The 57,671-nt window shown below is 71.8% G+C and carries 46 protein-coding genes; 18 read left to right on the top strand and 28 right to left on the bottom strand.

The annotated features are described in order from the left end of the window. Nucleotides 1–71: 71 nt before the first annotated feature. The 4 genes from ABZ953_RS14230 to ABZ953_RS14215 form a co-directional block, all read right to left on the bottom strand. Complete coding sequence (locus ABZ953_RS14230; protein WP_361722083.1) at nt 72–1,163, bottom strand: PDZ domain-containing protein; 1,092 nt, start codon at nt 1,161–1,163, stop codon at nt 72–74. A 65-nt stretch (nt 1,164–1,228) separates the two neighbouring features. Further along, nucleotides 1,229–1,519: a hypothetical protein gene (locus ABZ953_RS14225; protein ID WP_361722080.1), complete on the bottom strand. Its 291-nt coding sequence runs from the start codon at nt 1,517–1,519 to the stop codon at nt 1,229–1,231. 165 nt (nt 1,520–1,684) lie between these two features. Further along, a complete protein-coding gene (locus ABZ953_RS14220) occupies nt 1,685–2,149 on the bottom strand; it encodes a molybdenum cofactor biosynthesis protein MoaE (protein WP_361722077.1) in 465 nt (154 codons plus the stop codon). Between the two features lie 117 nt (nt 2,150–2,266). Continuing rightward, nucleotides 2,267–3,379: an SDR family oxidoreductase gene (locus ABZ953_RS14215; protein ID WP_361722074.1), complete on the bottom strand. Its 1,113-nt coding sequence runs from the start codon at nt 3,377–3,379 to the stop codon at nt 2,267–2,269. Nucleotides 3,380–3,570: 191 nt separating this feature from the next. Here ABZ953_RS14215 and ABZ953_RS14210 point away from each other — a divergent pair, with 191 nt between their 5' ends. Both ABZ953_RS14210 and ABZ953_RS14205 read left to right on the top strand, forming a co-directional pair. Then, nucleotides 3,571–5,022: a zinc-dependent metalloprotease gene (locus ABZ953_RS14210; RefSeq protein WP_361722071.1), complete on the top strand. Its 1,452-nt coding sequence runs from the start codon at nt 3,571–3,573 to the stop codon at nt 5,020–5,022. Then, a complete protein-coding gene (locus ABZ953_RS14205; RefSeq protein ID WP_361722068.1) occupies nt 5,019–5,543 on the top strand; it encodes an NUDIX hydrolase in 525 nt (174 codons plus the stop codon). The genes ABZ953_RS14210 and ABZ953_RS14205 overlap by 4 nt, the downstream gene beginning before the upstream one ends. 131 nt (nt 5,544–5,674) lie before the next feature. Here the strand turns inward: ABZ953_RS14205 and ABZ953_RS14200 are convergent, their stop codons facing one another. From ABZ953_RS14200 to ABZ953_RS14185, 4 genes are all read right to left on the bottom strand, one after another. Next, nucleotides 5,675–6,430: an AIM24 family protein gene (locus ABZ953_RS14200; protein WP_361722065.1), complete on the bottom strand. Its 756-nt coding sequence runs from the start codon at nt 6,428–6,430 to the stop codon at nt 5,675–5,677. A 16-nt stretch (nt 6,431–6,446) separates the two neighbouring features. Beyond that, the gene (locus tag ABZ953_RS14195) at nt 6,447–7,127 is read right to left on the bottom strand and encodes an AIM24 family protein (RefSeq protein WP_361722062.1); all 681 of its coding nucleotides are present in this window, start codon (nt 7,125–7,127) and stop codon (nt 6,447–6,449) included. An 11-nt stretch (nt 7,128–7,138) separates the two neighbouring features. After that, nucleotides 7,139–8,791 (bottom strand): TerD family protein, encoded by a 1,653-nt coding sequence (locus tag ABZ953_RS14190; protein WP_361722059.1) that lies wholly within the window; start codon nt 8,789–8,791, stop codon nt 7,139–7,141. Nucleotides 8,792–8,931: 140 nt separating this feature from the next. Further along, complete coding sequence (locus ABZ953_RS14185) at nt 8,932–9,555, bottom strand: M48 family metallopeptidase (RefSeq protein WP_361722056.1); 624 nt, start codon at nt 9,553–9,555, stop codon at nt 8,932–8,934. A 211-nt stretch (nt 9,556–9,766) separates the two neighbouring features. Here ABZ953_RS14185 and ABZ953_RS14180 point away from each other — a divergent pair, with 211 nt between their 5' ends. Then, nucleotides 9,767–10,900 carry a ThiF family adenylyltransferase gene (locus ABZ953_RS14180; RefSeq protein ID WP_361722053.1) on the top strand — a complete coding sequence of 378 codons (1,134 nt, stop codon included), beginning with the start codon at nt 9,767–9,769 and terminating at the stop codon, nt 10,898–10,900. 41 nt (nt 10,901–10,941) lie between these two features. Next, the gene (locus tag ABZ953_RS14175) at nt 10,942–12,303 is read left to right on the top strand and encodes an AarF/UbiB family protein (protein ID WP_361722050.1); all 1,362 of its coding nucleotides are present in this window, start codon (nt 10,942–10,944) and stop codon (nt 12,301–12,303) included. Nucleotides 12,304–12,328: 25 nt separating this feature from the next. On the opposite strand, the gene ABZ953_RS14170 is transcribed toward ABZ953_RS14175, so the two are convergent. The 5 genes from ABZ953_RS14170 to ABZ953_RS14150 form a co-directional block, all read right to left on the bottom strand. Continuing rightward, nucleotides 12,329–12,520, bottom strand: a complete 192-nt coding sequence (locus ABZ953_RS14170; RefSeq protein WP_361722047.1) for a hypothetical protein — start codon at nt 12,518–12,520, stop codon at nt 12,329–12,331. 110 nt (nt 12,521–12,630) lie between these two features. Further along, nucleotides 12,631–12,954, bottom strand: a complete 324-nt coding sequence (locus ABZ953_RS14165) for a hypothetical protein (RefSeq protein ID WP_361722044.1) — start codon at nt 12,952–12,954, stop codon at nt 12,631–12,633. Further along, nucleotides 12,951–13,319 (bottom strand): WhiB family transcriptional regulator, encoded by a 369-nt coding sequence (locus ABZ953_RS14160; RefSeq protein ID WP_361722040.1) that lies wholly within the window; start codon nt 13,317–13,319, stop codon nt 12,951–12,953. The genes ABZ953_RS14165 and ABZ953_RS14160 overlap by 4 nt, the downstream gene beginning before the upstream one ends. A gap of 170 nt (nt 13,320–13,489) precedes the next feature. Continuing rightward, a complete protein-coding gene (locus ABZ953_RS14155) occupies nt 13,490–13,831 on the bottom strand; it encodes a hypothetical protein (RefSeq protein WP_361722037.1) in 342 nt (113 codons plus the stop codon). 163 nt (nt 13,832–13,994) lie between these two features. Then, nucleotides 13,995–16,256, bottom strand: coding sequence for an ATP-dependent DNA helicase UvrD2 (locus ABZ953_RS14150; RefSeq protein ID WP_361722738.1), 2,262 nt, complete (start codon nt 16,254–16,256; stop codon nt 13,995–13,997). A 96-nt stretch (nt 16,257–16,352) separates the two neighbouring features. Between ABZ953_RS14150 and ABZ953_RS14145 the strand changes: the two genes are divergently transcribed. Beyond that, a complete protein-coding gene (locus ABZ953_RS14145; protein ID WP_361722034.1) occupies nt 16,353–16,595 on the top strand; it encodes a mycoredoxin in 243 nt (80 codons plus the stop codon). Nucleotides 16,596–16,613: 18 nt separating this feature from the next. Here ABZ953_RS14145 and nudC read toward each other — a convergent pair whose 3' ends face one another. The 6 genes from nudC to ABZ953_RS14115 all read right to left on the bottom strand — a co-directional run bounded on the left by nudC (nt 16,614) and on the right by ABZ953_RS14115 (nt 27,883). Continuing rightward, nucleotides 16,614–17,561, bottom strand: a complete 948-nt coding sequence (gene nudC / locus ABZ953_RS14140; RefSeq protein WP_361722031.1) for an NAD(+) diphosphatase — start codon at nt 17,559–17,561, stop codon at nt 16,614–16,616. A 102-nt stretch (nt 17,562–17,663) separates the two neighbouring features. After that, nucleotides 17,664–19,067, bottom strand: coding sequence for a dipeptidase (locus ABZ953_RS14135; protein ID WP_361722028.1), 1,404 nt, complete (start codon nt 19,065–19,067; stop codon nt 17,664–17,666). Between the two features lie 10 nt (nt 19,068–19,077). Next, nucleotides 19,078–22,737, bottom strand: coding sequence for an ATP-dependent DNA helicase (locus tag ABZ953_RS14130; protein ID WP_361722025.1), 3,660 nt, complete (start codon nt 22,735–22,737; stop codon nt 19,078–19,080). A gap of 83 nt (nt 22,738–22,820) precedes the next feature. Then, nucleotides 22,821–23,519 carry a hypothetical protein gene (locus ABZ953_RS14125; RefSeq protein WP_361722022.1) on the bottom strand — a complete coding sequence of 233 codons (699 nt, stop codon included), beginning with the start codon at nt 23,517–23,519 and terminating at the stop codon, nt 22,821–22,823. Between the two features lie 96 nt (nt 23,520–23,615). Then, nucleotides 23,616–27,281, bottom strand: a complete 3,666-nt coding sequence (locus ABZ953_RS14120) for a UvrD-helicase domain-containing protein (protein WP_361722019.1) — start codon at nt 27,279–27,281, stop codon at nt 23,616–23,618. 167 nt (nt 27,282–27,448) lie between these two features. After that, a complete protein-coding gene (locus ABZ953_RS14115) occupies nt 27,449–27,883 on the bottom strand; it encodes an MGMT family protein (RefSeq protein WP_361722735.1) in 435 nt (144 codons plus the stop codon). Nucleotides 27,884–28,047: 164 nt separating this feature from the next. Between ABZ953_RS14115 and ABZ953_RS14110 the strand changes: the two genes are divergently transcribed. Then, nucleotides 28,048–30,837 carry a lysylphosphatidylglycerol synthase domain-containing protein gene (locus ABZ953_RS14110; RefSeq protein WP_361722016.1) on the top strand — a complete coding sequence of 930 codons (2,790 nt, stop codon included), beginning with the start codon at nt 28,048–28,050 and terminating at the stop codon, nt 30,835–30,837. Between the two features lie 18 nt (nt 30,838–30,855). On the opposite strand, the gene ABZ953_RS14105 is transcribed toward ABZ953_RS14110, so the two are convergent. Further along, on the bottom strand, nt 30,856–31,629 hold the full coding sequence (locus ABZ953_RS14105) for a YwiC-like family protein (protein WP_361722013.1): 774 nt from the start codon (nt 31,627–31,629) through the stop codon (nt 30,856–30,858). A 153-nt stretch (nt 31,630–31,782) separates the two neighbouring features. Here ABZ953_RS14105 and ABZ953_RS14100 point away from each other — a divergent pair, with 153 nt between their 5' ends. The 8 genes from ABZ953_RS14100 (at nt 31,783) to ABZ953_RS14065 (ending at nt 44,304) form a co-directional block, all read left to right on the top strand. Continuing rightward, nucleotides 31,783–35,457, top strand: a complete 3,675-nt coding sequence (locus ABZ953_RS14100) for a nitrate reductase subunit alpha (protein WP_361722010.1) — start codon at nt 31,783–31,785, stop codon at nt 35,455–35,457. Nucleotides 35,458–35,459: 2 nt separating this feature from the next. After that, nucleotides 35,460–36,992 carry a nitrate reductase subunit beta gene (narH, locus tag ABZ953_RS14095; RefSeq protein ID WP_361722007.1) on the top strand — a complete coding sequence of 511 codons (1,533 nt, stop codon included), beginning with the start codon at nt 35,460–35,462 and terminating at the stop codon, nt 36,990–36,992. After that, the gene (gene narJ / locus ABZ953_RS14090; protein ID WP_361722004.1) at nt 36,989–37,624 is read left to right on the top strand and encodes a nitrate reductase molybdenum cofactor assembly chaperone; all 636 of its coding nucleotides are present in this window, start codon (nt 36,989–36,991) and stop codon (nt 37,622–37,624) included. The genes narH and narJ overlap by 4 nt, the downstream gene beginning before the upstream one ends. Next, on the top strand, nt 37,624–38,346 hold the full coding sequence (gene narI, locus ABZ953_RS14085) for a respiratory nitrate reductase subunit gamma (protein WP_361722001.1): 723 nt from the start codon (nt 37,624–37,626) through the stop codon (nt 38,344–38,346). The genes narJ and narI overlap by 1 nt, the downstream gene beginning before the upstream one ends. Then, complete coding sequence (locus ABZ953_RS14080; protein WP_361721998.1) at nt 38,343–39,551, top strand: TIGR04053 family radical SAM/SPASM domain-containing protein; 1,209 nt, start codon at nt 38,343–38,345, stop codon at nt 39,549–39,551. Before narI ends, ABZ953_RS14080 begins: the two co-directional genes overlap by 4 nt. After that, complete coding sequence (gene hemG / locus ABZ953_RS14075) at nt 39,548–40,945, top strand: protoporphyrinogen oxidase (protein ID WP_361721995.1); 1,398 nt, start codon at nt 39,548–39,550, stop codon at nt 40,943–40,945. The genes ABZ953_RS14080 and hemG overlap by 4 nt, the downstream gene beginning before the upstream one ends. A gap of 100 nt (nt 40,946–41,045) precedes the next feature. After that, entirely contained in the window at nt 41,046–42,599 is a 1,554-nt protein-coding gene (locus ABZ953_RS14070) for an alpha/beta hydrolase (protein WP_361721992.1), read from the top strand. A 136-nt stretch (nt 42,600–42,735) separates the two neighbouring features. Beyond that, the gene (locus ABZ953_RS14065; protein ID WP_361721989.1) at nt 42,736–44,304 is read left to right on the top strand and encodes an alpha/beta hydrolase; all 1,569 of its coding nucleotides are present in this window, start codon (nt 42,736–42,738) and stop codon (nt 44,302–44,304) included. Nucleotides 44,305–44,355: 51 nt separating this feature from the next. On the opposite strand, the gene ABZ953_RS14060 is transcribed toward ABZ953_RS14065, so the two are convergent. The 8 genes from ABZ953_RS14060 to ABZ953_RS14025 all read right to left on the bottom strand — a co-directional run bounded on the left by ABZ953_RS14060 (nt 44,356) and on the right by ABZ953_RS14025 (nt 52,273). Beyond that, complete coding sequence (locus ABZ953_RS14060) at nt 44,356–45,387, bottom strand: transaldolase family protein (protein ID WP_361721986.1); 1,032 nt, start codon at nt 45,385–45,387, stop codon at nt 44,356–44,358. Then, nucleotides 45,384–46,415, bottom strand: coding sequence for a ketoacyl-ACP synthase III family protein (locus tag ABZ953_RS14055; protein WP_361721983.1), 1,032 nt, complete (start codon nt 46,413–46,415; stop codon nt 45,384–45,386). The genes ABZ953_RS14060 and ABZ953_RS14055 overlap by 4 nt, the downstream gene beginning before the upstream one ends. Nucleotides 46,416–46,479: 64 nt before the next feature. Next, nucleotides 46,480–47,595, bottom strand: a complete 1,116-nt coding sequence (locus tag ABZ953_RS14050) for a VOC family protein (RefSeq protein ID WP_361721980.1) — start codon at nt 47,593–47,595, stop codon at nt 46,480–46,482. A gap of 85 nt (nt 47,596–47,680) precedes the next feature. Then, nucleotides 47,681–48,466, bottom strand: a complete 786-nt coding sequence (locus tag ABZ953_RS14045; protein ID WP_361721977.1) for an SDR family oxidoreductase — start codon at nt 48,464–48,466, stop codon at nt 47,681–47,683. A 122-nt stretch (nt 48,467–48,588) separates the two neighbouring features. Beyond that, entirely contained in the window at nt 48,589–49,686 is a 1,098-nt protein-coding gene (locus ABZ953_RS14040; RefSeq protein ID WP_361721974.1) for an alcohol dehydrogenase catalytic domain-containing protein, read from the bottom strand. Nucleotides 49,687–49,699: 13 nt separating this feature from the next. After that, complete coding sequence (locus tag ABZ953_RS14035) at nt 49,700–50,071, bottom strand: hypothetical protein (protein WP_361721971.1); 372 nt, start codon at nt 50,069–50,071, stop codon at nt 49,700–49,702. Between the two features lie 116 nt (nt 50,072–50,187). Further along, nucleotides 50,188–51,012, bottom strand: coding sequence for a cupin domain-containing protein (locus tag ABZ953_RS14030; RefSeq protein WP_361721968.1), 825 nt, complete (start codon nt 51,010–51,012; stop codon nt 50,188–50,190). Next, nucleotides 51,005–52,273 carry a sedoheptulose 7-phosphate cyclase gene (locus tag ABZ953_RS14025; protein ID WP_361721965.1) on the bottom strand — a complete coding sequence of 423 codons (1,269 nt, stop codon included), beginning with the start codon at nt 52,271–52,273 and terminating at the stop codon, nt 51,005–51,007. The genes ABZ953_RS14030 and ABZ953_RS14025 overlap by 8 nt, the downstream gene beginning before the upstream one ends. Before the next feature lie 247 nt (nt 52,274–52,520). Between ABZ953_RS14025 and ABZ953_RS14020 the strand changes: the two genes are divergently transcribed. The 4 genes from ABZ953_RS14020 (at nt 52,521) to ABZ953_RS14005 (ending at nt 57,462) form a co-directional block, all read left to right on the top strand. Beyond that, nucleotides 52,521–53,432, top strand: a complete 912-nt coding sequence (locus tag ABZ953_RS14020; protein WP_361721962.1) for an NADP-dependent oxidoreductase — start codon at nt 52,521–52,523, stop codon at nt 53,430–53,432. Nucleotides 53,433–53,566: 134 nt separating this feature from the next. Further along, nucleotides 53,567–54,817: an MFS transporter gene (locus ABZ953_RS14015; RefSeq protein ID WP_361721959.1), complete on the top strand. Its 1,251-nt coding sequence runs from the start codon at nt 53,567–53,569 to the stop codon at nt 54,815–54,817. An 84-nt stretch (nt 54,818–54,901) separates the two neighbouring features. Beyond that, nucleotides 54,902–56,557, top strand: a complete 1,656-nt coding sequence (locus ABZ953_RS14010) for an FAD-binding oxidoreductase (RefSeq protein WP_361721956.1) — start codon at nt 54,902–54,904, stop codon at nt 56,555–56,557. Nucleotides 56,558–56,667: 110 nt separating this feature from the next. Next, nucleotides 56,668–57,462: an alpha/beta hydrolase gene (locus ABZ953_RS14005; protein WP_361721953.1), complete on the top strand. Its 795-nt coding sequence runs from the start codon at nt 56,668–56,670 to the stop codon at nt 57,460–57,462. The last annotated feature ends 209 nt before the right edge of the window (nt 57,463–57,671 follow it).

Below are 57,671 nucleotides of genomic sequence, written 5' to 3'. Positions count from 1 at the left end.
CTGTACGCGGGTGGCGACTCTCCACCCGCGTACAGCTGTTTTCCGCCCGGGGCCAGGGCGTCAGAAGCGTCCTAGCTCGCCGCGCACTGCGGCAGGTGGGCGGTGTCGCCCTTGCGGATCTTCTTCAAGGACTTCACCGCGTCTTCGATGGTGTTCACCTTCACGAGCTTGAGCCCGTCGGGAACGTCCTTCGCGGCGGCCGAGCAGTTGGCCTTCGGGGTGAGGAAGTACTCGGCGCCCTTGTCGCGCGCGCCGACGGTCTTCATCTCGATGCCGCCGATCGGGCCGACCTTGCCGTTGTCCTCGATGGTGCCGGTGCCCGCCACGAACTTGCCGCCGGTGAGGTCGTCCGGGGTCAGCTTGTCGACGATGCCGAGGGCGAACATCAGCCCGGCGCTGGGCCCGCCCACGTCGGCCAGCTTGATGTCGATCGTGAACGGGAACGTGTGGTCGGTGCCCGCCTGGATGCCGACGACCGCGCGGTCGGCGTCGCCTTCGGCCGGTTCCGTCGTGATCTTGATGTCTTCCGTACCGGTCGCTTCCTTGCCCGCCTTCTCGGCGGCGGCCGCCTCCTTGACCGGGACGATCGAGAACGTCACGGGCTCGCCGGGCTTGTGCTTGGTGACGAGCTTCGCGACGTCCGTCATCTCCCGGACGGGCTTGCCGTCGACCTTCCTGATGACGTCGCCCGCGTGCAGCTTGCCCTCGGCCGGGTCGCCCTTGAAGACGGTGGAGACGATGACCTGGGACTTCACCGGGATGTGCAGCTGCCGCAGCGCCGCGACCTTGGCGCTCTCCTGGGAGAGGCTGAATTCCTCGGCGTTCTCCTGGGAGGACTGCTGTTCGGTCTTGCCGTCCGGGTAGAGCGTGTCGTGCGGCACCACGATGTTGTCGTGCGCCAGCCAGCCGTAGACGGCCTCCGCGATGTTCATGTTGTAGTCGGCGCTCGTGACCCGGACCGTCGTCATGTTGAGGTTGCCGGTCGTGGGGTAGGTCTTCCGCCCGGAGATCTGCAGCACCGGCTCGCCGTCGTGGTCCCCGAGGGTGTTCACCGTGGGGCCGGGGGACATCTCCGAGTACGGCACTTTGATGAGCACTCCGGCGCAGAGCAGCGCGATCAGCATGAGGGTGGAGGCGAGCATCGTCGCGGTGCGGCGTGGCATGGAACGACAGTACGGGACCTGCCTGTGGGAGCACCCCTGGGGCCGGTCCGTACGGGGCCTCAGGACTACGTCCCGGTGGAGGACTCCTCCATGACCACGTGCCGCTTCTGGATCTCGTCGATCTCGTGGAGCCCACTCTCGTGGAGCTCGGCGCTCTCATCGGGCCGCACGCTCTCGCGGGGCCGTTCCGTCGCCCCGCGGGACTTCTCCATCGCCTCGCGGAACGCGGCGTAGCCGTTGAGCTCGGTGGCGTCACCCGTCCGACCGGACTTGCGGTTGCGGGCGGCCCAGCTGCCCCACAGACCCGCACCGACGGCAGCCAGGAGCGGAATCAGCAACCAGGCAAGTGATGCCATGTCGACCTCCCGACCCCATGATTCACCGCAAGTGACTGATCAGCAGATTAACCATCTGCATGGTCAACGCTCACGGCAGGGGTCGGGTTACGCAACCGGAGCCACACGGGCCAACCTCACCTCAGAAGACTTCCCCGTCTGCTTGCCCCGTCTGCTTCCCCCGTCTCAACAGGCGCCGACCCACTCTTCCTTGCCGTCGGAGAAGCGCTGGTGCTTCCAGATCGGCACCTCGTGCTTGAGGTCGTCGATCAGCTTGCGGCAGGCGTCGAAGGCTTCCGCGCGGTGCGGGCAGGAAACGGCCACGACCACCGCGAGATCACCGACGGCGAGGTCTCCGACGCGGTGCACGGCGGCCAGGGCGCGCACCGGGTACTCGGCGACGACCTTCTCGGCCACCCGGCGCATCTCCGCCTCCGCGGTGGGATGGGTCGAGTACCCGAGCTCGTCGACGTCCGCGCCGCCGTCGTGGTTGCGCACGGTCCCCACGAACAGTGCCGTGCCACCCGCCGCGTCGTCGCCGACGGCCCGGAAGACCTCGTCCAGGGAGAGCGGGGTGTCACGGATCGCGAGGAGGCGGATCGGGTCCTGGGCGGCCTGCTCGCCGGGGTGGTCCATCGTGGTGCGTGCCATGCGGCCATGGTGCCGCACGGCACGGGTCACACGGAATAGACCTTTCGCCCGGCACGCGCGCGTGTCGCCTTGGAGCTCCCTACAGGGCGCCGCCCGCGAGGGCCGGGCTCGTCCGCCTCAGATCCTCCGCCGCGCCTTCCGCGCCCTGCGCACCACCGCGGCGGCGCCAAGGAGCGCGACCGTCGCGCCCGCCGCACCCGCGGCCGTGGCGTCCTTGCGGCCGAGGCGCCGGCCGGCCACGGTGCGCCGTCCGGAGACCTCGTCGAGCAGCTCCGAGAGGACCTCCTCGTTGGTCCACTGCGGCCGCCACCCGGCGTCGTGCAGCCTGCTGACGCTGACCACCCAGGGGTACATCGTGTACGCGAGATCGCCGGCCGGGGACGGCGTGAGGCCGATCCGGTGCAGCCGGGCGGCGGCGCCGAGGGCGACCGTCGAGGGCAGCTCCATGCGCCGGATCCCGCTGAGCTCCTCGACCTCCTCCTGCTCCAGCCAGCCGTCGCAGCCGACGGCAAGCTCACCGTCGACCTTCTCGAGGACCGCGTACTCCAGAGCGCTGCACAGGTCTTCGACGTGGCAGAACTGCCAGGCGGGCCGTGAGCCCGCCACGACCAGGAGCCGGGGCGACTCGAAGTAGCGGGTGAGGGCCGTGTCCGTGCCGCCGACTAGGGTCGCGGGACGTACGACGGTGACGTTGAGGCCGGGGTGCGCGCGGGGCGCCCGGCGGGCGAGGCGCTCGACCTCCAGGAGGTCGCCGACGCCGGTCGCCTCGGCCGTGGCGCGCAATTCGGCGTCTTCGGAGAGGGGCAGTTCGTTGTCGGACAGCGCTCCGTAGACCATCGCCGAGGTGCACAGGACGACGCGGTGCACGCCCGCGGCGGCGGCAGCGGTCAGGACGGTCTGGGTGCCTCGCACGTTGTAGGCGGTGCGGGCCGCTCCGTCCGTCTCCAGGTCGAGGTCGAGCGCCAGGTGCACCACGACGTCTGCGCCGCGCAGCTTTTCGGCGATGGCCGGATCGCGCACGTCCAGGATGTGCCACTGCGCCTGCGAGCAGTCGCCGCGGCGCTCGTCGATGGCGATGACCTGCTTGATCTCTTCCGAGGCCGCGAGGCGCTCGGTCAGCAGCGCACCCACCCCGGAGGCCGCGCCGGTCACGGCGACGACGGGCCCTCGGACGGGCGCCGGGGTTGACGGGTTTCGCGCTGCGCGAACCTGTGGATCTGGGGAACTCACCGGGCGTCTCCAGCGGTTGTCTTCAGTACGTACGCGAATGACGCGTACGTACCAGGTGGCATCCATCCTGCCGCAGGCCATGAGTCGGCGAAGCACCGAGGCCCGATCCCGTCACGGTGTCTACGCTGGGTGGTGTTGTAGGGCAGCCGCCGCCGGCACATTACCGGCGGCCTGACGAGCCGAGGAATCCCGTGAGTGACACCCCATTCGGATTCGGCCTTCCGCCGGAGGAGCCGGAAGACGGCGACGAGGGCAAGAAGAAGGAATCCCCTGGAGAGGGCCAGAGCGGGGGACAAGGCGCAGGTGGCCCCGCGAACCCGTTCGGTTTCGGAGGGCTCCCGGGCGCGGGCGGTCCCGGCGGCGGTGACAATCCGTTCGCCGCGATGTTCGGTTCGATGAACCCGAACGACCTGGGGGCCGCGTTCCAGCAGCTGGGCCAGATGCTCTCGTACGAGGGCGGCCCGGTGAACTGGGACATGGCCAAGGACATCGCCCGCCAGACCGTGTCCCAGGGCACGGCGGACGGCACGAAGGACGCCAGCGTCGGCCCCGCCGAGCGCTCCGCCGTCGAGGAGGCCGTGCGCCTGGCCGACCTGTGGCTGGACGACGCGACGTCGTTGCCGTCCGGGTCCGGCACGGCGGTGGCGTGGAGCCGCGCCGAGTGGGTCGAGGCGACCCTGCCGGTCTGGAAGGAGCTCGTCGACCCCGTCGCCGAGCGCGTCGGTCTTGCCATGGGCGATGTGCTGCCCGAGGAGATGCAGGCCATGGCGGGCCCGCTGATCGGCATGATGCGGTCGATGGGCGGCGCCATGTTCGGCCAGCAGATCGGCCAGGCCGTGGGCGTGCTCGCGGGCGAGGTCGTCGGCTCCACCGACATCGGCCTGCCGCTCGGCCCGTCCGGCAAGGCCGCGCTGCTCCCGGTGAACATCGAGGCCTTCGGCAAGGACCTGGGCGTCGACAAGAACGAGGTGCGGCTCTATCTGGCGCTGCGAGAGGCCGCCCACCAGCGCCTCTTCTCCCACGTCCCGTGGCTGCGCTCGCACCTGTTCGGGGCCGTCGAGGGGTACGCGCGCGGGATCAAGGTCGACACGGCCAAGCTGGAGGACGTGGTCGGCCAGCTCGACCCGCAGAACCCCGAGCAGCTGCAGGAAGCACTCCAGCAGGGCATGTTCCAGCCGGAGGACACCCCGGCCCAGAAGGCCGCTCTGGCACGCCTGGAGACCGCTCTCGCGCTCGTCGAGGGCTGGGTGGACGCGGTGGTCCACGCCGCCGCCAAGCCGCGCCTGTCGTCCGCTGACGCCCTCCGGGAGACGCTGCGCCGCCGCCGCGCCACGGGCGGGCCCGCCGAGCAGACGTTCGCGACCCTGATCGGCCTGGAGCTGCGCCCGCGCCGGCTGCGGGATGCCTCGCGCTTGTGGGCCTCCCTCACGGACGCACGCGGCGTCGACGGCCGCGACGGTCTCTGGGAGCACCCGGACATGCTGCCGACGGCCTCCGACCTGGACGACCCGGACGGTTTCGTCCACCGCGAGCAGCTGGACTTCTCCGAGCTCGACAAGATGCTCGGTGAGGCGGCCAAGGGCGACGAAAAGGGAGAAAAGGGCGCCGAGGACGACAAGGGCACCGAGGACGGCGGTAAGTGAGCCTGCACGATGACGCCGTTCTCGTACTGAAGGGGTACGAAGACCAGGCCGAGCTGCGCCAGGCCTATCTGGACCACCTGTCCGCGCACGGCGATGACGGCATGTGGAAGGCCTGCACGGCGGGCCATGTGACGGCGAGCGCCCTGGTCGTCGACCCTTCGCGCGGGCGGGTGCTTCTCACCCTGCACAGGAAGCTGCGGATGTGGCTGCAGATGGGCGGCCACTGCGAGCCGGGCGACGCGACGCTCGCCGCGGCGGCGCTGCGTGAGGCGACGGAGGAGTCCGGCGTGCCGGGCCTGACCCTGCTGGCGGGCGGCCCCGTCCGCCTGGACCGCCACCCGATCCCGGGCCCGTGCACACAGCACCTGGACGTCCAGTACGCCGCGCTCGCCCCGGCCGACGCCGTGGAGGCGATCAGCGACGAGTCGCTGGACCTGCGCTGGTTCGCGTACGACGAAGTGGCGGACGTCGCCGACGAGTCGGTGGTACGCCTTGTCGAGGCGACGAGGGCACGCCTGTAAGAGCCGCTTCGAGGCGCCCTCGAAGGGGCTCTCGAAGGGGCTCTCGAAGGGGCGCGGGGAACTGCGCGACCGGCCGCATACGGCCCGCAGTGGATCCCCGCGCCCCTCGGTCACTCCTGCCCGGGCAGGCCTTAGCTCCAGGCGTTGCCCTGGTTCTGCCCCCGGGCCCCCTGCTGGCCCATTCCGAACTGCGCTTGGGCGCCCCGCCCGATGTTCGCGTTCTGGGGCGGCAGTAGCTCACTGGGCTGGACGAGGGCGTAGCCCTGGCCCATGAAGCTGAGCTCCCAGCCCTCGCCGGTGTTGCCGCGGCGCCGCCAGACGCCCGAGGAATGGGTCTGGGCCTGCATCTGGACGCGCAGGCCGTTGGACCAGGCGACGATCGCGTCGGCGTCGGCGTTGACGTACCGGTCCGGCGTGACCTGCAGCATCAGCGGCTGGCCCGACGTCATCAGGGCGACCTTGCCGCGTCCAGTGATGTTGAGCTGGTACTTGCCCGAGCCAGAGATCCCGTACTGGCTGTCCACGGCGATGACCTGGTGGGTCAGCGACGAGTCCATCGCGAGGACGTAGCTGCTGTCCACGGTCAGGCCGTCCTGCTCTACATCCACTACGTGGATGTACTGGGCGAGGTTGGCGAGGTAGACCGTCCCCTGGCCATGGCAGCGCATCAGGTCCAGGCCCTCACCGGTGTGCGCACGGGCGCGCTGGTTGCCCCGGCTCTGGTACTCGGCGTCGAACTCCATCAGCCCCTGATAGGCGACCATGGCCCCCTTGCGGGCCAGGACGTCGTCGTGACCCTCCAGGGCGACCCGCAGCATCTGCGGGTTCTGGACGGAGTAGCGCTCCTGCGTCTGCTGTTCGGCATGCGCGAAAAGTGAACTCTGCATGGTGTGTTGCTTCCCCTCAGCCCCGAGCTCGGAGACGGTCGGTGCTGTCCTCACTGGGCTGTACGACGACGATGCCCTCTCCGGAGAAGCCCATCTGGTAGGCCTCGCCGCTGCCGCGCCCGATGAGGGAGCCGGCCTTGAAGCTGCGCTTGCCCTTCACCTTCAGGTTCGGGGACCAGGCGATCAGGGCGTCCGGGTCGACGTACGTCTCGTCCTCGCCGCGGCCGCAGTCGACCACGATCGGGGTGCCGCGGGAGGTCAGCGCGACCCAGCCCTGGCCGGAGATCTTGATGTTCCACAGCCCCTGTCCCGCGAACTTGGCCATGCCCTTGACCCGCTCGACGCCCCACTGGAGAGACGCGTCGAAGGCCAGCAGGTTGGTGCCATTCACCGAGAGGGAGTCGCCCGCCAGGTTGATGACGACGACATCCGCCCCGTAGTCCGCCAGGTAGAGGAGGCCGTCTCCGGAGCACTTCATCAGGGGCGCGCCCTCGCCGGTCATCCACTCGCGCGCGACCTGACGGACGGCGGGCGGATTCGGCTCGTACTGCACGAAGCCTTCGTAGGCGACCATCGAGCCCACGCGCGCGAAGAGGTCGTTGCCGGTCTGCATGGCCACCTTGACCATGTGGTGGCCGTGGTTCTCCATGCGGGTGGCGACGGGTGCGGGAGCGAAGCCCGCGAGTTGCTGATTCATGACGGGCTCCCTCAGACCTCGTACGGCTGGACGACGATGAAATTGCCCGGTGCGCCACGGAACTGGAGATTCACGCTCTCCCCCGTGGAGCCCGCGTAGGCGTTGCTGCGCAGCCGTACCTGGCTGGAGACGATCGCCTGCGCGGCGGCCGACCAGGCGACGACGGCGTGGCAGTCGGCGAACGTCGTCGGCGTGACGGGCAGCACGACGGGCACGCCGTGGGTCTTCACGATGACCGTGCCGGTGCCCTGGAACTGCATGACGAACAGGGCGCCGCCGGGGATCCCGTGACCCTCGATCCTGCGCACCTCGTGCTGCAGGCTCTCGTCGAAGGCGAGGACGTTCTCCGCGGAGACACAGATCGCGTCACCCTGGAGTTCGATGGGGTGCAGGTGGGTGCCCTCTTCGGCGAGGAAGACCTGGCCACGGCCGGAGCAGCGCATCAGCTGCATCTCCTGGCCGGTGGAATTGCCGACGATGCGCCCGGCGAAGCCCGCGCCCTTGTAGCTGAACTCGACCTTGCCCTGGTAGAGCACCATGCTGCCCTGGCGGGCCAGGATCGGCTGGTCGGCGACGCCCAGGTCGACGCGGACCAGCTTCTCGTTCTGCTGCGTCCAGCGCTGGCCGGTGGGGGCCTCGCGGTACTTCTGGAGGGCGGCGGCCACACCGGCGCCCTGCGGAGCCGCGCCCTGCGGGGCGGCGGGCTGCTGCCCGTACCCGGAGGGCATCGGGGCCTGCGGCTGCTGGCCGTAGCCCGGAGGCAGGGGCGCGGTCTGGCCGGGAGCCTGCTGGCCGGGGACCTGACCGAACTGTGGCTGCTGCGGGGGCTGCTGGCCCGGCTGGCCGTACGGTGAGGGGGGCGGCGGGGGCGGCGGCACGGGGGCGCCCGGCGGCTGGTGCAGCGGGGCGATGACGGTCTGCGCGGCGTGCACCGACGGGTCCGCGGGAGCGGGCGGCGGGGGCGGAGTGGTGCCCTGGGGCGGCGCGAAGTTCTGCGCGGGGGCGGGCACCGGTGCGGGGGCCTGGGGCGGCGCGGGGGCCGCCGGGGCGCCGAACGCGGGCGGAGCCGTGGCCTGCGTGGGCGGCGCGAAGGAGGGAGCGGCGCCCTGCGGCTGCTGCGGGGCGGCGGGCTCCTCCTCGGCGACCTCGCCGCCGAAGTTCTTCAGGAGCGCGTCGAGTCCGCCGTCGAAGCCCTGGCCGATCGCGGCGAACCGCCAGACGTCCTTCAGGTAGAAGTCGCCCAGCATGACGGCGCGCTCCGTGGAGAACTCCGCGCCGTTGAAGGCGTAGCGCGCGACTTCCTCGCCGCCCGCGACGATGCGGATGTACCCGGAGGCGACCTGCGACATCTGCCCGGCGCCGTCGATCGTCGCCGTGAACGACAGCCGCTGTATCTGCTGCGGGATGCGGTCGAGCGTGACGCGGAAGGACTCGCTGTCCCCCGCCTGCGCACCGAGGAGCTGGATCGACTCCTCGGGCGACTTCGGCTGGTTGAAGAAGATGAAGTAACGGTCGTCCGAGAGCCGTTCGCTCGCGTCCAGGCCGAAGCAGCTGATGTCGAAGGTCAGCCCGGGGGCAGAGAGCTGTACGCCGACGTACAGGTCCGTGCCCGGAGTGAGATCACTGATCTTGGCCTTGTGGCCGCGTTGGAATTCCCTGGCCATACGTAACGACCGTCCCCCATCCCGAATGTGAATACGTCGCGTCAGGCTAACCGCAAAGTCTGACAGCGAGCGAAGCCGGTACAGACCCGCTACACAACCCTCGGGATCCGCGAACGTTCACCGCACGCGGGCGCGGGCGTTCACTCCTCGCGGGCGGCGGGAAGGTGCGGCAGCCTGCTCGCCGCGACCACCCCTTCGAGGTACCCCCTGGCCCGCTCGGTACGGGGGTAGGCCTCCAGAAGACGCCAGAAGCGGGGGCCGTGGCCGGGGACGAGAAGGTGGGCGAGCTCGTGGACGAGTACGTAGTCCACGACGTACTCGGGCATGCCCTGCAGCCGGTGCGAAAGGCGGATGCTGCCCTCAGCCGGCGTACAGGAGCCCCACCGGGTGTTCTGGTTCGTGACCCAGCGCACCGAGGCGGGCCTGGGGAGGCCTTCGAAGTACTGCTCCGACAGCTGTCCGGCACGCTCGGCGAGCTCCGCGTCGCCGAGGAGCCGCTTGCTCTCCTGGGCCGCGAGCTTGTCGAGCATGACATTGACCCAGCGCTGCTCCTCCGCCTCGGACATCCGGGCGGGGATGAGGACGACCGTGCGGTCGCCCTCCCGGTACGCGGAGACCGTTCTGCGACGGCGCGCGCTCCGTCTGACCTCGACCGCGCTGGCCGTCGCGCCGGACGGCGCCGGGCTGGTCGTGCTGCGCTGTGGAGTTCCGGCGCGACGCGCTGAGGTCTCCCCAGCGACGCGAGAGGACGGGTCGGCGGGCACGCCCCGACGTTACCCGCTGGGCATAGGGGAAGTCCCGCCTCCGGGGCGGTTCGGCGCTGTTCCGCACCCCGTGCGTTTGATTAGTACGACGAACACCCCCCGCCTGTGGACAACGCGACGCAAGCGTCCGACGAGGCGGGCATTCTGGCCTTCGATCGACGCGGCGGACGGGACCGCGCCGACCGGCCGACGGGGGACGACCATGCCACTGATGCATCCGATCGTGAAGCCGGCGCTTCGGCGTGGCTGGCGGGACCTGAGCACCGTGCAGTTCGGGGTGGCTCCCGCGCACGCCCTGGTGCTCGGCCCGATGGACACGGCGACGAGCAGCTTCCTGACCCTTCTGGACGGCACGCGCGGGCTGCCGCTGCTGCGCGAGGAGGCCCGGCGGATGGGACTGCCCGACGGGCACGTGGACAGACTCCTTGGAGAGCTCTCGCGCGCCGGGCTCATCGACGACTCGACGGGCGGCGGCCCGGCGGCCGACTCCCTGCGCGAGCGGGACGGAGTCCTTGACCGGCTGCGGGCCGACCTCGCGTCGCTGTCGCTCCTGTCGCCCGAGCCGGGCGGTGCGATCGCGAAGATGGCGGCGCGTCGGGCCATGCGGGTGCGGGTCCAGGGCGCCGGGCGGGTGGGCGCCGTCGTGGCCTCGGTGCTCGCGGCCGCCGGAGTCGGCCGGGTCGATGTGCTGGACGGCGGACATGTGCGGCCGTGGGACATCGCACCGGGCGGTCTGCCCGCGGAGTCCGTCGGGGAGCGCAGGGACACGACGGCGCGCCGGGTGGTGCGGAAGTCGGCGCCCGGCCGGCCGGTCCGGCAGCCGACCGGGCCGGAGGGGGCGGCGGGCCTGTCTCTCGTGCTCATCACCCCGCGGGACGGTCTGGATGCGTACGCTCCCGCGCCTGCCGCGGCCGAGGAGCTCATCGCCTCGGGCACGCCCCATCTGTATGCCGGGGTGATCGAGGGGACGGGCGTGGTGGGCCCGCTGGTCCTGCCGGGCACGACCGCGTGCGCCGAATGCCTCTTCCGGCAGCGCGCGGACCAGGACCCCACCTGGCCCCGGATGCTGGCCCAGTGGCGCTCGGGGCACGCTCGGCAGGTGCCCGCATGCGATCTGGCCCTGTCGACGTCGGTCGCCGGGCTCGCGGCGGGACACGCGCTCGCGTTTCTCGACGGGGAGCCGTCGGCCTGCGCGGGCGCGCGCTGGAAGGCCGCCGTGCCTGGATTCGAGTGGCACTCGAGCCCGATTTGGGCCCATCCATCATGCTCTTGTGGGGCGGGGGTGACCGTTAGGGGGGATCGGCCCACCGCTGGTTCGGAGCCGCACGCAACAATGGCCGGGTAACCGCCTGAGAAGGCGCGGCTGTCTGGGACTTGGAGGGGCGCATGTCTGATCTTCCCCGGAAGGCGGTCACCCGTACCGCCAAACTGGCCGCGCTACCGCTCGGCTTCGCGGGGCGCGCGACCTGGGGGCTCGGCAAGCGGATCGGGGGCAAGTCCGCGGAGATCGTCGCGCGTGAGCTGCAGCAGCGCACGGCCGAGCAGCTCTTCAAGGTCCTCGGCGAGCTGAAGGGCGGCGCCATGAAGTTCGGGCAGGCGCTGTCCGTCTTCGAGTCCGCGCTGCCCGAGGAGATCGCGGGGCCGTACCGCGCGGCGCTCACGAAGCTGCAGGAAGCGGCGCCGCCGATGCCGACCAGCACCGTGCACTCGGTTCTCGCCGAGCGTCTCGGCGCGGACTGGCGCGAGTATTTCCTGGAGTTCGACGACAAGCCCGCGGCTGCCGCGTCCATCGGTCAGGTGCACCGGGCGGTCTGGGCGGACGGCCGTGAGGTCGCGGTCAAGGTGCAGTACCCGGGGGCGGGTGAGGCGCTGCTGTCCGACCTCAACCAGCTCGGACGGTTCGCCCGGCTGCTGGGGCCGCTGATCCCCGGGATGGACATCAAGCCCCTCATCTCGGAGCTGCGGGACCGGGTCTCGGAGGAGCTGGACTACGGCCTGGAGGCCGCGGCCCAGCAGGCGCACGCCGAGGAGTTCGCGGACGACCCCCACGTGGTGGTCCCCCAGGTGGTGCACCAGAGCGACCAGGTCCTGGTCACCGAGTGGATGGACGGGACACCCCTGTCGAAGGTGATCTCGGACGGCACGCAAGAACAGCGTGACCGGGCGGGGCAGCTCCTTGCCCACTTCCTCTTCTCGGGACCGGCGCGCACCGGGCTGCTGCACGCCGACCCGCACCCGGGCAACTTCCGCCTGCTGCCCGACGAGAAGAACGGCTATCGCCTCGGGGTCCTCGACTTCGGCACGGTGGACCGGCTGCCCGACGGGCTGCCCCCGACCATCGGCACGTCCCTGCGGATGACGCTGGCCGGTGAGGCCGACGCCGTCTACGACATGTTGTGCGAGGACGGCTTCGTCAAGGAGTCCGTCGATCTGGAGCCGCAGGCGGTGCTCGACTACCTGCTGCCCATCATCGAACCCCTGGCCGTCGACGAGTACACGTTCACCCGTGCCTGGATGCGCAAGCACGCGGCCCGGCTGGCCGATGTCCGCTCCCCCGCCTACCAGTTGGGCCGGTATCTGAACCTGCCCCCGGCGTATCTGCTGATCCACCGCGTGACGGTGAGCACGATCGGGGTGCTGTGTCAGCTGGGTGCGACGGTGCGGATGCGGGACGAGCTGGAGGAGTGGCTGCCCGGTTTCGTGGAGGAGACCGAGGAAGTCGAGGGCGGCGCGGCGGCGGAGGCCTGAGGCGCGGATGCCTGAGAGGCGGGGCTCACCACCAGGCCGAGTCGAGGCGCCCTTCGATGGCTCTGATGTTCTCCCGTGCGCAGGCCTCGCAGAAGTAGCGGCGGACGCCGTTCTCCACGGAGCAGGTCCAGGTCGGTGGCGTGCCCTCGGCAACCGCGCTGCAGCGGCAGCACACTTGATTCCCGGTCTCCTGGGGCTGGGGATTCTGCTGGTCCACCCTGCGACCATATCGCCGTACCGGGACGATCGGTGAGCACAACGCACCACGGGGGGCGGTCCGTTCGGACCGCCCCCCGTGGGGGTCTGTCACATGGTGACGTCTGGCTCTTACTGCATGACCGCGATGGCGAGCGCGCGCCGGGCACGCAGCGAGGCGCGCTCCGCGCGACGCTGCATGCGGCGGGCCGCCAGCAGGCGCTCGACCGGGCGTTGCGCCTCGGCCTCGCGCAGTCGTTCGTGCATATGCGCACGAGCCATGGCTTCTGGGATGAGTTGCATCTCACGGGTCCTGTTCTGGCGCGCGACGTGCGCGCCGGTGGTGGTGAAGTCTGGGGTGGCGGAGCCGGCGGGCTCACGCGTGGCTGCCTTCATCGGGGCCTGCTTCTTGGGGTCGTGCGTCAGGGGGCGGTCGATGGTGCCGGCGGTGCTCATGCGGCGACCGGGTTCTTGCGCGGGCGGCCACGGGGCCGCTTGCGGGCAACGACGACACCCTGGACGAACAGCTCGCCGCCCCAGACGCCCCACGGCTCACGCCGCTCCTTGGCGCCGGCGAGGCAGGCTTCCATCAGCGGGCAGGTCCGGCAGAGGGACTTGGCGTACTCGACGTCGGCCGGGGACTCCGCGAAGAAGACCTCCGGGTCGTAGGCACGGCAGGGAACGGGTACGCCGAGGTTCTCGATGGCGTCGTCGAGCGCGGTGAGCGCAGTCAGGGGGGTCAAGGTCGGGTCCTCCGTGGGTGCGGGCTGAGGGAGCGTCTGTGAAGGCGGTACGGACGGGGCGTGCGCTTCGAGTTGCACGATGGTGTTTTCCTCGTCTGGTCGTGCCGGCCTGGGTCGGCCGGTTGGCGGCTGGTACCGGGTCTTGCTGTCGGCCCCTTCGCTCTGTTCTCCCTGTTCTGGGGAAAACAAAAGGGCCGCGGATCCCGGGTGGGGTTCCGCGGCCCTGAAGGCGCCTGTCTGATCGAGGATCAGACTGGATCACTCCAGGGTTCGAGCCCACGGAAGGCCCACATCGTGTGGTGCTGCGTCGTCTGCTTCCGGAATCCGGCACCGGCTGCCGCAAAGGCATAGGCCTGGGCCTGCGCCTCCGCTACTGCTGCTTCCGGTGCCTTGGTCGGTCGCTCATTGCCCTCATTGACCTCGCGGACGGGCAGACCCGTGAGAGGCAGGGAGGCGGACATCGGACGGGTGGCGGGAATGCCGCCGGACAGACCGGTGCCCTGGTTCGAGAAGCCGAGCAGGCAGGAAGCGACGACCGAGCGATCGGTCATTTTCGCGGTGCTGATGAAGCTCTCGTTGATGCTGATCACTGGAATCGCCTCCTCTCGGCGTCTAGGGGTTCGGTCGGGACCGAACCTGCGGACTGACAAGTACAGCACGGAACCGGGGCTTCGGAGAAGCCCGCCGTTTCCGTGTTAAGAACCTATGGGTCTTCCTTGCGCCTGCGCAAACTATTTTTTCGACGAGTTTGAATCATTCGTCCTCGGCGCCCCTTACACAGTCTTGACCTGCACAAATGGCAAGCACGTCGGCGCCGAACCGGTGAAACTTGCGGACGCCGACCCCAGGGATCCGGGCCAGCTCGCCCTCATCCTCCGGCACGGCCTCCGCGATGGCGACCAGGGTTTTGTCCGTGAAGACGCAGTACGCGGGCTGTCCCAGCTTGCTCGCCTGGCCGGAGCGCCACTCCCGCAACCGTTCGTACAGCCCTTCGTCCATGTCGGACGGGCAGTCCTCGCAGCGCATGAGCTTCATCTCACCCGCCTCGGTCAGGGTCCGGCCGCAGACCCGGCAGCGGGCCGGCGCACGGGTCTTCCGCTGACGGCGGCCCGCCACGGCCGCGGGGCCGCCGCCGCTGCCGCGCTCGACACCGCCGGGGCCACCGCCCGCGGCACGGGCCGCCGAGCCCGCCCCGGATCCAGGACGCAGTCCGTCGAGGAAGCGGCTCGGACGGCGGCTCGGGCGCCCGCCCGGCGAGCGGGAGAGGGCCCAGGAGAGCGAGAGGTGGACGCGGGCGCGGGTCACACCCACATAGAGGAGGCGACGCTCCTCCTCGATCTGCTCGTCCGTCTTGGCATACGTGATCGGCATCATGCCTTCGGCGAGGCCCACGACGAACACGGCGTCCCACTCCAGGCCCTTCGCCGCGTGCAGCGAGGCGAGCGTGACGCCCTCGACGGTGGGCGCGTGCTGGGCGTTCGCCCGCTCGTCGAGCTCGGCCACCAGGTCGGCGAGGGTCGCCTCCGGCCTGGCCCGCGCGAAGTCCTCGGCGAGCCGCACCAGCGCGGCCAGCGACTCCCAGCGTTCACGGACCGCCCCGGAGCCCGCGGGCGGCTCGGTCGTCCAGCCCTTCGTGGAGAGTACGGCGCGCACCTGGGAGGGCAGGTCGACGACGTCGTCGAGGAGCGCGTCGTTCCCCCCGAAGCGGGCCGCGCCGCGCAGGGCCGCGCCCGCCTCGCGCACCTCGGTGCGCTCGAAGAACCGCTCGGCACCGCGCAGCTGGTAGGGCACGCCCGCGTCGGCGAGCGCCTGTTCGTAGATCTCCGACTGGGAGTTCGTGCGGAAGAGGACCGCGATCTCGCTGGCGGGGACGCCGTCGGCCATGAGGGCACGGATGCGGCGGGCGGCGCCTTCGGCCTCGGCCGGCTCGTCCACATACTCCGTATAGACCGGTTCCGTGCCGGGCTCGCGCTGGGAGATCAGTTCCAGGCGGTGGTCGGCGGCGCGGCCGCGGGCCTGGGAGAGCAGGCCGTTGGCGAGGCGGACGACCTGCGGGGTGGAGCGATAGTCACGGACCAGCTTGACGACCGTGGCCCCGGGGTGGCGGGTGCGGAAGTTCAGCAAGTGGTCGGGGGTCGCGCCGGTGAAGGAGTAGATCGTCTGGCTGGCGTCGCCGACGACGCAGAGGCTGTCCCGCTCGCCGAGCCACAGATCCAGGAGCCGCTGCTGGAGCGGGCTCACGTCCTGATATTCGTCGACCACGAAGTGCTGGTACTGGGCGCGGATCTGTTCGGCGATGTCGTGCCGGTCCTGGAGGATGCCGACGGCGAGCAGCAGCACGTCCTCGAAGTCGATGACGGTGCGGTCGCGCTTGAGGTCCTCGTACGCGGCATAGAGCTGGGCGATCTCGGCGGGGTCGCGCGGGACGTCCCGGCCCGCCTTGGCGGCGGCGGCCGCATAGTCCGCGGGGACGGTCTGGGTGACCTTGGACCACTCGATCTCGCTGGTGAGGTCGCGCAGCTCATTGCGGTCGAGGCGGATGCGGCAGGCGGCGGCCGCGTCCGCGACGAGCTTGATCTTGCGGTCGACGATGCGGGGCAGGGGCCCGCCGACCGCCTTCGGCCAGAAGAACTGGAGCTGGCGCAGGGCGGCGGAGTGGAAGGTGCGGGCCTGGACTCCGGAGGCGCCGAGCTGGCGGAGGCGGCCGCGCATCTCGCCCGCGGCGCGGTTGGTGAACGTGACGGCCAGCACGCTGGCGGGCTGGAGCATCCCGGCCCGCACCCCATAGGCGATCCGGTGGGTGATCGCCCGTGTCTTGCCGGTACCGGCGCCCGCCAGGACACACACCGGCCCGTGCAGGGCGGTGGCCACCTCGCGCTGCTCCGGGTCGAGGCCGTCGAGCACCGCGTCGGCAGAGTCCGGGACCTGCGGGAAGAGGGAGGAGTGCGTTGCTGCTGTCACCCTGCCATGCTGCCAGGTCGCAGGAGGCGGCTGAGCCGGTTGTCCACAGGGCAGCACCTGCGGTCGTACTAATGCGGGAATGGTGGCCGGGTCGCGTACGTTCGATCCATTGCGAACACGCACCCCGAGCGATGAAGGAGCACGGAAGAGATGCCGGGCACTGTGACGATGTACAGCACCACGTGGTGCGGCTACTGCCGCCGCCTCAAGGGCCAGATGGACCGCGAGGGCATCGGGTACACCGAGATCAACATCGAGCACGACCCGGACTCGGCGGCCTTCGTCGAGAAGGCGAACGGCGGAAACCAGACGGTTCCCACCGTCCTCTTCCCGGACGGCTCCACGCTCACCAACCCCTCGCTGGCGCAGGTCAAGCAGAAGCTGGCCGCCTGAGGGTCCGAAGACGGGCGCTCAGCCCACGGTCCCCGGCTTCGGCAGGGGCTTGCCGTACCAGAGCTCGATCAGCCGGGCCGCAATCGAGATTCCGTAGGGAGGCAGGACCTCTCCGGACTCGAATGCGGCCCGCAGGTCTTCGCGGGAGAACCAGCGGGCCTCTTCGATCTCCTCGCCGTCGACGTCGATCTCCGATGAGGTCGCGTCGGCCATGAAGCCGAGCATCAGGCTGGAGGGGAACGGCCAGGGCTGGCTCGCCACGTACTCGACGTCGCCGACCGTGATGCCCGCCTCTTCGAAGACCTCGCGCCGCACCGACTGCTCGATGGACTCCCCCGGCTCGACGAAGCCCGCGAGGGTGGAGAAGCGACCCTCGGGCCAGTGCACCTGGCGGCCGAGGAGGAGACGGTCCTCGCTGTCCCTGACCGCCATGATCACGGCGGGATCCGTGCGCGGGTAGTGCTCGGCGCCGCAGGCCTGGCAGCGGCGGATGTGGCCTGCCGCCGCGATGACGGTGCGCTCGCCGCAGCGCGAGCAGAAGCGGTGCAGGCGCTGCCAGTTCTCCAGGGCGACGGCGTGCACCAGCAGGCCCGCGTCGCGGGGGGAGAGCAGGAGCCCCGCCTCGCGCAGCCCGGCGGGGCGGGCCGACTGGTCCATGCGGCCCGGCAGGCCGTCCTTCTGCAGCGCGAAGTAGCTGACGCCGTCGTCGTCCGTGCCCAGGAAGTAGCGGTGCTCCTCGGTGAGGGGCGCCTCGAAGGCCGGCGTCATCACCAGTTCGGTCCGGCCGTCGGGCGTCTCGTCGATGAGCGCCTGGCCACCGGAGACCACGAAGACCCGGGTCGTGGGGTGGCTCCAGGCCGCGGCGAGCCACGCCTCGTCCATGCGGTGGTGGGCCGCGCGGTCGATGCCGCTCGCGGCGGTCAGCGAGACGGGGCGGTCTGCGGTGCGGTCGGTCCAGGTGGTCACAGGTGCTTCCAACTCCCCCGATGGAATGGGTGGTTCAGCAGGGCGTGCGGCAGGACGTGCGGCAGGACGTGTTCGACGGCCGGCGGGGGTACGACGGGGGCTTCAGTGTGCATCGCGCCAGTTCTCCGCGAGGTCGCCCCACAGGTGGGCCGTCGTCTCGACACCCTTGAGGAGCAAGTCGATCTCGACCTTCTCGTTCGGCGCGTGCCAGCCGTCGGACGGGACGGAGATGCCGAGGAAGAGCACGGGGGCGGCGAGCACGTCCTGGAGGTCGGCCGCCGGGCCCGAGCCGCCCTCACGCGTGAAGCGGATCTTCTGCCCGAAGGCGCGGCCCATCGCCCGTACGACGGACTGCAGGGCGGGGTGGTCGAGAGGGGTCAGGCACGGGCGCGTACCGGCGCTGAAGGTGACCGTGTGGCGGATGCCCGCGGGGACGCGGTCGGCGGCCCAGGCGCGTACGGCCTGCTCCACGTGGTCGAGGCGCTGGCCGGCGACGAGCCGGAAGGACAGCTTCACGAAGGCGGACGACGGGATGATCGTCTTGCTGCCCGCGCCCTGATAGCCGCCGCCGATGCCGTTGACCTCGGCGGTGGGGCGGGCCCAGACGCGCTCCAGAGTGGTGTGCCCGGCCTCGCCGTGGGTGCCGTGGGACTTGGCCGTGCGCAGCCAGCGCTCCTCGTCGAAGGGCAGCTCGGCGAAGAGTTCGCGCTCGCGGTCGGTGAGCTCGGTGATGCCTTCGTAGAAGCCCGGTATCGCCACGCGCGCGTGGTCGTCGTGGAGGGCGGCGACGAGGCGGGCGACCTCGGTGGCGGGGTTCGGCACGGCGCCGCCGAAGGAGCCGGAGTGGATGTCCTGGTCGGGGCCGCGCAGTTCGATCTCGCACTCGGCGAGGCCGCGCATGCCCGTGCAGACGGTCGGGGTGTCCTCCGACCACATGCCGGTGTCCGAGACGATCACCGCGTCGGCGGCGATGCGGTCCCGGTGGGCCTCGATGAGGGCGCGGAAGTGCGGGGAACCGGACTCCTCCTCGCCCTCGACGAGCAGCTTGAGGTTGACCGCGGGCGCCGTGCGGCCGGTGGCGGCGAGGTGGGCGCGGACCCCGAGGGTGTGGAAGAAGACCTGGCCCTTGTCGTCGGCGGCCCCGCGCGCGTGCAGGCGGTTTCCCTCGACGACGGGTTCGAAGGGCTCGGTGTCCCAGCCGTCCTCGCGGGCCGCGGGCTGGACGTCGTGGTGGCCGTAGACGAGGACCGTGGGGGCCTGCGGGTCGTCCGAAGGCCACTCGGCGAAGACCGCGGGCGCCCCCGGCGTCTCCCAGATCTCGGCGACCGGGAAGCCCGTCTTCACGAGCTGAGCGGCGAGCCACTCGGCGCTGCTGCGCACGTCCCCGGCGTGGTCGGGCTGGGCCGACACGGACGGGATGCGCAGCCACTCGGCGAGGTCGTCGAGGAAGGCGGCGCGGTGGTTCTCGATGTACGTGCGGACGGCGCTGTCCGGTGTCTCGCTCATGGTCACGAGCCTATCCGCCATCCGGGGTGGTCTCGTCCGGCGGCTCGTCGCCCGGCGCACCGGCCGGTTCCTCCAGAAGGAGGCGTTCCAGCTGGGCACGGCCCGGGAGATTCCTCGGGCGTGCGGTCTCCCCACTGCGTACGTAGAGGAAGGCGGCCTTCACCGACTCCAGGGGGACGCCCTGCTGCTCGGCCCAGGCGAGCCGGTACACGGCGAGTTGCAGGGGGTCGGCGGTGCGGGTGCGGCTGGTCTTCCAGTCGACGATCTCGTACGTGGCGCCGTCGCCTTCGCCTTCCTTGTAGACGGCGTCGATGCGGCCCCGGATGACGCGGCCCGCGATCACGAACTGGAAGGGGACCTCGACGCGGTGGGGCGCCCGGTGGGCGTACTCGGTGCGTTCGAAGGCTTCCTTGAGGGCTTCCAGGTCGCGCTCGTCGGCGATCTCGGCTTCGTCGGGGCCGCCGCCCGGCAGGTCCTCCGGGGGGAGCATCGGCAGGGTGAGCTCTTCGAAGCGGGACTCGATCCAGGCGTGGAAGCGGGTGCCGCGGCGGGCCGCGGGCTGGGGCGGACGTGGCATGGGCCTGGCCAGGTCCCGCGCGAAGCCCTCGGGGTCGGCGGCCAGGCTCATCAGCTCGGAGGCGGTGAGCGAGGGCGGCACGGGGATGTCCCTGACGGCTTCGCGGGCACGCAGGAGCTCGCCGGTCAGGGCGTCCAGGTCACGGTCCCAGGAGGCGAGGGTGCGGGCCTCCTCCGGAGTGGGGCGGGCGGGGGCCTCTTCCGGGGCGGGTCGGCTGTTCGGGACGCGGTCGGCGGGGTGCGGGAGGGCGTCGGGTGCGGGTGCGGGGGGCGGCACGCGTACGTGGCCGCTCTCCTGCGGGGCGAGGGGGGCAGTGGATTCGGTGGCCGGGGCCCCGGGGGGCGCGGAGTCGGCGCCCAGTGTGTCCGCGGGGTGCGGGGGCGTCGGGCGCCGCGTCGCAAGGGCGTCCCAGTCCACGGGGTCTGTGGGGTCTGCGGCGGGGAAATCGCCCTCTCCGTAGGGAGGCTCGTCGTCCTCCGGAGGGGGTGGCCATTCCGGGTCGGCGGCCGGGGGCACGTCGTCGTGCGCCGCCGGGTGGGCCTCCTCGTGGGAGCGGGCGCGCTCCGAAGTGGCTCCTTCCCCCGTCAGGCGGTCCAAGTGGGCGAGGACGGTCTGCGCGGCGGCGCGGCGGCGGGCCATGGAGTCGTCGTCCAGCGGGAGGGGCCACGCCTGGTCCCCGGACGCCTCTCCCAGGGCGGGGTTCTCCTCGTCCTCGGCGGGCTCGTCCGCCCAGGCCTCGATCTCGCCATGGCCCTCCGCGCAGTGGTCGTACAGGGCCTGGAGGAAGTCCGAGGGGCCGCGCGGCTTCTTCTGGGAGGGGCCCCACCAGTGGCCCGAGCCGAGGAGCAGGGAGCGCGGGCGGGTGAAGGTCACGTAGCCGAGGCGGAGTTCCTCGGTGCGCTGGTGGTCCTTCATCGCTTCGTGGAAAGCCTTCATGCCCTTGGCGTCCCACGCCTCGATGTCGGGCAGGGTCGCCGCGTCGCCGCGCAGTTCGTGCGGGACGACCTTGGCCTGGGCGGTCCACTTCTCCCGGCCCTGCGCGCTGGGGAACGAGCCGTTGACCAGGCCGGGGACGGCGACGACGTCCCACTCCAGGCCCTTGGACCTGTGGGCGGTGAGCACCTTGACGGTGTTCTCACCGCCCGGCAGGGCGTTGTCGAGGCCCTTCTCGTACTGGGCGGCGGTGCGCAGGAAGCCGAGGAAGGCGAGGAGTGTCGCGCCGTTGTCGTTGGCGGCGAAGGAGGCGGCGACGTCAAGGAAGTTGGAGAGGGTCTCGCGGCGGCGGGCCGCCAGAGCGCCCGGTGACGCGGAGAGCTCGACCTCAAGGCCGGTCACGGCGAGGACGCGGTGCAGCACGTCCATCAGTGGATCGGACAGCGAGCGGCGCAGCTCGCGCAGTTCCGCGGCGAGACGGGCGAAGCGCACCCTGGCCTCGGCCGAGAAGGGCAGCCCGTCGTCCCTTCCCGCGGCGTCGCCCGGTTCGGGTGACGACTCCAGGAAGGTGTCCAGCGCGTCCGCGAGGGATATCACCTCGGCGGGGTCGACCCCCTCGACGGCTTCGGCGAGGCGCCGGTCCGGGTCGTCGGGGGCAGCGTGTCCTGGGCGTACGAGGAGGCGGGCGCGGCGGCCCAGGAGGGCCAGGTCGCGGGCGCCGATGCGCCAGCGCGGACCGGTCAGGAGCCGCACCAGGGAGGCGTTGGCCCCCGGGTCCTGGAGGACCTCGCAGACGGCGACGAGGTCGGCGACCTCGGGCAGGTGGAGGAGTCCGGAGAGGCCGACGACCTCCACGGGGATGTCGCGGGCCACGAGCGCGCCCTGGATCTCGCCGAAGTCCGTCGCCGTGCGGCACAGGACGGCGATCTCGCCCGGCGCCTTGCCGGTGCGGACCAGGTGGGCGATCGAGTCGGCGAGCCAGTCGATCTCCTCGGCGTGCGTGCGAAGGAGGGCGCAGCGCACCACGCCGTCACGTTCGGCGCCGGGCGCGGGCCGCAGGGCCTCCACGCCCGCGTGCATGGCGCGCAGGGGCTCCGCGAGGCCATTGGCGAGGTTCAGGAGGCGGCCGCCGCTGCGGCGGTTCTCGCTGAGCGCGTGGCGGGCCGCGGGGCGGCCGTCGGCGTGGGCGAAGTGCTCGGGGAAGTCGTCGAGGTTGGCCACCGAGGCGCCGCGCCAGCCGTAGATGGCCTGGCAGGGGTCGCCGACCGCGGTCACCGGGTGGCCCGTGCCGCCGCCGAACAGGCCGGACAGGAGGATGCGCTGGGCGACCGACGTGTCCTGGTACTCGTCGAGGAGGACGACGCGGAATTCGTCGCGGAGGATCTCGCCGACCTCCGCTCGGGTGCGGGCCAGCGTCGCGGAGAGGGCGATCTGGTCGCCGAAGTCGAGGAGGTCGCGGGAGCGCTTCGCGGCGCGGTAGTGGCCGACGAGCTCGGCCAGTTCGAGCCGGGCGGCCGCCGTCTCGGGGACCTTGCGCAGGTCGGCGTTGGAGAGCTTGGCGCCGTCCAGGGCCTGTAGCAGCCCGGTGTCGTACGCGCGGAGCTTGTCGGGGCTCACGAGGTGTTCGGCGAGCTCGCTGTCGAGGCTGAGGAGGTCGCTGACGAGGTCGGGGAAGGACCGGGTGAGGGCGGGGTAGGGCCCGGGGGCCTCGCGCAGCACGCGGGCGGCGAGCTGGAAGCGGGTGGCGTCGGCGAGGAGGCGCGAGGTCGGTTCGAGGCCGATGCGCAGGCCGTGGTCGGTCAGGAGGCGGCCGGCGAACGCGTGGTACGTGGAGATGACCGGCTCGCCGGGCGGGTTGTCCGGGTCGACCGCGTCGGGGTCGGTGACGCCCGCCCTGGCGAGGGCCTGGCGCACGCGCTCGGCGAGCTCCCCCGCCGCCTTGTTCGTGAAGGTCAGGCCGAGGACCTGCTCGGGGGCGACCTGGCCGGTGCCGACCAGCCACACCACGCGGGCCGCCATCACCGTCGTCTTGCCCGAGCCCGCACCGGCCACGATCACCTGCGGGGCGGGCGGCGCGGTGATGCAGGCCGTCTGCTCCGGGGTGAACGGGATGCCGAGGAGCTCCTTGAGCTGCTCGGGATCGGTGAGGCGAGGTGACACGTCAGAGAGGCTAGCGGTGGCCACTGACAACCGGGGCGGGCCCGGTCGCGGGCGGCCACCGCGCGCTCATGGGGAGCGTGGGGTCAGGAACCCGCCGCCAGCTTCTTCGGGTCGACGATCTGGTCGGCCGGCGGGGCCTTGACCTCGACCTTCTTGCCGTAGTCGGTGAAGAGGACGGTGCCCGGGCCGTCGGCGCCCTTGTTCACGACCTTCAGGAAGTACGGCTTGCCTTCCAGCGCGACGTAGAACGTGGTGGTCTCGTCGCCCTTCTTGCGGGTCAGGACGGCCGCCTTCGCGCCGCCGACCTCGGCGTCGTCCTCGCGCTTCAGCTTCTTGAGGTTCTTGTTGCTGAACATGTCGTCCGGGTTGCAGATGGCCTTGCCCCCCTTGCTGGGCTGCTTCACCCAGCGGCCCTTGAGGAGCTCGGCCGTCGAGCCGCCGCCCTTGGCCTCCCAGAACTTGTCGTCGCCCTTGGAGTACGTGGACCCGCCGACGGACAGGATCTCGGCCTTGCCCGTCTTGGCCGAGCCCATCGTGCCCTTGCAGTCGCCGGACTCGGCGACGACGAACTCCATGTCGCTCGCCTCGCCGGCCTGCTTCATCTGGCCCTTCATGCGGTAGGACCCGGCGTCCTTGGATGCCTTCGACGCCTTGTCGGCGATCTTGTCGGCACTCATGCCGTCGAAGGGGTCCTTTTCGCCGTCGCTGCTGCAGCCCGTGACGCCGATGACGGCGGCGGCACAGGCGACTGCCACTGCCAGGAGCTTCCGGTTGGCTGCCATATACGCGTACTCCTCAAAAAGGTGCGCCTCGGGCGGCGCACAGCAAGTTCTTACCGTGACTTTAATTCGCCCCCGTGGGCGCCGTCTCCATCGGGGCTACTCCACGACCTGGCGGCCCTCCGGGCGCGCGCTGCACGATGCCCGGAACGCGCAGTGTGTGCAGTGCTGACCCGTGGTGGGTGTGAAGCGTTCGTCGAGCACCTTGCCTGCGGCCGTCGCGAGGAGGTCGCCGATCCACTCTCCGGAGAGGGCCTCCTGGCCCTGCACTTTCGGGAGGGCTTCGCCGCCGTTCTTCTTGGCGGCGCCCTGCCGCAGCTGCACCAGTTCGGCGCCGCCCGGTGGTGGACGTACGCCTCCGAAGAGGTCGTCGGCCGCGCCCTCGCGGACCGCCAGCTGGTAGACGGCGAGCTGCGGGTGGCGGGCGACCTCGGCGGCGCTCGGGGACTGTTTGCCTGTCTTGAAGTCGACTACGTAGGCACGGCCTTCCGCGTCCTGTTCGACTCGGTCCATGGAGCCGCGCACCCGTACTTCGTAGGAACCGGCCTCCAGGGTCACGTCGAAGCCGTGCTCGCTGGCGACCGTAGTACGGCTCGCGCGGTCCATCACATGCCATTGGAGGAAGCGCTCCAGCGCCACCCGCGCGTGCTCCTTCTCCTGCGCCGACTTCCAGGGCGCGTCGAAAGCGAGCGCGTCCCACACCGAGTCGAGGCGCTCCATGAGCACGGCGAGGTCGGCGGGGGTGCGTCCGGAGGCGACCTCGTCGGCCAGCACGTGCACCACGTTGCCGAAGCCCTGGGCGGCGGTCGAGGGGGCGTCCGCCTTCACCTCTCGGCCGAGGAACCACTGCAGGGCACAGGTGTTGGCGAGCTGGTCGAGAGCGCTGCCGGAGAGCACGACGGGCTTGTCCCGGTCCCGCAGCGGGACCTCGCTCGCCGTCGGTTCGTACATGCCCCACCAGCGGTAGGGGTGCGCGGCCGGTACGAGGGGGCGGCCGTCGGCGTCGCTGAGCGCGGCGAGGCGGGCCAGGCGCTGCGCCGCCGCCTCGCGCAGGGTGTCGGAGACGCGCGGGTCGACGGTGGTGGCGCGCAGCTCGGCGACGAGTGCGGCGACGGAGAGGGGGCGGCGCGGGCGGCCCGTTATGTCCTTGGGTTCGACGCCGAGTTCGGTGAGGAAGCGGGAGGGCTGGTCGCCGTCGTCCGCGGGCGCCTTCACCGCGGTCACGACGAGGCGTTCACGCGCGCGCGTGGCCGCCACGTAGAACAACCGGCGCTCTTCGGAGAGGAGTGCTCCGGGGGTGAGCGGCTCAGCGAGGCCGTCCCGTCCGATGCGGTCCGCCTCCAGGAGGGAGCCGCGGCGGCGCAGGTCGGGCCAGAGGCCCTCCTGGACGCCCGCGACCACGACGAGCCGCCACTCCAGGCCCTTGGAGCGGTGGGCCGTCATCAGGCGCACGGCGTCGGGCCTGGCCGCCCGGCGCGTCAGCGTGTCCGCTGCGATGTCCTGGGCCTCGGTCTCCTCGAGGAAGTTGAGGGCGCCGCGACCGCCCGTACGCTCCTCCGCGCGGGCCGCGGCGGCGAACAGGGCGCACACCGCGTCGAGGTCGCGGTCGGCGTTGCGCCCGGCCGCGCCGCCGCGGCGTGCGGTGCGCTCCAGGCGCCTGGGCCAGGGCGTGCCGTCCCACAGCTCCCACAGCGCCTCCTCGGCGGTGCCGCCGCCCGCGAGGCGCTCACGGGCCTTGCGGAGCAGCGCGCCGAGCCGCTGGGCGCCGCGGGCGTACGTCGGGTCGTGCGCGACGAGGCGCTCCGGCTCGGCGAGGGCGCGGGCCAGCAGCTCGTCGGAGGACGGCGGCACGTGGTTGCCCGCCGCGCGCTCCTCCTCACGCAGGGCGCGCCCAAGGCGGCGCAGGTCGGCGGCGTCCATGCCGGCCAGGGGCGAGGTGAGAAGCGTGAGCGCGGTCTCGGTGTCGAGCCAGGCGGGGGCGGAGGGTTCCGCGCGGGGGGTGCCGTCCGCCGGTCGAGGGGCGTCGTCCGCCGGTCGAGGGGCGTCGGCCTGCTGCGGGGTGTCCACCGGTCGCGGGGCATCCGCCGGTCGCGGGGCCGCCGTCGACTGCGGGTCGGTCTCGTCGGGGGCAGCGCTGTCGTGCGGGGCGCTTTGGGAGGCGGGGGCTTCGGAGGCGGGGTCTTCGGAGACGGGGTCTTCGAAGGCGGGGTCCTCGGAGACGGGGTCTTCGAAGGCGGGGGCTACGGAGGCGGGGGCTACGGAGGCGGGGTCCTCGGAGACGGGGTCTTCGAAGGCGGGGGCTACGGAGGCGGAGTCGTCGAAGGCGGCGGTCTCGGGGCCGTCAACCGCCCCCGTCTCCGCCTCGACCGCCCTCGCCACCACCCGCAGCGCCGTCAGGAGCGGTGTCACCGCGGGCTCGTGGCGCAGGGCGATGTCATCGCCGTCGATCTCCAGGGGGACGCCCGCCGCACTGAGGCTGCGGCGGACCGCGGGGATCGTGCGGGCGCCCGCACGGACCAGGACCGCCATGTCGCCCCAGGGGACGCCGTCCTCAAGGTGTGCGCGGCGCAGGATGTCCGCGATGTTGTCGAGCTCCGTGCCCGACGTCGGGTACGTGTACACCTCGACGCGGCCGCCGTCCCTGACCGGCGCCAGCTCCCGGTGGGCCCGTACCTTCTCCGCGGGCAGCCTGGTGAGCGGCATGCGCCGGGTGAGGAGCCGGGTGGCGTCCAGGAGCTCCGCGCCCGACCTGCGGGACGTCCTCAGGACCTCGACCGGCGCCGGGGTGCCGTCCGCGCGCGGGAAGTCGTGCGGGAACTCCAGGATGCCGTTCACGTCGGCGCCCCGGAACGTGTAGATCGACTGGTCGGGGTCGCCGAAGGCGACGAGCGTGCGGCCACCCCCGGCGAGCGCGTGCAACAGCCGCACCTGCGCCGGGTCGGTGTCCTGGTACTCGTCCACGAAGACGGCGTCGTACTGCGCGCCGAGCGCCCGTGCCACCTCGGGCCGGCGCGCGAGGAGCACCGCGCGATGCACCAGTTCCGCGTAGTCGAGCACTCCTTGGAGGTCGAGTACGTCCAGGTACTCGGCGAGGAAGGCCGCCGCCGCGCCCCAGTCGGGCCTGCCGCTGCGGCGGGCGAAGGCGTCCAGGGCGTCCGGGCCGAGGCCCAGCTCACGGCTGCGGGCGAGCACGGCGCGCACCTCGTCGGCGAACCCGCGCGTGGTGAGGCAGGCGCGCAGCTCGTCCGGCCAGCGGATGTGCCCGTGGCCCTCCTGCGCGAGGTCGATCTGGCCGGCGAGCAGTTCGCGTACCGCCACGTCCTGTTCGGGGCCGGACAGGAGGCGCAGCGGCTCCACGAACAGGTCGGCGTCCTGGTGGGCGCGGACGAGGGCGTAGCAGAACGAGTGGAAGGTGGTGGCCTGCGGGGCGAGCGCGGCCCCTATGCGCAGCGCCATGCGGTCGCGCAGCTCCACCGCGGCCTTGCGGCTGAAGGTGAGCACCAGGATCCGCGCGGGGTCGCCGCCCTGGGCGACGCGCTCGGCGACCGCCTCCACGAGGGTGGTCGTCTTGCCCGTGCCCGGCCCGGCCAGGACCAGCAGCGGCCCTCCCTTGTGGTCAACCACACCGCGCTGACCTGCGTCCAAGCGAGGGGGAGCCAACGGGGTCGGCGGCGTACGCACCAGTCGGTAGACATCCCGGGTCCCCTGTCGTACCTGGTGGTGCGACGGGTGCCGGGTGTGCCGGGTGGAAGAAAGGGAACTCACGTGGGTCGCCGGTCCTGGTGGGTGTACTGGTCGAAGAGCGGCTGCACGGTGGCAGCGGGGTGAAGGGGATGCGTGCTGTCGACGCTACGCCAGTGGGCGCGGAGGACGCGTGGCTTCCCCCGTACGGGCCACCGGTCCCCCGCCGGACCGCCGGATGCCGGAAGCTGTCAGGTGTGAGCCTCCGGAGCCTGCGGGCGAGCGTCACCCGCGGCGCCGCTTTCCGCGGTGTCGCCGTCCCACCGCGCCCGCCGCATGTCGAGCTTCGGTACATGCCCCTGGGCGGCGCGCGACGCCTGGCGCAGAGGCGTGCCCTCCGCCCGGTAGCGCTCCAGGGCCCGCAGCTCGTGGCCCGGCAGCAGCACGCCGTCCGAGCGGACCACACGCCACCACGGAACGGCCCCTCCGTAGAGGGACATCGCGCGTCCGACCTGGCGCGGGCCGCCTTCCTCGAGCCACTCGGCGACGTCCCCGTACGTCATCACCTTCCCCGGAGGGATCAGTTCGGCGACCTCGAGGACCCTTTCCGCGTACTCCGGCAGCGCCTGCCCCGCATCGTCGGGCCGTACCTGTCCCGTTCGGCTCTCCTCGCTCATCCGGACCATCCTGCCGTACCCCACCGACAGGGTGACGGGCCCGGCACGGAGCGTTCCACAGGCCCTCTGACAGGGCACAAAGTGTCGTTTCGTGACCACTTCGCAGCCTTGCGTTGCCCCCTGCTGCCCCCCTCCGGGGGCGGGACATGCCACCATCGTCCGGGCGGTGACTGGTGATACGAGATCAAGAAGAGACTACGGAGCAGCAGGGCGTGCATCCCGATGAGAAGGCGGGCACCTCTGCGTCCGAGTCACACCTGGACACCGGTGAGCGCCCCCTGAAGCCCGAGAAGAGCGAGCAGAACGAGCAGCGGAGCGACGAGCGGGACGCCGACGGCGAGGGGGCGCACACCGACCGCGTCGCGGGCGACGAACCGCTTCTGGCGGCTCGTGTGCACCGCCCGTCCGACCTCATGCGGCTCCTCGTCGGCGTCCTCGCCATCGCCGTGCTCCTCGCCATCGCCGCGTTCGCGCACGGCACGACCTCCGGTCTCGAACAGGACATCGACAAGGGCACGGAGCAGGCACCGGACCTGTTGATCAAGGTCGCGGGCCTGGTCGCCAGCATCGGCGTACTGCTCGTCCCGGTCGCCTTCGCGATCGAACGCCTGATCAAGCGGGACGGGTTGCGCATCGCCGACGGCGTGCTTGCCGCAGTCCTCGCGCACGGTGTGACGCTGGCCACCGACCTCTGGGTCGCGAAGGCCGCCCCCGACTCCATCCAGGACGCGCTGACCAAGCCGTCCCCGGCCGACCTGCACGCCTTCACCGACCCGGTGCACGGCTACCTCGCGCCCGTCATCGCGTACATGACGGCCGTCGGCATGTCCCGCAGGCCGCGCTGGCGCCTGGTGCTGTTCGTCGTGCTGCTGCTCGACGCGTTCACGATGCTGGTGACCGGCTACACGACGCCGTTCTCGATCATCCTGACGGTGCTGATCGGCTGGGCGGTGGCCTACGGCACGCTCTACGCGGTCGGCTCGCCGAACGTACGGCCGACCGGGCAGACGCTCCTCGTGGGCCTGCGGCACGTCGGCTTCCACCCCGTGAACGCCGCCCGCGAGGAGTCCCCGGACAGCGAGCACGGCGACCGCGGACGGCGGTATTTCGTCACTCTGGAGGACGGCCCGCCGCTGGACGTCACGGTCATCGACCGCGAGCAGCAGGCACAGGGCTTCTTCTACCGGGTCTGGCGCAGGCTCACCCTGCGGGGCATCACCCAGCGGCGCAGCCTGCAGTCGCTGCGGCAGGCCCTGGAGCAGGAGGCCCTCCTCGCGTACGCGGCCATCGCGGCCGGGGCGAACGCCCCCAAGCTGATCGCCACGTCCGAGCTCGGCCCCGACGCCGTGATGCTCGTCTACGAGCACACCGGCGGGCGCACCCTCGACTCCCTGCCGGACGAGGCCATCACCGACGACCTGCTGTGCGACACCTGGCGGCAGGTGCAGGCGCTGCAGTCCCGCCGGATCGCGCACCGCAGGCTCGCGGGCGACGCGGTGCTGGTGGATCGTTCCGGCAACGTCATCCTCACCGACCTGCGCGGCGGCGAGATCGCCGCGGGCGACCTGGTCCTGCGGATGGACATCGCCCAGCTCCTGACCGCCCTCGGCCTGCGGGTGGGCGCCGAGCGCGCGGTCGCCGCGGCCCTGGAGGTCATCGGCCCGGACGCGGTGGCCGACTGTCTGCCGCTGCTGCAGCCCATCGCGCTCACCCGCTCCACCCGCGGCACGCTGCGCAAGCTGGCACGGGAACGGTCCCAGCGCGAGCGCGAGGCCGTCCTCGAGGCCTCCCACCGGGCCAGGAGCGTGCGCGCGGAGGTGTCCGACGACGAGGACGGTCCCGGGCACAAGTCCGCGCAGAAGGCCGAGAAGCAGGCGGAGAAGCAGGCCGCCAAGCAGGAGCAGCAGGCCGAGAAGCAGGCCATAGACGACGCCATGGACCAGGCCCGCGAGGACGATCTGCTCACCCAGATCCGCCACCAGGTGCTGCTCATCCGCCCGGCCGCGCCGGTCGAGCCCGCGCAGCTGGAGCGGATCAGGCCCCGGACCCTGCTCAGTTTCATCGCCGGTGCCATCGGCGCGTACTTCCTGCTCTCGCAGCTCACGCACGTCGAGTTCGGCACGCTCTTCCAGGAGGCGGAGTGGGGCTGGGTGGCCGCCGCGGTGGGCTTCTCCGCGCTGAGCTACTTCGCGGCGGCGATGAGCCTGCTCGGCTTCGTGCCGGAGCGGGTGCCCTTCCTCCGGGCGGTGGCGGCGCAGGTCGCCGGCTCGTTCGTGAAGATCGTGGCGCCCGCGGCGGTCGGCGGTGTCGCGCTGAACACGCGGTTCCTGCAGCGGTCCGGGGTGCGCTCGGGGCTCGCGGTCGCGAGCGTCGGCGCCTCCCAGCTCTTCGGGCTCGCCTCGCACATCCTGCTGCTGCTGGTCTTCGGCTATCTGACGGGGACGGAGAAGACGCCGTCGTTCACGCCGTCCCGCACCGTCATCGCCGGTCTGCTGTCGGTCGCGGTGCTGGTGCTCGTCGTCACCGCGATCCCGTTCCTGCGGAAATTCGTCGTCACGCGCGTGCGGTCGCTTTTCGCCGGTGTCGTGCCGCGCATGCTGGACGTGCTGCAGCGGCCGCAGAAGCTGCTCACCGGCATCGGCGGCATGCTGCTGCTCACCCTGATGTTCGTGCTCTGTCTGGACGCGTCGGTGCGGGCCTTCGGCAACGAGGAGATGAAGTCGCTGAGCCTCGCGAGCGTCGCGGTCGTCTTCCTCGCGGGCAACGCCCTGGGATCGGCGGCTCCGACGCCCGGCGGTGTGGGCGCGGTCGAGGCGACGCTGACCGTCGGTCTGATCGCGGTCGGCGTGCCCAAGGAGGTGGCGGCGCCCGCCGTGCTGCTCTACCGCCTCCTGACGCTGTGGCTGCCGGTGCTTCCGGGGTGGCTGTTCTTCAACCATCTGACACGGAAGGGGCTGCTCTGACTCATCCTGCGGGATGAGTCAGAACAGCAGCAGGAGCCCCGCAAGCAGCACCGCGGCCCCCACCACCTCCACCGCCCCCACCACAGCCACCTTCACGCCCCTGCCCGGCAGTAGCGCCGCCCGCGCCAGGAAGACCGTGAAGAGCACCGCGAGCCAGGGGCTCAGCGCATACGCCGCGGGCACCGCGAGCACGTGGTACGCCACCGACGCCCGGTAGTACGCGCGTGAGCCGCGCTCGCGGATCATCGTCTTCACGTACGGCACCGTGCCCGCGAAGAACAGCAGGCAGGCGAGTGCGGGGCGCAAGCCGTCGGCGAGGGGGCCGCCGCCCATTCGCAGCGTGACGAGGAGCATGCCGCAGGCGGGGACCACCGCCGCCACTCCGTTGACCAGGGCCCGCTCCTTGTTCCGCCACGCGTAGTACGTGTTGACGGCCACGAAGGGTGCGGCGCACACGGCGGCGAGGAGCAGCCAGGGGTACGCGAACAGGAGCGGCACCCCGCATGCCGCGCTCACCGCGGCCGACACCAGGGCGGGGCGCACATGGCGGCGCGGGGCCCTCGGATTGCGGGAGAGGCGGCGCAGCCTGAGCCACTGCTGGGCGTGGAAGGCGGTGACGTACCCCGCCAACCAGGCGGCGAACAGCGGCAGATGGACCCAGCGGGGTCCGGCTTCCGGTCCGTGCCCGTGGCCGAGGAACACGCCCGCCGCGAACGGCACCGCGAGCATCGCCCACGCGCCGTGCTGGTTCGGCAGCCACGTGTGGCGGGCGCCGCGCTTCTTCCTGCTCATGCTCTCAGCCTCGCAGTACAGGGGCCCGGATAATTCCTGCTGTTGGTCACCCCTGCACGGGACCTAAGACCCCGGGGTCCCAACCATCCCCAGGCTTAGGGTCGTTGTAGGCGGCACGTGCGTGCGGCCTTTTCTTCGGGACGGCCAGGAGATATGACGTTGCAGCAGAGGAAAGACATCGCTGAGACGCTCGTGAAGGCCGGGAGTTTCTTCACCCGGACCGCGGAGACCTCCGAGGACCTGCACCGGGTGCAGCACACCGGCGGCCGGGACGGGGAGGCCTTCTATCGCGACCGCTGGAGCCACGACAAGGTCGTGTATTCCACGCACGGAGTGAATTGCACAGGATCGTGCCGCTGGAAGGTGTACGTCAAGGACGGCATCATCACCTGGGAGACGCAGGCCACGGACTATCCCTCCGTGGGCCCCGACCGTCCCGAATACGAACCCCGCGGCTGTCCGCGTGGAGCCTCCTTCTCCTGGTACACGTATTCACCGACCCGTGTGCGTTATCCGCAGGTGCGCGGCGCGCTTCTTGAGATGTACCGCGAGGCGAAGTCCCGGCTGAAGGACCCGGTCCTCGCCTGGGCCGACATCCAGGGCGATCCCGAGCGCCGACGGCGCTACCAGCGGGCCCGCGGCAAGGGCGGCCTGGTGCGGGCGAGCTGGGACGAGGCCGTCGAGATCGTCGCGGCCGCACACGTCCACACGATCAAGGAGCACGGCCCCGACCGGGTCGCGGGCTTCTCCCCCATTCCCGCGATGTCGATGGCGTCGCACGCCGCGGGCGCCCGTTTCCATTCCCTCATCGGCGCGCCGATGCTCTCCTTCTACGACTGGTACGCCGATCTCCCCGTCGCTTCTCCGCAGGTGTTCGGCGACCAGACGGACGTACCGGAGTCGGGTGACTGGTGGGACGCCGCGTATTTGATGATGTGGGGTTCCAATGTGCCGGTGACGCGGACGCCGGACGCGCACTGGATGACCGAGGCACGGTATCGGGGACAGAAAGTCGTCACCGTGTCGCCGGATTTCGCGGACAACACGAAATTCGCGGACGAGTGGATGCATCCGCACCCCGGCACGGACGGTGCGCTCGCGCTCGCGATGGGGCACGTCATCCTCAAGGAATTCTTCGTCGACCGGCAGACGCCGTTCTTCCAGGATTACGTGCGCCGCTACACGGATCTGCCTTTCCTGGTCACGCTCGCGGAGACCGAGAAGGGCCTCGTACCGCACAAGTTCCTCACCGCCGCGGATATCGGCGAAGAGACCGAGAACGCGCGGTGGAAGACCGTCCTGATCGACGACGCCAGCGGCGAGTTCACGGTGCCCAACGGCGCGCTCGGGCACCGCTGGGGCGAATCCAAGGACCCCGACTGGAACCTCGACCTCGGCGACACCGTGCCCAGGCTCACGCTGCACGCGAAGGACGCCGAGAGCGCGGAGATCCTGCTGCCCCGCTTCGAGGGCGACAAGGACGACGCGCACGCGGTCATCCGCCGGGGAGTTCCGGTGCGCCGGATCGGCGGCCGGCTCGTCACCACCGTCTTCGACCTGATGCTCGCCCAGTACGGCGTCCCGCGCGCGGGACTGCCGGGTGAGTGGCCCGCCTCCTACGAAGACGCCTCCCAGCCCGGCACCCCCGCCTGGCAGGAGACCCTCACGTCGGTGCCGGCCGCGCAAGCCACGCGCGTGGCGCAGGAGTTCGGCGAGACGGCCGAGGCCTCGCAAGGGCGCTGCATGATCCTCATGGGCGCGGGGACGAACCACTGGTTCCACGCGGAGACGACCTACCGGGCCTTCCTCGCGCTGCTCACGCTCACCGGCTGCCAGGGGCGCAACGGCGGTGGATGGGGGCACTACGTAGGACAGGAGAAGTGCCGCCCGGTGACCGGCTGGGCGACGCTGGCGAGCGCGTCGGACTGGGCGCGCCCGCCCCGGCACATGATCGGCGCGGGCTGGTTCTATCTGCACACCGACCAGTGGCGCTACGACAGCCTGCCCGCCGAGTCCCTGGCGTCCCCGCTGGGAGAGGGCCGCTTCGAGGGCATGACGGGCGCCGACTGCCTGGCCGCCTCCGCGCGCATGGGCTGGATGCCGTCGTACCCGACCTTCGACCGCAACCCCCTCGACCTCGCAGAGGCCGACGACCCGGTGGCGAACACCGTCAAGGAGCTGGCGGACGGCACGCTGGGCTTCGCCGGTGAGGACCCCGACGCGCCCGGCAACTGGCCGCGCGTGCTCAACGTATGGCGGGCCAACCTGCTCGGCTCGTCCTCCAAGGGCAATGAGTACTTCCTCAAGCATCTGCTCGGCACGCACTCCAACCTGCCCGACGACGGGCCGCGTTGTGCGCCCCGCGATGTGAAGTGGCGCGCCGAGGACGTCGAGGGGAAGCTCGATCTGCTGCTCTGCCTCGACTTCCGGATGACGTCCACGACGCTGCTCTCCGACGTCGTGCTGCCCGCCGCCACCTGGTACGAGAAGCACGATCTGTCGTCCACCGACATGCATCCCTTCCTGCATGCCTTCACACCGGCCGTGGACCCGCCCTGGCAGGCGCGCACGGACTATGACGCGTTCCTGGCCGTCGCGCGCCGGTTCGGCGAGCTGGCGGGCGAGCACCTGGGCGTGCGGCGCGACCTCGTCGCCACCGCGCTGCAGCACGACACTCCGGGCGGCGAGATGGCCCAGCCCGGCGGTGTCGCGCTCGACTGGTCGAAGGGTGAGTGCGAGCCCGTACCGGGGCGCACGATGTACGGCCTGGCGGTCGTGGAGCGCGACTACGGAGCGGTCGGCGAGAAGTTCGCGGCGCTCGGCCCGCTGATCGACCGGCTCGGGGTGACCACGAAGGCGGTCACGTTCGACGTCGCCGAGGAAGTCGCGTACCTGAAGGAGAAGAACGGCACGGTACGCGGCGGCACCGCCGACGGCAGGCCGCGCCTGGACACCGCCCAGCGGGCCTGTGAGGCGATCCTGTCGCTCTCCGGGACCTCCAACGGCCGCCTGGCCACCCAGGGCTTCGAGACGCTTGAGAAGCGCGTCGGCACCGAGATGGCGCACCTGGCCGCCGAGGCGGAGGGGAAGCGGATCACCTTCGCCGACACCCAGGCCCGGCCGGTGCCGGTCATCACGTCTCCGGAGTGGTCGGGCAGCGAGTCCGGCGGCCGCCGCTACACGGCGTTCACCGTCAACACCGAACACCTCAAGCCCTGGCACACGCTCACCGGGCGTCAGCACTTCTTCCTCGACCACGACTGGATCCACGAGGTCGGCGAGGCGCTGCCCGTCTACAAGCCGCCGCTGAACATGCACCGCCTCTACGGAGAGCCCGAGTTGGGTTCCCGCGGGGACGGTGAGGGTGGCCGCGAGGTCGCCGTGCGGTTCCTGACCCCGCACAACAAGTGGGCGATCCACTCCCAGTACCAGGACAACCTCTACATGATGACGCTCGGACGCGGCGGACAGACGGTGTGGATGTCGCCGCAGGACGCGGACGCCATCGGGGTGCGCGACAACGAGTGGATCGAGGCCGTGAACCGCAACGGCGTCGTCACGGCCCGCGCGATCGTGTCCCACAAGATGCCCCCGGGGACGGTCTACATGAACCACGCCCAGGAGCGGACCGTCGGCGTCCCGAAGACGGAAAAGACCGGGCGACGCGGCGGCATCCACAACTCCCTCACCCGGATCATGCTCAAGCCGACCCATCTGATCGGCGGCTACGCCCAGTTGACCTGGGCCTTCAACTACCTGGGGCCGACCGGCAACCAGCGCGACGAGGTGACGGTCATCCGCCGCCGCTCGCAGGATGTGGAGTACTGATCATGCGCGTCATGGCCCAGATCGCCATGGTCATGAACCTCGACAAGTGCATCGGCTGCCACACCTGTTCGGTCACCTGCAAGCAGGCGTGGACCAACCGCAAGGGCACCGAGTACGTCTGGTTCAACAACGTCGAGACGCTCCCCGGGCAGGGGTATCCGCGCCGCTGGGAGGACCAGGAGCGGTGGAAGGGCGGCTGGGAGCGGACCAGGTCCGGCCGGCTGCGGCTGCGGGCCGGAGGGCGCCTCAAGCGGCTCGGGCAGATCTTCGCCAACCCCGAACTGCCGGAGCTCACGGACTACTACCAGCCCTGGACGTACGAGTACAAGAACCTCACCGACGCCCCGGCGGGCGACGACATGCCCGTCGCCAAGCCCGTCTCGCAGCTCACGGGCGAGCCCATCGGGACCATCGAGTGGGGACCCAACTGGGACGACAACCTCGGCGGCGGCCCGGAGCACGCGCCCAAGGACCCCTTGGTGGAGAAGATCCGCGACGAGGTCGGCGAGAAGATCCGCTTCGAGTTCGAGCAGAGCTTCATGTTCTATCTGCCGCGGATCTGCGAACACTGCCTCAACCCCGCGTGCGTCTCGTCGTGCCCCTCCGGAGCGATGTACAAGCGCGTGGAGGACGGCATCGTCCTGGTCGACCAGGACCAGTGCCGCGGCTGGCGGATGTGCGTCACGGGCTGCCCCTACAAGAAGGTCTACTTCAACCACTCCACCGGCAAGGCCGAGAAGTGCACGTTCTGCTTCCCGCGCGTGGAGGCCGGGATGCCGACCATCTGCTCGGAGACCTGCGTCGGGCGCATGCGCTATCTGGGCGTCATGCTGTACGACGCCGACAAGGTCACGGAGGCGGCCTCCGTGGAGGACGAACAGGACCTCTACCCGGCGCAGTTGGAGTGCTTCCTCGATCCGCACGACCCGGCCGTCGTGGCCGCCGCCCGTGCGTCGGGGATTTCCGACGAGTGGCTCGACGCGGCCCGCCGCTCCCCCGTCCACGACCTCATCAGGACGTACCAGGTCGCGCTGCCGCTGCATCCGGAGTACCGCACGATGCCGATGGTCTGGTACGTGCCGCCGCTCTCCCCGGTGGTCGAGGCGGTCGCCGCGACCGGCCGCGACGGCGAGGACCCCGGCAATCTGTTCGGCGCCATCGACGCGCTGCGGATCCCGGTGGAGTACCTCGCCGAGCTGCTCACGGCGGGCGACGCCTACGCCGTCGACGCGGTGCTGCGCCGCATGGCCGCCATGCGCGCCTACATGCGGCGCGTCAACCTCGGCGAGGAGCGCGACGAGTCCGTCGCCGCCGCGGTCGGCCTGACCGGGCAGGAGATGGAGGACATGTTCCGCCTCCTGGCCGTCGCCAAGTACGAGGACCGGTACGTGATCCCGACCGCCGCGCGGGCCGACGCGGAGGCCCTCGCCGACGCCCACCCCTTCGAGGACGGCTGCCCGGTGGCCGACGCCGCACCCGCCGCCTCCGAAGAGCGCGTCCTGCTCAACCTCAGCCCCACCCGGAGGAGCGCATGAACCCCGACGCCCTCACCCGGCTCGTCGCCGGACGGCTCCTCCAGTACCCGGACGAACGGCTGTACGCGGACCTGGACCGCCTCTACGAAGCGAGCGGTCACCCGTTGCTGCGCGCCTTCATCACCCACGCGCGCGGGCAACGCCCCCTGGACCTCGCCGCGCACTACACAAGCGTCTTCGACACCCGCAACCGCCGCTGCCTGTACCTCACCTGGTGGTCGGACGGCGACACCCGCAACCGCGGGCTCTCACTGGTGCGCGTCAAGCGGGTGTTCCGCGAGCACGGCCTGGAGTTCGCCTCCGAGGAGCTGCCCGACTTCCTGCCGGTACTCCTTGAGTTCGCCGCCCGTGAGGAGACGGCGGGGACCACCCTTCTTGAGGAGCACCGGGCCGGACTCGAACTGCTCCGGCTCGCCGTCACCGACGCGGACACCCCGTACGCGCGCGTGCTCGAAGCGGTCTGCGGGACGCTCCCGGGGCCCTCCCCGAAGACGCGGGCCGAGGCGAAGGCGCTCGCCCGCAGCGGGCCGCCCCGCGAGTCCGTCGGGCTCGAACCCTTCGGGCCCGGCGTGGAACTCCCCTGGCCCACCCTCCCCGCCGCGCAGCCCGACCGCGAAAGGACCCCGGCGTAATGGACCTCCTCCTGTGGGGCGTCATGCCCTACGTCGCCGTCACCCTCCTGATCGCGGGCCTCGCCTGGCGGGCCCGGTACGACCGGTTCGGCCTGACCACCCACTCCTCCCAGCCGCACGAGTCGCGGCTGCTGCGCATCGGCTCGCCGCTCTTCCACTTCGGGATGGCGTTCGTGGTGCTCGGCCACGTCGTGGGCCTGCTGATCCCGGACAGCTGGACCGACGCGGTGGGCGTGAGCGACCACACGTACCACCTCCTCGCCATCTCCACGGGCGCCGTCGCGGGCCTCGCCGCGGCCGCCGGTATCGGGATCCTCCTGTACCGGCGCCTGACGGTGACCGCCGTCCGCAAAGCCACTCTCCGTAGTGACCACGTGATGTACACGGTGCTGCTCGGCGCGCTGCTGCTCGGCCTGATCGCGACCGTCCTCAACTCGTCCGGAGCGGTCGACTACAACTACCGCGAAGGCATCTCCGTCTGGTTCCGCAGCCTGTTCACGCTCCAGCCCGACTACGGCCTGATGGGCGCCGCGCCCCTCGCCTTCAAGCTGCACATCGTCTTCGGCTTCGCGCTGTTCGCGCTGATCCCCTTCTCGAGGCTCGCCCATATCGTCAGCGCGCCCTTCAAGTACCTCTTCAGGCCCTACGTGGTCTACCGCCGACGGGACCCCGGGCAGCTCGCGAGCCGGGACCCGGAGCGGGGCTGGGAGCGGGTGTCGTGAAGCGGGTCGTCAGACGCCCCCGGCACGACGTCGGAGAGCGCCCCTTCATCGTCATCTGGGAGGCCACGCGCGCGTGCCCGCTGGCCTGTCTGCACTGCAGGGCCGAGGCGCGGCCCGCGCGGGACCCGCGTGAGCTGGACGGCGCGGACGCCCGCCGCCTCATGGACCAGATCGCCGCCTTCGGCCGGCCGGGTCCGCTCTTCGTGATCACGGGCGGCGACCCGTTCCAGCGGGCCGACCTCACCGACCTCGTCTCCTACGGAACGGCCCTCGGGCTGCGCGTCGCCGTCTCCCCCTCGGGGACGCCGACCCTGGACCGGGCGAACCTCACGGCGGTGCGCGACGCGGGCGCCGTCGCCCTCTCGCTGAGCGTCGACGGGTCCACGGCCGAGCGGCACGACGCTTTCCGGGGCGTGGACGGTGTCTTCGAGTGGACCCTGGAGGGCTGGCGGACCGCCCGCGAGCTCGGCCTGAAGGTGCAGATCAACACCACCGTCACGCGCGAAAGCCTGACGGACCTCGCGGACATCGCGGCGCTGGTGCGGCGCGAGGGCGCGATGCTGTGGAGCGGCTTCGTGCTCGTGCCGACGGGCCGCGGCGAACAGCTCGCCGCGCTCACCCCCGACGAGGTCGAGGACGTCCTGCACTTCCTGTACGACACGGGCGCGGTCCTTGCCACCAAGACCACCGAGGGCCACCACTTCCGTCGTGTGGCGCTCCAGCGCACCATCCTGGAGCGGCACGGCGAGACGCCCGGGACGGGCCCCTTGTACGCCCGTCTGACGGCACGCGCGCGTGAGCTCGGTCTGTACGAGGGCGAGCGGCGCGCGGTGCGCAGGCCTCCCATGGACGTCGGCTCGGGGCGCGGCTTCGTCTTCGTGTCGCATACCGGCGAGGTGCGTCCCAGCGGCTTCCTGCCGCTGTCGGCAGGCAATGTGAAGCACCATCCGCTCGTCGACATCTACCGGGGCTCCGCGCTGTTCACGACGTTGCGCGAGCCGTCGCTGCTCGGTGGCGCGTGCGGGCGCTGCGAGTTCAACACCGTCTGCGGGGGCTCCCGTTCGCGCGCGTACGGGGCGACGGGGCGGGTCCTCGCCGCCGATCCCTGGTGCGCGTACGAGCCCGGGAGCTTCCCGTACCAGGACGAGCTGCGGGAGCTGCTCGCGCAGGCCACGCAGGGCCGAACGGAAGGAGGCGCGGCATGACGCGTTCAGTGATCGTCGTCGGCGGCGGCATCAGCGGTCTGACCGCGGCCTTGCGGCTGCGCGCCGACGCGGAGGTCACCGTCCTGGAGGGCGCTCCCCGCATCGGCGGCAAGCTGCGCACCGGCACTCTCGCGGGCATCCCCGTCGACGAGGGCGCCGAGTCGCTGATGGCGCTGCGCCCCGAGGCCGTCCACCTCGCGCAGGAGGTCGGTCTCGGCGGCGACCTGTGCGACCCGGCCCCCGCACCCACCACCCTGTGGTCGAACGGCGCGCTGCGCCCGCTGCCGCCCGGCCACGTCATGGGCATCCCCACCGACCCCGGCGCGCTGGCGGGCACCGGGCTGCTCTCCGAAGAGGGCGTGTCCCGGCTGCGCCACGAGGAGGCGCTGCCCGCCGAGCCGTCCGACGACGACGTGTCCGTCGCCGAGTACCTCGGCGGGCGGCTCGGGCAGGAAGCCGTGGACCGGCTCGTGGAACCGCTGCTCGGCGGGGTCTACGCGGGCCGCCCCGACCGCCTGTCGCTGCGGGCCGTGCTGCCGCGCGTGGCGGCGGTCGCGGAGCGGGGCGAGCCGCTCATGGGGGCGCTGCGGCGGATGCGTGCGCCCGTCGGCGGGGCCGCCCCGCGCGCGGGTGCCCAGCGAGTCGTCCCCGTGCAGGGCCTGCGCGGCGGCGCCGGACGCCTCCCGCCGGCCGTCGCCGGGGCGAGCGGCGCCCGTTTCCTCACCGGCACGCGCGTGCGTGAGCTGCGGCGCACTTCCGGCGGGCGGTGGCGGGTGCTCGCCGTCACCGAGGACGGACCGCTGCTCCTGGAGGCGGACGCGGTCGTCCTTGCCGTGCCCGCGTACGAGGCCGCGGAGTTCCTTCGGCCGCACGCCCCGCTCGCCGACGCCGATCTCGGGGCGATCCAGCACGCCAGTACCGCCGTGGTGACCATGGCGTTCCCGCACCAACACGGGGACGAGCCGCCCACGGGCAACGGCTTCCTCGTCCCCGCCGTCGACGGGCGCACCCTCAAGGCCGCCACGTTCCTCAGCAACAAGTGGCGGTGGCAGCGCGAGGCGGCGCCCGGCCTCTTCCTGCTGCGCACCTCGATCGGCCGGGTCGCAGAGGAGCACAGGCTCGCCACCCCGGACCGCCATCTGGTGCGCTCCTCGGTCACCGAGCTGCACCAGGCGCTCGGGTCCATCGGCGAGCCCGTCGCGGCCCGCGTCACCCGCTGGGAGCGGGGCCTTCCGCAGTACGGCGTCGGCCATGTCGAGCGCATCGCCCGCGTCCGCGAGGCCGTCGGCAAGCTGCCGGGGCTCGCGCTGTGCGGCGCTGCGTACGACGGCGTGGGCGTCGCCGCGTGCGTGGCGACGGGGACGGATGCCGCCCGCCGGATCGCCGAGGGCTGACCCAGGCCGCCCGCCCGGAAACGCCGGAATCCGTGGCCTTGGCTCACCCACACGGCCCGCGCCCCGAGCGCCCCGTCAGGAGCCCGCGCAGGATGAGCACATGCCCACACAGTCCCAGCCGCGCGTCACCGCGCTGGCCGCCGCCACCCTGCTCCTGTCCGCCGCGCTCTCGGCGTGCGGCGGCGGCGACTCCAAGGAAAAGGAAGAGGATCTGTCGGCTCAGAAGCTGAGCTGGAAGGACTGCCCCGCGCCCGACGCCTCCGAGGGCGGCGGCGGTGCCCCGTCCCCGCTGCCGGGCGGCGCCGAGTGGCAGTGCGCCGCCATGAAGGCGCCCCTCGACTGGTCGAAGCCGAAGGGCGACACGATCGACATCGCGCTGATCAAGGCGGCCACGAGCGGCGGCAAGGACGACCGCATCGGCTCCCTCGTCTTCAACTTCGGCGGCCCCGGCGGCTCGGGCATCACCACGCTGCCCGCCTTCGGAGAGGACTACGCCAAGCTGCGCACCCGCTATGACCTGGTGAGTTTCGACCCGAGGGGGGTCGGCCGCAGCGCGGGCATCAGATGTGAGGACGCCGAACAGCTCGACACCTACTTCCAGCAGGACTCCACGCCCGACGACGAGGCGGAGCGGAAGAAGCTCGTCGAGAACGTGAAGTCCTTCAACAGCGGCTGCGAGAAGAACGCCGGTGACACCCTCGGTCATGTCCGCACCACCGACGCGGCCCGCGACATGGACCTGATGCGCCAGGTCCTCGGCGACGACAAGCTGCACTACTTCGGGATCTCGTACGGCACCGAACTCGGCGGCGTATACGCACACTTGTTCCCCAAGAAGGTGGGGCGGGCGGTCTTCGACGCGGTCGTCGACCCCACCGAGAACGCCGAACAGGGCTCGCTCGGCCAGGCCGAGGGGTTCCAGCTCGCGCTCGACAACTTCGCGAAGGACTGCACGTCCCAGGAGGCGGACTGCACGGTCGGCGACAGCGAGCAGGACGTCAAGGACAAGATCGCGAAGCTCCTGAAGGACCTGGACAGCAAGCCGATCCGCGGCCTCCCCTCGCGCGAACTGACGCAGACCGCCGCCACCAACGGCATCGCGCAGGCCCTGTACTCCAAGGACTTCTGGCCGTACCTCACCCAGGGCCTCGAAGAGGCCTACGACGGTGACGGCAAGATCCTGATGGCGCTCTCCGACTCGATGAACGGGCGCAACGAGGACGGCGAGTACAGCAACATCCAGTCCGCCAACGTCTCGATCAACTGCGCGGACGACAAGGCGCGTTACACCCCGCAGCACGTTAAGGAGAAGCTCCCCGAGTTCCGCGAGGCGTCACCGCTGTTCGGCGACTACCTGGCGTGGGGCATGGTCAGCTGCACCGACTGGGCGGTCGAGGGCCAGGCCGACCATCCCGACGTGAGCGCCAAGGGCGCGCCGCCGATCGTCGTCATCGGCAACACCGGCGACCCGGCCACGCCGTACGAGGGCGCCCGCAAGATGGCGCAGGCGCTCGGCAAGGGCGTCGGCGTCGAGATGACGTACAAGGGCCAGGGGCACGGGGCGTACGACAGCAAGAACAAGTGCGTACGGGACGCGGTGAACGGCTATCTGCTCAAGGGGACGGTTCCCAAGGCGGACACGGTCTGCTCCTAGGGCACTTCCGACGCGCTTCCGACGCGCTTCCGACCTGGCGGGGTGGCCCTCCCCGCCGCTGTCAGAGGGCCCGCCTACTATGGCCTGACTGTCTTCCGATATGGCCTGACTGTCTTGCGAGGGGGGAAGCGCTTCTATGCGGCGTTTCGTACGGTCCACGGCCCTGGCTGCCGCAGGAGTGCTGGTGACGGGCCTGGCCGCAGGCTGCAGCTCGTCCGACGACGGCGGCGAGAGCGACGGCAAGGGGCCCTCGGCGTCCGCTCGCGGACCGCAGCCGAAGCCGGACCCCTCCTCGGCCCTGCCCGCCTCGCTGACCTCCCAGAAGCTGGACTGGAGCCGCTGCAAGGCACCCGAGGGAGGCAGCGCGCCGGGCACCGAGTGGCAGTGCTCGACGCTCAAGGTGCCCCTTGACTACGCGAAGCCGGACGGCGAGAGGATCGGGATCGCCCTGATCCGCGCCAGGAGCACGGGCAAGGGCGACCGCATCGGCTCCCTCGTCTTCAACTTCGGCGGCCCCGGCGGCTCCGGCGTCTCGGGCCTGCCGTCCTTCGCCGACTCGTACGACACGCTGCGCGAGCGGTACGACCTGGTCAGCTTCGACCCGCGCGGGGTCGGGGCGAGCGAGGGCGTGCGCTGCCGCGACGACCGGGCGACGCAGGCCGCCGAGAAGAGGGTCGACCTCACGCCGGACAACCCGGCGGAGGAGAAGGCCTACTTCAAGGACGCGACGGAGTTCGGAGCCGGCTGCGCGCGGAACGCGAAGAAGGTCATCGAGCACGTCTCGACGGCCGACGCCGCCCGCGACATGGACGTCATGCGCCAGGTCCTCGGCGACGACAAGCTGCACTACTTCGGCATCTCGTACGGCACCGAACTCGGCGGTACGTACGCGCACTTGTTCCCCCACCGCGTCGGCCGCCTCACCTTCGACGCGGTCGTCGACCCGAGCACGGACTCGATCGGCCACGCGGAGAACCAGGCGAAGGGCTTCCAGCGCGCCCTCGACAACTACTTCAGGTCCCGCGGCCAGGAGCCGAAGGCGGGGGCCGCGAAGATAGCGAAACTGTTCGAGCGCCTGGACGCCGAGCCGATGCGCGCCTCGGGCGACCGGAAGCTGACCGAGTCCCTCGCGAGCACGGGCATCCTGGTCACGCTCTACAGCAAGCAGACCTGGCCCGCGCTGACCAGTGCCCTCGCGGACGCCGAGAAGGGCGACGGATCGGCGCTGCTCCAGCTCGCCGACGCCTACAACGAACGCGACCCCTCCGGGCACTACAGCACGCAGAGCCACTCGCAGCGGGCCATCTCCTGCCTGGACTCCAAGGCGCGGACCTCTCCGGAGGAGGCGAAGAAACGCCTGGGCCGTTTCCGTGACATCTCGCCCGTCTTCGGGGAGTTCCTCGGCTGGGACACGGCGGGCTGGTGCCACGAGTGGCCGGTGGCCGGGCTGTACGACTCCCCCGAGGTGAGCGCGCCCGGCGCCGCACCGATCCTCGTCGTCGGCAATACCGGCGACCCGGCCACGCCCTACGAAGGCGCCCGCAAGATGGCGGACGAGCTCGGCAAGGACGTCGGCATCCACCTGACGTGGAAGGGCGAGGGCCACGGGGCGTACGGCAACGGCAGCTCCTGCGTCGACGATACGATCGACACGTATCTCCTTGAGGGAAAGCCTCCGAAGGACGGCAAGGTCTGCTCGTCCTGAGGCCCCCGACCCCGACCCCGCGTCCACCTCCGCCCCTGACCCCGGCTCCGCTCAGGCCATGGTCATCGGCCGGACCGCCTCGGAGCGGAACGTCGTCGCGCCCACGGGTGCCGCCCGGTGGGCGCGCGCGTACGGCACGGGCGAGCCGCCACCGTCCGCCAGGGACTCCACCAGAGACTCCACCGGGACCCCGAACCAGTCCAGGTACGCCAGCGTCCGCTCGGCGTCGGCGTAGTGCCGCCACACCCGGTCGCCGCTCACCGTGCCGGACTCCGCGAGGACGCGCGCCGCGGCCGGTGTCATCGCCGTGGCCGTCCCCCTTGTCACCAGCTCCTGCACGGCGTGCGCCGCGCGGGCCGGGGAGGCCGCGCCGGTCGCCCACAGCAGCTTCGGCTCCCGCGCGCCCGCGGCCGCAAGGGCTCCCCAGCGCGCCGAGGAGAACGTCATCTCGTGCGTACGGTGCGCGAGGCGGGCGCACGCCAGTCCGGCCCGCCCCCTCAGCGCCTTGGCCTCGTCGGAGCCGATGAGGTCAAGACGGGCGTCGACGTGCCGTTCGACGCCGGTCACGTCGAAGGAGATGAACGAGGCCGAGCGGGTCGACTCGTCAAGGGCCGCAAGGAGCGCGGTGGCCACCTGCCCGTACCGGCGCGGCGAGCTCACCCCTGCCACCTCCACGGCGATGTCCAGCGCGAACAGCGCCCGCAGGGTCGCGGTGCCCGCCGCCTCGGCGGGGAGGCGGACGACCAGGTTGGGGCGGCCGACCTCGTCGCGCACGGCGCGCGCCCGCGCGACCCAGGCGTCGGCTCCGGCCGCCGGTCCCGCGGGCAGCGGGACGGAGACCAGACCGCCCGCTCCCCCGCTCGCCCGGTGCCGCGGGAGCAACTGGTCGCAGGCGCTCCTGATCTCGTCGGCGGGGCAGGTCCCGGCCGCGGAACGGCCGTGCGGGCCGCCCAGGCGGGCTCCCGTCACCTCGCCCTGTGCCAGCGCGCGGCGGACCTCGCGCGCCGCGCCCTCGGTGGTGGCCGACGCGTCGATCCATACGTCGACGCCTTCGGCCGTCAAGCGCTTCCAGGCCTGATTCATCGCTCCGCCCCTTTCCCTCGTATCTTCTCCAGAACCGCGCAGGTCCAGCTGAAGCCCGCGCCCACTCCCACGAGCAGCACCCGGTCGCCGCTCTTCAGCGTGTCGTCCTCAAGGAGCTTCGCGAGACCGGCCGCCTGGTCACCGGCGCCCAAGTGGCCCACTGTCAGACCGAGTTCCTGCAACGTCACCTCGGGCTGTATGCCGAGCGGACCCAGGCACTGCAGCTGCGAGAGGCGGGCCCCGAAGAAGGGGACGACCACGGCCGCCATGCCCTGGATGTCGGCACCGGCCTCCGCGAGGCAGTTCTTGACGGCGGACATCATGCCCGTCTCGTTGCGCGTCGTGATCTCCTCCTGGGAGCGCCCGCGCAGGAACCCCTTCTTGCGCGCCACCAGGTCGAGCGGGCCCGCCTGGCTCGCGCTCGCCAGGAACGGCTCGTCCCCCCGGTGCAGCCCCTCCAGCATCGGCTGCGAGAAGGACGACGTGGCGACGAGGCGCAGCGCGCCCGGCGTACGGGAGAGGACGACGCCCGTCCCCGCGTCACCGAACGCGAGACCCCGGTCGGTGCTCCAGCGGGGGAAGGCCGGGTCGGCGAACCGGTCGCCCGTGGTGACCAGGGCCGCCCGCGTGGCGGGGATCGCCGTGAGGCGCGCCGCCGCGTTCTCCAGCGCGCTCATCCCGCCGTTGGACATCTGGCGCAGCTCGTACGCCACGCAGTCGCCGTGGCCGAGCACCTGGTCCTGGACGTACGCCGCCGTGTTCCAGAACTCCAGGCCCTGGTACCAGCAGTCCGCGTGGATCAGCAGCCCCACGTCCCGCGCGTCCCGGCCGCTGCGGGCGAGCGCCGTGCGGCCCGCGGCCACGGCGAGCTCGGGCGCGCTGCGCCCGGCGCTCACCGACACGGAGCGCTGCGCGCTCCGCTCGATCTCCCCGGCGGGCAGCAGGCCTTCGGCCACCGCCTCCGCACCGGTCTGCAGCTCCCCGAACTCGGCGGCCGCGCTCTCCACGTAGATGTCTTCCCAGCGCACCTGCCCACCCCTTCCTGATCCGATCCTCGTCCCCGGCCCGAGCCCGAGCCCGCGCCCGTGCCGCTCAGCGGTTGCTCCACCGCGGGCTCGGGCCGAACCTGCGCGCCGCCGTGTACTGCTCGTACGGCATGCCGGGCGGCATGTTGAGCACCTCCAGCTGGAATCCGCCCACGCCGCGGAAGTAGACCCAGCGGTCACCGTGGATCGGGCCGCCGTCCTCGATCAGCTGGGGTTCGCCGAGCACCTCGGCGCCGTCCGTCCGGGCCAGCCACGCGGCGGCGCGCTCGACGTCGTCGACGAAGAACGCGAGGTGGTGGCCGCCCACGTCGCTGTTGCGGGGGCGCTCGGTGCGGCGGCCCTCAGCCTCGAAGCTGCTGAGCTCGACGGTAGTGACCGGGCCGAGCCTGATCGCCGCGGTGTCCTTGCGGAAAGGACCGGAGACGGCGTACTGCCGCTGCGCCGTCCCGGCGTCCACCGACTCGCTGGTGCGGTAGGCGAGTTCGCCGCCCATCGGCCCCGTGAAGAAGGCGACGGCCTCGTCCAGGTCGGCCACCGAGTAGCCGACGTGGCCGATGCCGAGGGCGCCGGGCAGACCGCGCGCCCAGTCGCCCGAGGGCCGGTAGACGCGGGCTTCGGTCTCGCGCTCGTACGGCAACTCCGCTGCGAGCTGGCGCAGTTCGAGCCGCATGCCCCAGTTCGTGAGCAGCTGGATCCAGCGGTTGCCCGCCGTCGGGCCGCTCCCGTCCGTTTGGGGCTCGCCCAGGACGCGGACGTGCGGGGACCGCGCGGCCTTGGCGAGCGCCGCGTCCAGGTCGCTCACGTGGATGCCGATGTGGTGGCCGCCGACGTCGGTGAACTCCGGTGCCTGGAGCCGTTGTTCGGGCGCGGTGTACTGGAACAGCTCCAGGTTGCTGTCAGGGCCGAGCCGCAGCATCGCGATGTGCGTGCTGGCGCGGGGGTGGACGCCGAGCTGGCGCGCCATCCAGTCGCTGTCCGGCTCCTCGACCGGGCCGAGCCGGTAGAGGACCTCGGCGCCGAGCACCGTGGTGCAGAAGTCGACGGCGGCGTCCAGGTCCGCGACGGTGTATGCGTAGTGGTCGACGTTGCGGGCGGTGGGGATGGATGGGGCGGCCGTGGTGTCCGGGGTGGCCGGGGGCGCCGTCGGGGCGGTGGGTGACATGACTCTGCTCCAGGGTTGCGGGGTGCATGCGGGGTACACGGGGCGCACGCGGCGTGCACGCGGGGAGGGGCGGAGGCGGCCGGGGTCAGACGCTGCCGGCGTGCGCCGCGTTGGCGACGGCCGCCGAGAGCGCCATGCCGCCGTCGACCAGGATCGACGTGCCCGTGGTGTACGCGGCCGCGGGCGACGCCAGATACGCCACGAGGGCGGCGACCTCGTCCGGGCGGCCGGGGCGGCCCGCCGGGATGGCGGGCCGGGCGATCCGGGCGGCGTCGAGGCCGGCCGGGACGTTGTTCATCGGGGTTGCGGTCTCGCCGGGCGCCACGGCGTTGACGGTGATGCCGTGCTCGGCCAGGTCCAGCGCCATCGCCTTGGTCAGCGCGCCCAGGCCGCCCTTGGCGGCGCAGTAGGTGCTGCCCTCCCCGATCGGGATGTGCTCGTGGATGCTGGTGATGTTGACGATGCGGCCACCGCGGCCCTGCGTGATCATGCGCTCGACGGCGACCTGGCTCAGCCGGAACGGGCTGGTCAGGTTGACGTCGAGGATGCGCTGCCAGTCCTCAAGGGTCTCTTCGACGACCGTCGCGCGCCGGTTCAGGCCCGCGTTGTTGACCAGCACGTCGATGCCGCCGAGCGCGTCGACGGCGTCCCGCAGGGCCTCCCCCGCCGCGGCGGGGTCGGTCAGGTCGAGCCCGAGGGTCTCGGCCCGCACGCCGTGCCGCACGGCGAGCCCGTCGGCGATCTCCTTGGCGGCGGCCGCCTGCCGCCCGTAGCCGACGACGAGGTCGAAACCGGCCGCGGCGAGCGCCTCGGCCACGGCCGCGCCGATCCCCGAACTGGCGCCGGTGACAACGGCGATGGGGCGATTCATGGGGGTGTCCTTCCTGGTGAGGTGGGAGAGGTGGGGAGAGGTGAGAGGGAGGTCGGTATGGGGGCGGCGGGCGCCCCTGACGCCGGGGGAGGAGTCAGGGGCTGTGGCCGACCACCTCCTCTTCAGGGGCGAGGCGTCAGCGACAGGGCCACCTTGGGTGCGGCCCGGCGCCCCCTCTCCAGAAGCTCGAACGCCTTGTCGACGTCGGCGAGCTCGAAGACGTCGGCGATCATGCCCTTCGCCGACAGGACGCCCTCGGAGAAGAGCCGCAGCGCACGCTCGTAGTAGTCGAGCCCGTGCCGCACGCCGGTCATGGTGACGCCGCGCAGCACCAGTTCGGAGGCGTCGACGGCCGGCAGCGGATCGCTGGGCACGCCGACCGCCGCGATGCGGCCTCCGACGTCCGCGACGCGCAGCGCCTCCAGGAGGGCAGGCACCGCGCCGGACGCCTCGATGACGACGTCGTACTCACCGTCGCGCGCCTCACCGGGCAGGAACGCGTGTTCCGCCCCCATCCGCAGCGCGGCGCCGATGCCCGCGTCGTCGATGCCGACCACGTCGACCGTGCCGGCCACGCGGCGGGCCATCTGCACGGCGAGCAGGCCCATGGTGCCGGTGCCGAAGACGAGGACGCGCTCGCCGGGGAAGACCCCGACCTTGTCCAGGGCCGCGAGCACCGTGACCGCCGGTTCCGCGAGTGCGGCGGCGAAGTCGTCGACGCCCGGCGGGACCTTGGTCAGGGACTGGGCGGGGAGGCGGATGAACTCCGCCGCCGCGCCCTGTTGTCCGTAGAGGCCGACTTCCTTCAGTTGCGAGCACTCGTTGCGGCGGCCCCGCTGGCAGGCGCGGCAGCCCCCGCAGGACAGCATCGTCTGCCCGACGACCCGGTCGCCGATCTGCAACTGCCGTGAGTAGTGGCAGTTTCCGGCGATCGCCACCACACGTCCGACCCACTCGTGGCCGAACACGTGGGGCATCGTGGCCCGGCCGTCCCGCACGTAACTGGCCGTGCCGTGCAGGAGTTCGAGGTCGGTGCCGCAGATGCCGACCGTGGTGGGGGCCACCAGGACGTACCCGAGCTCGGGGCCCGGTATCTCCACCTCCACCTGGCCGACCTTGTTGGCGTCCATGATCGCGGCAGCGCTCATGGAGCCGTTCGGCCAACGGCCGCACAGCAGGTCGTCCGTGGGAGGCAGCACCTTTTCGTGGTGTTCAGCCAACGTATCTCCTCGGTCAGTGCCCGACGTCGATCGGCGGGCGAAAAATCGGGGTCTGCTCGCGCGTCGGCAACTCCGGTACGCGCAGCGGGAGTCGGTCGCTGACGTCGGTCGGCAGAACACGTACGGCGAGAAGATCGAGCCCCTCGGCTCCCGCGGTGACCCGCACCGCGGCACGGGCCCCGACGAGCAGCGCGCCACCGGCGTCGAGCGCGTGGCCCTCGCCGGGACCGGCGCCCTCGGCCTCGACCTCGGCCTCGGCGTGCACCGACGCCGAACCGGCGACCGCGTAGAGGGCGGCCTCGGTGCCATGGGACGGCTCGTGCGCCCAGGTGCCGCCCGGGGGCAGCCGGATCTGCTCGAAGGACTCGCACTCGCTGTGCAACATGCCGCGACGGGCGAGACAGCGCCAGGTGCCGCCGGTACCTCCGGTACCTCCGGTGCCACCGGTGTCCGGGGCTGCCGAGCCCAGGCGGAGGGAGGGCGGGGCGGGTTCGCTGACGATCACCGGGCGGCCTCCGAGGACGCGGACGCGACGGCGACCTCGGCGTGGAAGAACTCCAGGCCGCTCTCGCGGTCCGCGCCGATACGGGCCCGGGTGCCCAGCGGCAGCGTCACGGCGGTGCCCGCGTGGATCTCCGCGGTGTCGCTGCCGTTCTCGACCCAGCCGGTGCCGGAGAGCACGAAGACCATGTGCTCGCGCCCGTCGGCCGTCAGCTCGACGGTGCCCGAGGCGTCGACCGTCTCCAGGGCGATGGACCGCATGGGGCCGGTGAAGACGCCGGACGGGGAGACGGAGCGCTCGGCTCGGAGGTCGTGAAGGCGTGCGGTGCGCACCGGGGGCTCCTCCTTGGCGGGGGCCGGATGGAAAGTGGATGGGGAAGTGAGAGTGGAGACGGCGGCGGCGGACGCGTCCGGGTCGCCCGCGCCGAGCGCCGCGCTGAAACGGGGCGAGCGCATCTCGATGACCAGCCAGGCCAGATCGCTGTCGCCCGTGTTGCGCAGGCCGTGCACGGTGCCGAGGCCGGTGAGGATCAGCGAGCCGGGCGCGATCGGGTGGGCGGTGCCGTTCAGGTAGATCTCGCCGGTCCCGGAGAGGATGAAGTAGACCTCCTCGGTCCGGGTGTGCAGGTGCTCACCGCTGACGCCGCCCGGCGGGACGCACGCCCACTCGACGGCTTCCCAGCCCCCGCGCAGATCCGCTCCGGAGGCGAGGGCCTTCCAACGGGTCACCCCGGTGGTGCCGTGCACGCCGTGGATGTGGGCGGGGCCGCTGACATCGCCGACGATGACTCCGGCGGGGGCCGGGGCGTAGGCCGTCTCAGACATGCTGCGGTCCCTCCACGCGGCGGCCCGCGCCGCGCAGTTCGGCCACGCCGTCCAGGAGTTCCTGCTCGGTGACGTCGTTGACGAAGGTGACGTCGCCGATGCCTACCGGGAGCGGGAGGCGCTGCCTGCCGTTGCGGTGGCGGACGGTGTCGAGCAGTGCGGCCGTCAGGAGCTCCGGCTGGTCAAGGAGGTCGTCCCAGACGGGCAGTTCGAGGGCGCGCATCACGTCGTACACACGCTGTGCGTCCGCGTCGCTGATCAGGGCGCGCCGCCGGGCGAGGGCCGTGGTGAGCGCCATGTCGACGCAGACCGCCTCGCCGTGCAGCAGCGCGGGCAGGGCGCGCATCTCGACGGTCGGGCTGAAGGTGTGCCCGTAGTCGACGCAGCGCTCCAGCTTGGTTTCCCACAGGTTGGGCTGCAGCTCTTCGAGCATGCCCTGGATGGCGCGGCGCACGACCTCCCGCGCGGCGTCCTCGCCCGCTTCGCTCTCGCCCTGGAACTTCTCGTTCAGGAGCAGCGGTCCGTAGCGCTCCAGGACGTCGAAGAGGCGGGCGTCCTTGATCAGCGCGATCTTGAGGATCTCGGCCAGACCGTTGCCGATGTGGCGGCGGTCGAGCGTGGCGAGGAAGGTGCGGTCCAGGAGGGTGAGGTCGGCGGGGAAGTAGGTGCCGAGCCGGTTCTTGTGCCCGTTGAAGTTGACCCCGGTCTTGGCTCCCACACCCGCGTCGACCAGGCCGATCAGGGTGGTGGGGACGCGGATGAAGGGGGTGCCGCGGCGGTAGAGGCTGCTCGCGAGGCCGACGATGTCCATGAGGACGCCGCCGCCGATGACGATGAGGGGCTCGCGGCGCCGGTCCACACCGAACGCGTCGAGCTCCTCGACGATGCGCGCCGCGGTCTCGAAGCTCTTGACGGTCTCGTCGGCGGGGACGACGCAGATGACGTGCTCGACGTCGTGGTAGTCGAAGTAGGCGCGGATACGGTTGCCGTGCAGCAGGTCGACGTCGGAGTCGAGCACCACGAACCGGCGCAGGCGCTTGCCGGGAGCGGCGGCCGGTTCGAGCAGGTCCGTGCGCTCGAAGTCGAACAGGCCGTCGGCGACGCGCACTTCGTAGCTGACCGGCTTGGCGGTACGGACCACCCAGGCGTCGATGCGCTCGCTGTAGGCGTAGAGCCCCGCGCTGGACTGCGCCGCGGCGGCCGCGGTGGCCTGGGCACGCTCGCTGGGACGGCCCAGAAGTGCCGAATTGTTCCCGGACACGGATCACCTCAACTGGTTCGGAGAGTCGTTCGGAGAGTGGCGCGGAGGCTGGTTCGGAGAGCCTCTCGGCTGTGGGGAGTGACTTAATCTATGCATTCTCAAGCAATCAACTGCAAGGCTGATCGGCCATGGACCGGCCATTTACCGGACTTGCCGAAGTAGTGGCGCGTGGGCCACCGAGGTGGGATTCAAGAACAGAACGACTGCTACGTTCTCCCGGAATCACATATCTGCAGGAGGAACCCACGTGCGTGCCAGCACCCTCCCCCGTTACGGGGGCCCCGAACTGCTGACCGTGGCCGAGCTGCCCCGCCCCACTCCCGGGCCGGGACAGATCCTGGTCCGCGTCGCGGCGTCGGCCGTGAACCCGGTCGACCTCGAAGTCCGCTCGGGGGCGGCGGCCGACAACATCGGCCACGGCTTCCCGATGATCCTCGGCTGGGATCTCTCCGGCGTCGTGGAGGAGTGCGGGCCCGGCGTGGACCGGTTCGCCGCGGGCGACCGGGTCGTCGCTATGTCGGCCCAGATGGCCACCGGGGTCGGCACGCACGCGCAGTACGTCGCGCTCGACGCCGGCCTCGCCGCCACGGCCCCGCACACCGCCGAACTCCCGCACGCGGCCGCCCTGCCCCTTGCCGGGCTCACCGCCCACCAGGCGCTCGAACGCCTCGCCCCGCCCGCGGGCGGCACCGTGCTCATCACCGGCGCGACCGGCGCGGTGGGCGGGTTCGCCCTCCAACTCGCCGCCTCCCGCGGCCTGAAGGTGCTCGCCTTCGGGCGGCCCGACGACGCCGACCGGCTGTACGCGCTGGGCGCCCACGAGGCGTACTCCGGCGAGAACCCCGTGCCGCCCGGCGCCGCCGACGCTCTCCTGGAGACCGCGGGACTGCCCGCCTCCATCGCCGGGGTGCGTGACGGTGGCCGCGCCGTCTCGATCGTGCCGTCGGCTCCGCCCGTCGCGGAGCGCGGCATCGACGTCGGCATGTCGTTCGTGGAGCAGGACGGGCAGCGCCTCGAAGTGCTCTGCGGCCTGGTGAACGAGGGCGTGCTCACCCTGCGGGTGGCGGCGACGTTCCCGCTGGCCGAGGTGGGTGACGCGCACCGCCGACTCGCGGCGGGCGGCTCCCGCGGCAAGCTCCTGATCTCTCCGTGGGACTGACGCCGGGCGTCAGCGCGGTCGCCGCACCTCCCCGTGCGGCGACCGCGGCCCGGACGCGCGGCCCGAACCCGTGACCCGACCCGTGCCCTGACCCGCGCCCCGACCCGTGCCCCGACCCGTGACTTGGAACAGCCATGCCGTTTGCCCTCTTCCCCTTGATGCTCTGCGTCTTCAGCGTCGGCAGCGCGGAGCTGGTCGTCGCCGGTGTGCTGCCCGCCATCGCCGGTGACCTGGACGTCTCCCTGTCCGACGCGGGTCTGCTCGTGACGGCGTACGCGCTCGGCGTCGTGGTCCTCGGCCCGCTCGTCACCCTCGCCACCAGCCGGGTGCCCCGCACTCCCCTGCTGCTCGGCCTGATGGGCCTGTTCACGGCGAGCAACGTGCTCGCCGCCCTGGCCCCCACCTACGCGGTCCTGATGGCCGCCCGCGTCCTCTCGGCGATCACCCACTGCACGCTGTTCGCGGTCTGCATCGTCGTCGCGGGATCGCTGGCGGAGAAGGGCAAGGAGGCCTCGGCCGTCTCGCGGGTCGCCGTCGGCCTCAACCTCGCCACCGTGCTCGGCGTGCCCCTCGGCGTCCTCCTTGAGGAGCACTTCGGCTGGCGGTCGGCCTTCTGGAGCATCGCCGGACTGAGCCTGGTCGCCCTCGCCCTGGTCGCCTGGCGGCCGCCCGTCGCGCCGGTGCCCGTCGCAGGCGGCGCCGTCGACGAGCTGCGGGTGCTGCGCAACCGCACGGTGCAGATCGCCATTCTCCTCACCGCGCTGGCGATGGCGGGCGTCTTCACCGCGTACACCTTCGTGAACCCCATCCTCACCTCGATGGGCGGGTTCGCGCCGAGCACCGTCAGCTGGCTGCTGCTGCTCGTCGGCTGCGGCTCCCTCATCGGCAACCTCATCGGCGGCAAGCTGGCCGACCGGGCCCTCATGCCCTCCCTCGTCGGCGTCCTCGCGGTGCTCGGCGCCGACCTCGCCCTGATGGCGCTCGGCGGCGACCTGCCCTGGCTCCTGCTCATCCTCCTCGTCGTCTTCGGCGCCGCCTACTTCGCCGTGATGCCGGGCCTACAGGCCCGCATCCTGACGGCAGCCGGGGGCGGGGCGCCCACCCTCGCCATCGCCATCAACATCGGGGCCTTCAACATCGGCATCGCCTTCGGCGCCTGGTTCGGCGGCCAACTCCTCGGCCTCGACTACGGGTTGCGGACAGTCATTGCCGCGTCGGCGCTCCTCTCCTGGATCGCGATGACCGTCGCGGTCGGCGAGCTCAGGAAGGACCGGCACGCCGTACGCGGTGCCGCCGCGCCCGCGCCTGCCGAACCGGCCCCCGTTCCGGCTTCGCCCGTTCCGACTCCGCCCGTTCCCGCCACGGCCGACGCCTCGTCCGACTGAGCGCGACCGACCACGGCCGCACCCGCCGCAGCAACCACCTGCGGCAACCACCTGTGGCAACCGACTTCTTCTGGAGTAGCACTGATGAGTGAGCTCACCCGGCGCAAGGTCCTGCGGCGATCCGCGGTGGCGGGCGGCGCTGCCCTGGGCGCGACGGTGCCCGCCGCGGGCCTCGCCCAGGCCGCACCCGTCCGGGCCACCCCCGACCGCGCCGCGTCCGCCGCGTCCGCCGCGCCCGCGTCGTCCCCGGCGGTCACCGTGCGACCCGACGACGCCCGCTACCCGGAGCTGATCCGCGGCACCAACCAGCGCTGGGTCGGCAGCCCCGACTACGTGCGTCTCGTCTCCTCCGCCGACCAGGTGGTCGACGCCGTCAAGGAGGCCGTCGCCGCGGGCAAGCGAGTCGCGGTGCGCAGCGGCGGTCACTGCTACGAGAACTTCACCACCAGCACCGACATCAAGGTCGTCATCGACCTGTCGGAGATGACGGCGGTGACGTACGACGCCGACCGGCGGGTCTTCGTGGTGGAGCCCGGCGCCTGGCTCTCCGACATTTACAGCACCTTGTTCAAGCGCTGGGGGGTCACCCTGCCCGGCGGCTCGTGCCCGTCGGTGGCGGCCGGTGGCCACATCGTCGGCGGTGGCTACGGCGCGCTGTCCCGCCTGTTCGGGCTCACCGTCGACCACCTGCACGGCGTCGAGGTCGTCACGGTGGGCAAGGACGGGACCGTACGCAAGGTCGTCGCCACCCGCGATGCCGCCGACGCCCGCCTCCGCGACCTGTGGTGGGCGCATACCGGAGGCGGCGGCGGCAACTTCGGCATCGTCACCAAGTACCTCCTTCGTACGCCGGGCGCCACCGGCTCCGACCCGGCCACGCTCCTCCCCCGCCCTCCGGCGGAGCTCCTCACCAGCACCGTCACCTGGTCCTGGGACGGCCTGACGCAGACGGGCTTCAAGCGCCTGGTGAAGAACTACGCCGACTGGTTCGTCGCCCACGGCGGGCCCGACGCCACCCACCTCGACCTGTTCAGCCAGCTCAAGGCGGCGCACCGGGCGGCGGGCGCGATCACGATGGTGACGCAGCTCGACGCCACCCGCTCCGGCGCCGAGGGCGACCTGGACGCGTTCGTCGCGGCGGTCGGCGCGGGGGTGCCCGTCACTCCGCACGTCAGCACCCAGCGGCTGCCGTTCCTGCACGCCACCAAGTGGCCCGGCTTCGCGGGCGGCGACCCCACGCTGCGCTTCGAGGACAAGTCCGCGTACATGCGGGCGAGCTTCCCCGACGACCAGCTGTCCGCCGCGTACCACCACCTGACCCGCACCGACTACACCAACCCGGCGGCGCTGCTGCTGATCGCGGGGTACGGCGGCCGCGTCAACGCCGTCGCGCCGGACGCGACCGCGGTGGCCCAGCGGGACTCGGTGCTGAAGCTGCAGTACCTCGCGTTCTGGCAGGACGCCGCGGAGGACGAGCGCCACCTTGCGTGGGTGCGCGAGTTCTACCGCGATGTCTACGGCGCCTCCGGCGGTGTTCCCGTGCCCGGCCGCGTGAACGACGGCTGCTTCGTCAACTACGCCGACACCGACCTCGGCGACCCGGCGCTCAACACCTCGAAGACACCGTGGCACTCGCTCTACTACAAGGACAACTACCCCCGCCTGCAACGGGTGAAGGCCGACTGGGACCCCCGCGGCATCCTGCGGCACGCGCAGTCCGTCGAGCCCGCCAAGGGCTGACCCGCCCCCTGATCTCCGCGGTCCCCGCACCGGACCGCGGCGCCGCGCCGGTGATCCGGCGCGGCATTCCCCCTCCCGCACGAAAGCAACACGACAGCAAGGAGAAAGCGATGCCTTTCGCTTCCACGCACGGTTCCAAGGTGGAGTACTTCGAGACCGGCACCGGCCCCGGCCTCGTCCTGGTGCACGGCACCGGTGGCGACGCGGGGACGTACGACAACCTGCGCGACACCTTCAACGACCGCCGCACCGTCGTCGTCCCCAACTACTCGGGCAGCGGCGCCACCGAGGACGAGGGCGGCCCGCTGACGCTGGAGCTGCTCATCGCCCAGATCGACGCGGCGATCGAGGACAGCAGCGCCGAGGGCCCGGTGGACCTGGTGGGCTGGTCGCAGGGTGCGCTCGCCGTCGCGGCCTACGCCGCCGTGCACCCGGAGAAGGTGCGGCGCCTGGTGCTGCTCACGGGCTGGATCAAGAACGACGCGCGCCAGCACCTCTACTTCGACCTGTGGCACCGCCTCGACCAGCTCGACCACGAGACCTTCGGCCGCTTCCTGCAGCTGAACGGCTGGACCACGGCGCAGGTGAACTCGTTCGGCGTCGCGGGCGTCGAGGAGATGGTCTCGGGCGGCGTCCCCGCGGGCATCGGGCGGCAGATCGCGCTCAACCTGGAGCTCGACATCACCGAGCACCTGCCGAAGATCACCGCGCCGACCCTGGTGATCGGCGCCACGCACGACCACATGATCCCGGTCGAGCACTCCCGGGCGCTGCACGCGGCGATCAAGGGCAGCCGGTACGCCGAGCTGGAGGCGGGCCACTTCGCGGTCTTCGAGAAGCCGGCCGAACTGGCCGAGCTCGTCGAGGAGTTCCTGGCGGAGGACGCGGCGGCCGACGCGGCCTGACGCGGCGCACGGCAGAACACAGAACACAGAACACAGAGCCCGGTGGGGGCGGCTCGGGCCGCCCCCACCGGGCTCTGTCGTGTTCCGCCCCGCCCCGCCCCCGCCCCCGCCCCCGCTAGGGCCTGTCTGACAAATGATTACCCCGTGGACTCGCGGAGCCAGAGGATCAAGGAAGCCAGGACAACTCCGGCACGGTAGCGGTCGCCGAG

The sequence above is a fragment of the Streptomyces sp. NPDC046465 genome (assembly GCF_040646035.1).
Lineage (GTDB): Bacteria > Actinomycetota > Actinomycetes > Streptomycetales > Streptomycetaceae > Streptomyces.
Note: the sequence above shows the minus strand (reverse complement) of the source record. Positions and strands in the feature narration are given on the sequence as shown.

Excerpts from the sequence above, each read along its gene's own strand:
- ABZ953_RS14230 (WP_361722083.1), bottom strand. The coding sequence starts at position 1,163 with ATGCCACGCCGCACCGCGACGATGCTCGCCTCCACCCTCATGCTGATC.
- ABZ953_RS14225 (WP_361722080.1), bottom strand. The coding sequence starts at position 1,519 with ATGGCATCACTTGCCTGGTTGCTGATTCCGCTCCTGGCTGCCGTCGGT.
- ABZ953_RS14220 (WP_361722077.1), bottom strand. The coding sequence starts at position 2,149 with ATGGCACGCACCACGATGGACCACCCCGGCGAGCAGGCCGCCCAGGAC.
- ABZ953_RS14200 (WP_361722065.1), bottom strand. The coding sequence starts at position 6,430 with ATGCAGAGTTCACTTTTCGCGCATGCCGAACAGCAGACGCAGGAGCGC.
- ABZ953_RS14195 (WP_361722062.1), bottom strand. The coding sequence starts at position 7,127 with ATGAATCAGCAACTCGCGGGCTTCGCTCCCGCACCCGTCGCCACCCGC.
- ABZ953_RS14190 (WP_361722059.1), bottom strand. The coding sequence starts at position 8,791 with ATGGCCAGGGAATTCCAACGCGGCCACAAGGCCAAGATCAGTGATCTC.
- ABZ953_RS14180 (WP_361722053.1), top strand. The coding sequence starts at position 9,767 with ATGCATCCGATCGTGAAGCCGGCGCTTCGGCGTGGCTGGCGGGACCTG.
- ABZ953_RS14175 (WP_361722050.1), top strand. The coding sequence starts at position 10,942 with ATGTCTGATCTTCCCCGGAAGGCGGTCACCCGTACCGCCAAACTGGCC.
- ABZ953_RS14165 (WP_361722044.1), bottom strand. The coding sequence starts at position 12,954 with ATGAGCACCGCCGGCACCATCGACCGCCCCCTGACGCACGACCCCAAG.
- ABZ953_RS14145 (WP_361722034.1), top strand. The coding sequence starts at position 16,353 with ATGCCGGGCACTGTGACGATGTACAGCACCACGTGGTGCGGCTACTGC.
- ABZ953_RS14135 (WP_361722028.1), bottom strand. The coding sequence starts at position 19,067 with ATGAGCGAGACACCGGACAGCGCCGTCCGCACGTACATCGAGAACCAC.
- ABZ953_RS14125 (WP_361722022.1), bottom strand. The coding sequence starts at position 23,519 with ATGGCAGCCAACCGGAAGCTCCTGGCAGTGGCAGTCGCCTGTGCCGCC.
- ABZ953_RS14115 (WP_361722735.1), bottom strand. The coding sequence starts at position 27,883 with ATGGTCCGGATGAGCGAGGAGAGCCGAACGGGACAGGTACGGCCCGAC.
- ABZ953_RS14105 (WP_361722013.1), bottom strand. The coding sequence starts at position 31,629 with ATGAGCAGGAAGAAGCGCGGCGCCCGCCACACGTGGCTGCCGAACCAG.
- ABZ953_RS14100 (WP_361722010.1), top strand. The coding sequence starts at position 31,783 with ATGACGTTGCAGCAGAGGAAAGACATCGCTGAGACGCTCGTGAAGGCC.
- narH (WP_361722007.1), top strand. The coding sequence starts at position 35,460 with ATGCGCGTCATGGCCCAGATCGCCATGGTCATGAACCTCGACAAGTGC.
- narJ (WP_361722004.1), top strand. The coding sequence starts at position 36,989 with ATGAACCCCGACGCCCTCACCCGGCTCGTCGCCGGACGGCTCCTCCAG.
- narI (WP_361722001.1), top strand. The coding sequence starts at position 37,624 with ATGGACCTCCTCCTGTGGGGCGTCATGCCCTACGTCGCCGTCACCCTC.
- hemG (WP_361721995.1), top strand. The coding sequence starts at position 39,548 with ATGACGCGTTCAGTGATCGTCGTCGGCGGCGGCATCAGCGGTCTGACC.
- ABZ953_RS14070 (WP_361721992.1), top strand. The coding sequence starts at position 41,046 with ATGCCCACACAGTCCCAGCCGCGCGTCACCGCGCTGGCCGCCGCCACC.
- ABZ953_RS14065 (WP_361721989.1), top strand. The coding sequence starts at position 42,736 with ATGCGGCGTTTCGTACGGTCCACGGCCCTGGCTGCCGCAGGAGTGCTG.
- ABZ953_RS14060 (WP_361721986.1), bottom strand. The coding sequence starts at position 45,387 with ATGAATCAGGCCTGGAAGCGCTTGACGGCCGAAGGCGTCGACGTATGG.
- ABZ953_RS14050 (WP_361721980.1), bottom strand. The coding sequence starts at position 47,595 with ATGTCACCCACCGCCCCGACGGCGCCCCCGGCCACCCCGGACACCACG.
- ABZ953_RS14045 (WP_361721977.1), bottom strand. The coding sequence starts at position 48,466 with ATGAATCGCCCCATCGCCGTTGTCACCGGCGCCAGTTCGGGGATCGGC.
- ABZ953_RS14035 (WP_361721971.1), bottom strand. The coding sequence starts at position 50,071 with ATGTTGCACAGCGAGTGCGAGTCCTTCGAGCAGATCCGGCTGCCCCCG.
- ABZ953_RS14030 (WP_361721968.1), bottom strand. The coding sequence starts at position 51,012 with ATGTCTGAGACGGCCTACGCCCCGGCCCCCGCCGGAGTCATCGTCGGC.
- ABZ953_RS14015 (WP_361721959.1), top strand. The coding sequence starts at position 53,567 with ATGCCGTTTGCCCTCTTCCCCTTGATGCTCTGCGTCTTCAGCGTCGGC.
- ABZ953_RS14010 (WP_361721956.1), top strand. The coding sequence starts at position 54,902 with ATGAGTGAGCTCACCCGGCGCAAGGTCCTGCGGCGATCCGCGGTGGCG.
- ABZ953_RS14005 (WP_361721953.1), top strand. The coding sequence starts at position 56,668 with ATGCCTTTCGCTTCCACGCACGGTTCCAAGGTGGAGTACTTCGAGACC.